The organism is Reyranella sp., assembly GCF_004296935.1.
Classification (GTDB): domain Bacteria; phylum Pseudomonadota; class Alphaproteobacteria; order Reyranellales; family Reyranellaceae; genus Reyranella.
The window spans coordinates 1-43,867 of sequence record NZ_SCVH01000162.1 but is presented as its reverse complement, the minus strand read 5'-3'; the positions used below and the strand labels follow the sequence as shown (position 1 = coordinate 43,867).

Genomic DNA, 43,867 nt, shown 5'->3' with positions numbered 1-43,867 from the left:
CTGAACCGCAGGACGGCGCCACACGGCGCGCGGCGATGCAGGCGACCAACCCCGTCTACATTCCGCGCAACCACCGCGTCGAGGCGGTGCTGGCCGCCGCCATCGAGCATGACGACTACGCGCCGTTCGAGGAGATGATGACGGTGCTGGCGCGGCCCTTCGAGGAGCGGCCCGAGTTCGCGGCCTACGCCCTGCCGCCGACGGGCGACCAGAGCGGCTACAAGACCTTCTGCGGCACCTGATGCCGCGCATCGTCTCCCCGGTTTCGCTGGCGCTGGTCGTATCGGCGTCCCTGTTCGCCGCCACCCCGGCGCGGGCCGATGCGATCGACGGCAACTGGTGCCACGAGGACGGACGGCGGCTCACCATCAAGGGACCGCAGCTCACGACGCCGGCGGGGGCCGAGATCCAGGGCGACTACGACCGCCACGGCTTCGCCTATGTCGCGCCGGCGGCCGAGCCGGATGGCGGCGCCACCATTTCGATGGTGCTGCTGAGCGAGACCCAGATGCGTATGAAGGCGCCGTCCAATCCCGACCAGCTGTGGCGTCGCTGCGGCACCAGGCCGATCAGCTAGCGGGCCCCGGGTTCATGCTGCGTTTCGCCTCCTTCTTTCTCGCGTGGCTGCTGGCCGGCGCCGCTTCCGCCCAGCCGGTGCCGGCGACGCTGGCCTGCGGCGGCAGCGAGCCGTTCTGGAGCCTGGCGATCACGGCAGGCAAGGCCCGCCTCGAGGCACCCGAACCGGCGCTGCTGAAAGGCGGCAGCGACTTCGCCGGCAAGGCGACGCCGATCGCCAACCAGCGCCCGGGCACTGTCGTGTGGCGCGGCCGCGCCGCCGGCGCCGGCAACGACTTGGTGGCGGTGATCGAGCGCCAGGCCTGCCCGGCGCCCGGCGGCCGGGACGATCTCTTCCGTGTCCTGCTCTCGCTGCCCGACGGCACCGCGCTCGCGGGCTGCTGCCGCTAGTAGCGGAAGGTGACGCCGACAGTGAAGAACTTGGCGTTCACCGTGTCGAAGTAGCTGCCGCCCAGGAGATCGAATTCGAGCGCCCCGTCGTTCGGCCGCCAGCGCAGGCCCATCTGCACGCCGGTGTAGCCCGGCTCGCGGCCGAACACTTCCAGCATCAGGCTGACTTCCTCCCAGCCGATCTTGCTTTCGATCTGGGCGCCGTAGAAGAAGCCGCTCTGGGACTCGGCGATTCGGATGAACTGCCAGCCGGCGTTGAGGTTGATCCGCGCCTTGTCGTTGAGCGGGATCGACACCGGCATGATCAGTGTGCCCAGTTCGAACTCGCCGGTCGCCACGTTGACGCCGCCGTTGAAGGCGAGGCCGAGCCCGACGCCGGTGTCCTGCGGGATCAGATTGACCTTGAGTGCCGGTCCAAGCAGCTGGTCGGAGCCCGGCGTGCCGCCGAACCAGACGTGCTGGAACTGCAGGCCGAACTCGAGCCGGGGCAGGGAGGAGAGCGTGCAGGTGTTGGTGGCATTGGCGTAGCCACCGCCGACCTCCATGCTGAAGCCCGTTACCCAGGTCTCGAGCTGGCAGGTGCCGGGATCGACGACTTCGGAGTCATCGACGATCTGGGCGCCGCCCGCCGCCCAGGCCACCGGCCCCGGCGCCAGGACCGGGAAGAGGGGCAGAGACAACAGGAGGAAGGCGAGGAAAACGACGGAACGATTTTTCATGACAGACTCGCGGTGCAACTCGATCGTCACCACGAGCCTGTAGCCAACGCCCGCCGCCACGCTGGACGCGGGCGGACAGGAACCGGTTCCTACATCGGGGCACCCCGCCCAATGCGCTCGCGTGTGACCGCGGTTGGTGGCAGGTCTCCTGGCTCGCGGGTCCCAGCTCTCGACCGCCTTCCCGGGAACCTGTCGGTCCCCAGTGGCACGTCCGGTCTCGAGCTCGCCGCTTACAGTTGCGGGGGCAGCCGCGGCATCGCACCCAAAGATGCACCGCGTTCCCTATTGTTCCCTTGCGGGAACCACCAAGGCCATGCTGGCAGCAGCGATTCGCAGCGTCAAGCTTCGCTGCGTCAGGCTAAATCCTCGAGTCGCGCCGGATACGCTCGAGCTCCGCCTCGCTCGGTGTGTAGGCGGGCGCCCTGGGGTCGAAGGACGTCCAGCCGTCGCGGCGATAGTCGCGGGCTCGCGCCTGCGGATCGATCGGCGTGTAGCGATCGAGGATCGCCTGGATCCGGGCGCCGTCCTTGCCGGCCACGCGCGCGCTCACCAGGGTGCAGCCGCGCCGCACCGCCTCGGAATAGACGTCGGCGTGTTCCTGCGACAGGCCGGCATCGACCAGGGCGCCGACGATGCCGCCTGCCGCCGCGCCTGCCGCCGCGCCGACTGCGATGCTGGCGAGCCAGCCTGCCGCCACCACCGGACCGAGGCCCGGGATGGTGAGGATGCCGAGGCCGGCCAGCAGCCCGGCGCCGCCGCCCAGCGCGCCGCCCAACCCGATGCCGGTGGCCGCGTCGGGAAACTTCTCCACGTCGTCGAGTTCAGCGCTGACGCACGTGTTGGCGACCAGGCTGATGTCCTTGGCCGGCACGCCGGCGGCTTCCAGCGCCGCAACGGCCTCGCGGGCATGGGCGTGGGTGTCATAGGCGCGGCTGACGGTTTTCATGGTCGTGCACTTATCCTAGTCCAGATCGACTACTCTGTCTTCGCGGCGAGACGAGGGGGAACGATCATTCAAATCAGGCATCTGCTTCTGTCGGTCATCGGCCTGATGCTTCTTCGTGCCGTACCGGCCGGTGCCGACGATTTCCGGAACTGGACCGGCTTCTACATCGGCGGCCATGCCGGTGCGATGTCGGGCCTGACCCATTTTTCCGACCCCGACGGGCCCGGCCTGTTCGGCGGCAACGTCAACACGCCGGGTTTCCTGGCGGGCGTCCAGCTCGGCTACAACTGGCAGGTCCGCCCGCAACTGGTCATCGGCCTCGAGGCCGACGCCAGCCTGGTGGCGGCGAGCGGCACCAACACCTGCCTGCAATCCTCGATCCAGGTCGTGGGCGCCAACTGCAAGGTGACGCCGCGCGAGATCGCGACGCTCGCGGGCCGCTTCGGCATCCTCACCGAACCGCGCGGCCGGACGTTGCTCTATGCCAAGGCGGGTGCCGCCTGGATGCGCTCCGACAGCGCCATCAACCAGAACAACTCCGTCAACAGCCTGGACCAGGGCTTCCTCGACAACGGGATCACCTTCACCGACGTGCCCGACCAGGCCGGTCCGCTGAACGCCTCGATCAGCGCCTGGGGCGCGACGGTGGGCGCCGGCGTCGAATATGCGCTCTCGTCCTCGTGGTCGCTCAAGATGGAATACGACTACCTCCGCTTCGGCGGCATGGGCATGGGCACGCCGCCCAGCAGCACGGTGACGATCGACGGCAACGTCACCAACGATCCCTCCAGCGGCACGTCGAGCATCACCCAGAACATCCACCTCGTGAAGGTGGGCCTGAACTACCGCTTCGGCGCCGGCTCTTCCTCCGGCGGGCCGGCGGACGATGCGCCGGCCGCGCCGCCCTTCACGCCGGGCTGGGAGTTCGAGACCGGCGCGCGCTACTGGTACAGCTCGGGCTCGTACCAGAACTCCAACGGCGCGCCCTATGCGCTGGTCTCGCGCCTGACCTACGACAACATGACGGCGCATTCGGGCGAGCTCTTCGCCCGAGCCGATGCGCCCTTCGGCCTGTTCGTGAAGGGCTTCATCGGCGGCGGCGCCATCACCGGCGGGCAGATGTACGACGAGGACTGGGGCCTCGCCTCGACGCTGGCGTCGGTTCCCACCGGCTACGAGATCACCCAGTCGGATCTCGTGGGCTCGCTCGCCTACCTGACCGGCGACATCGGCTACAACCTGATGCAGGGCCGCGACCACAAGGTGGGCGTCTTCGTCGGCTACAACATCTACCAGGCGACCATGAACGCCATGGGCTGCAACCAGCTCGTGGCGCCCTCGTCGGGCCTCTGCTCACCGGCCGCCCCGCCGACCCAGAACCTGGTCAGCCAGATCGACAGGTGGCAGTCGATCCGGCTCGGCGTCTCGGCCGAGGCGAGCCTGTGGGAGCGTTTCAAGCTCGGCGGCGATTTCGCCTTCCTGCCCTATGTCAATTACAACGGGCTCGACGCCCACCGCGCCCGCGGCCTCAATTTTCCCTGGTCGGGCACGGGCAACGGCGTGCAGACCGAGCTCGTCGCCTCCTACGGCGTGACCGACGCCTTCACCGTCGGCATCGGCGGTCGCTACTGGGCGATGTGGACCAACGTCGCGGCGCAAGCCGATCTGCCGACCAACATCGTGAACGCCAGCATGGATCGCTACGGCGTTTTCGTGCAGGCCTCCTACAAGTTCAACGCGCCGCGGTAGGCGGCGTCGGAGACGAAGATGGTGGCCTGGCCAGGAGACAATTTGTGAAATGAATCCTTCTAGAGGTGCGGCCATGACCGATCGCGCATTGCTGCGGGCGCAGGGCGAGGTCCTGCGCCAAAAACTGTTCGGCGACGACGACGGCGCGCCCGCCCTCATGCGGACGCTCAACACCGAGGCGGTCTATGGCGCGATCTGGAGCCGGCCGGGCCTGGCACTCGACGACCGCATGGTGTGCGCGCTGGCGGCGCTGGGCGCCGTTCAGCGCCTGCCCAGGCTCGGCCGCCATGTCGTCGCGGCGCTCGACCTCGGCCTGTCGGCGCGGGCGATCGTCGAAATCCTGATCCAGATCGGCATCTATGCCGGCTTCGCCGCATCGGAAGAGGCGGTCGAGGCGGCCGCCAAGGTTTTTGCCGCCCGCGGCGTGGCGATGCCGGAGGAGACGGCGCGCGAGGACTCGCTCGAAGCCTTGAGCGCGCGCGGCCGCGAGTTGATGCAGAAGCTCCACGGGTCGCGCGCCTCCGAAGGCTATGCCGCGCCCGGCAACGACGTGACGGGCGCGCTCTATCCGCTGGCGGTGCAATACGGCTACGGCGAGATCTGGTTCCGTCCGGGTCTCGATCTCCGGCGCCGCGCGCTGGTCGCGGTGGCGGCGTTCACGGCGCTGAAGCTCGACGGCCAGGTGAAGAAGTTCGGCCAGTCGGCGCTCAACATGGGCCTCAGCCGCACCGAAGTGATCGAGGCGGTGATCCAGACCGCGCCGCTCAGCGGCTTCGCGCCCGCGCTCAATGCGCTGGGCGGCTTGAGCGAGGTGCTGGGCGGGGCGTCCTGATATTGCGGTGCCAGCCGCATTGACTCCCGCCTCCGCCTCAGCCGCAATGCTTCGGAACTGATCCCGAAAGGGCCGCGCATGGACCGTCTCGAGCGCGCCGATCCTCTTTTGAACGATCCCGTCGCCCGCGCCCGCGCGCTGGGGCCCGCCGTCGCCGTCGCGTCCGACGAGATCGAGCGGACGCGCCGCCTGCCGCCGGCGCTGCTGTCGGTGTTGCACGAGGCGCGGCTGTTCCGGCTGCTGCTGCCGCGTTCGGCCGGCGGCGAGGAGGTGACGCCGGGCGAATATCTCGCCGCGGTCGAGGAGGTGGCGCGCCACGATGCCTCGGTCGCCTGGAACCTGTTCGTCGGCAACAGCTCGGCGCTGGTCGGCGCCTATATCGCGCTCGACGTGGCGCGCGAGATCTGGGGCGATCCGCACACCGTCGTGAGCTGGGGCCCGCCCAACGCGGCGCGCGCCAAGGCGGTGCCCGGCGGCTACCGCATCACGGGCCGCTGGGATTTCGCCAGCGGCTGCCGTGCCGCCAACTGGATGGGCGCGCACGGCCTGGTCGAGGAGGCGGACGGCACGCTCAGGCTCAACAGCTACGGAAGGCCGGGCCAGCGCATCCTGCTCTGCCGGGCCGAGCAGGCGACGTTGATCGACACCTGGGACACCATCGGGCTCCGCGGCACGGCGTCGGACTCCTACACCTTCGACGACCTGTTCATCCCCGAGGCCTATTCGAGCCAGCGCGAGGATCCGGCGCTGCGGCGCGAGACCGGGCCGCTCTATTCCTTCACCCACGCCGGGCTCTATGCCGTGGGCGTGGCCGGCGTGGCCTTCGGCATCGCCCGCGCCATGCTGGAGGCGCTGGTCGAGCTCGCCACCACCAAGGCGCCGCGCAATCTCGGCCGCATGGCCGACAGCCCCACGGTGCAGGCCGAGGTGGCGCGCACCGAGGCGCGGCTGGGCGCGGCCCGGGCCTATCTGCTCGACATCGTCGGCACCTTGTATGAGCGCGCCAGGCCCGAGGCGCCGATGGACATTCCCGACCGGGCGCGCGTGCGCCTCGGGTGCACCCACGCCATCCACACCGCCATCGAGGCGGCGGACTATGTCTACAAGGCCTGCGGCGTCGACGGCATCTTTCCCGGCAGTCCCTTCGAGCGCCGCTTCCGCGACATGCACACGCTCAGCCAGCAGATCCAGGCGCGCGGCGCCCACTACGAGGCGGTGGGCCACGTCCTGCTCGGCGGCAAGCCTGTGGTGTTTCTGTAGGGAGTCATGGCTGGGAGCGCGCCACTCCAGTGGCGCTCAAGGTCATGATGCGCCACTGGAGTGGCGCGCTCCCAGCACATGAGAGTCGCTTTGCGGCCCGAAGCCGCCCTATGATGGCGGCGAGGATCGAGCGCCCGCAGAGGCGCGCACCCGGGAGACGCGTCGATGGGCCTGGCCCTTGTATAGTTATATTGCGCGACGGCTGGCCTTCGGGGCGCTGACGATCGTCGGCGTGTCGATCATGGTCTTCGTGGTCATGCGTATCCTGCCCGGCGATCCGCTGGTGGCGATCTTCGGGCCCGAGGGCATGACCAAGCTCACCGAGGAGCAGCGCGCCAACTTCATGAAGGACCTCGGCCTCAGCGATCCGCTGTGGGTGCAGTATTTCGACTGGGTGAAGGCCATCCTGGCCGGCAACTTCGGCCGCTCGTTCTTCCGCTCCGAGAATGTTGCCGACATGATCCTGCGGCGCGGCCCGCTCACCGCCGAGATCGCGCTGCTGTCGGTCCTGATCTCGTGGGTCGTGGGCATCCCGGTGGCGATCGTGAGCGCGCTCAAGCCCAACAGCCTGGCCGACAGCGCCGTGCGCTTCGTCAGCATCTTGTTTTTGGCGGTGCCGGGCTTCTGGATCGGCATGCTGATCGTGCTGGGGCTGCTGTTCTGGTTCGGCTACCGCGCGCCGATGGCGGGCGCGGCGCTGTTCGTCGATCCGATCGCCAACCTGCAGATCGTGATCGGCCCGGCGATCGTGCTGGGCCTGGGGCAGGCGGCCTATATCGCGCGCATGGCGCGCTCCAGCCTGCTGGAAGTGATCCGGGAAGACTATGTCCGGACGGCCCGCGCCAAGGGGCTGAACGGCCGGCTGGTGATCTCGCTGCACGCGCTGCCCAACGCCATGCTGCCGGTGATCACGCTGTCGGGCGTGCTGATGGGGCTGGTGCTGGCGGGCTCGATCCCGGTCGAGCGCGCCTTCGGCACGCCGGGACTGGGCTTCGCCATGTTCACGGCCGTCAGCGAGCGCGACGTCTTCGTCATGCAGAACCTGGTGTTCCTCTATGCCGTGGTGTTCGTGGTGCTGAACATCCTGGTCGACCTCGCCATCGCCCTGCTCGATCCCCGGATCCGTTACCGATGACCGTCACCTCTCCCCTCGATCCGTCGCTGCCCGTGGCGCCCTCGCGGCTCAGGACTTTCCTGGCCGGAGTCCGCCGCTTCTTCCGCAGCGCGCCGCTCTCGGCCTTCTGGGGCTGCGTTGCCGCCGCCATCGTCGTCATGTCGGTCGCGGCCCCCGTCATCGCGCCCTATCCGCCGCTGAAGTCGGACTTCCGCGCCATGCAGAAGCCGCCGGATGAAAAGCACTGGTTCGGCACCGACCAGATCGGCCGCGATACGCTCAGCCGCGTGATCTACGGCAGCCAGGCCTCGCTCACCGTGGCGTTTGGCGCAGTCCTGTTCGGCACCACCCTGGGCGCGCTGTGGGGGCTGGCCTGCGGCTATTTCGGCGGCCGCTTCGACATGTTCAGCCAGCGGCTGATCGAATTCCTGCAATCCTTCCCCGACCTGATATTGGCGATGGCGATCGCCATGGCGCTCGGAGGTGGCCTCGGCACGGTGATCGTGGCCATTGCCGTCACGCGCATCCCGTTCGGCGGCCGCGTCATCCGCTCGGTCGTGCTGTCGCTCAAGGAGATGCAATACGTCGAGGCGGCGCGCGGGCTCGGCGCCTCGCACAAGCGCCTGATGTTCCGCCACATCCTGCCGCAATGCGTGGCGCCCTATCTCATTCTCGCCACCACCCATCTCGGCGTCGCCATCGTCATCGAGGCGTCCCTGGGCTTCCTGGGCGTCGGCATCCCGCCACCCAATCCCACCTGGGGCAACATGCTGTCGGATGCGCTCAACTCCGGCCTGGTGCCGCCGTGGTGGCTGGTGTTCTTCCCCGGTGCCGCCATCACCTTGACCGTGCTCGCCTTCAACCTGCTGGGCGACGGCATCCGCGACATGCTCGATCCCAGGCTGCGCGGGTCGGTCTGAGACTCATCCTCCTCCCCATTCAAATGGGGAGGTGTCAGCGTCTTACGCTGACGGAGGGGTCATGGGCCGCAACGGGGATTTCCGACCCCTCCGTCGGCCTATGAGGCCGACACCTCCCCATTTGAATGGGGAGGGGAGTCTTTCGCTAAGCCGCCGGGGCCTTCAGCGGGAACGTCACACCGCCGTCGTGCAGGTGGCACGAGGCCCAGTGGCCGGGCTTGACCTCGGCGAGGGTCGGCACGTCGACCTTGCAGCGTGGCATGGCGTAGGGGCAGCGGGTGTGGAAGTGGCAGCCCGGCGGCGGATTGATCGGGCTCGGCACGTCGCCGGTGAGGATCACGCGCTTGCGGCCGCGCATGCCCGACTTGGGGATCGGCACCGCCGAGAGGAGCGCCTCGGAGTAGGGATGCAGCGGCATCTCGAACAGGCTCTTCTTGTCGGTCATCTCGACGATGCGGCCGAGATACATCACCGCGACGCGATGGCTGATGTGCTCGACCACGGCGAGGTCGTGGGCGACGAACAGGTAGGAGAGCTTGAACTCCTCCTGCAGGTCGATCAGCAGGTTGATGATCTGGGCCTGGATCGAGACGTCGAGCGCCGACACCGGCTCGTCGCCCACGATCAGCTCGGGGCTCAAGGCGAGCGCGCGGGCGATGCCGATGCGCTGGCGCTGGCCGCCGGAGAATTCGTGCGGGTAGGAGAGCATGGCCGCCGGCCGGAGGCCGACGCGCTCGAACAGGTAGGCGACGCGCTGGCGGCGCTCGGCGGGCGTGCCGACATCGTGGATGATCAGCGGCTCGCCCACGATCTCGCCCGCCGTCATGCGCGGGTTCAGCGAGGCGTAGGGATCCTGGTAGATCATCTGCATGCGCCGCCGGTAGGGCAGCATGTGCTGGGCGTCGAGCCCGGTGATGTCCTCGCCGCCGACGCGGATGGTGCCGCCGGTCGGCTCGAGCAGTTTCAGGAGCGTGCGGCCGACCGTCGACTTGCCGCAGCCGCTTTCGCCGACCAGGCCCAGGGTCTCGCCGCGCTCCAATCGGAACGACACGCCGTCGACGGCGTAGACGTGGCCCGAGACGCGGCTGAACACGCCCTTGTGGATCGGGAAGTGCTTCTTCAGGCCGGAGACTTCGAGGAGGGGAGCACTCATGCCGCGCCTCCGAGCAATCGATCGGCGTGCCAGCAGGCGACCCAGTGGCCGGGCCGTTGTTCCTCCAGCACCGGCGTCTCGCCGCGGCAGCGGTCGGTGGCGAAGCCGCAGCGCGGCGCGAAGCTGCAGCCGGGCGGCAGGTCGAACAGCGACGGCACCATGCCCTTGATCTCGTTCAGTCGCGCCCGCGCGCCGTTGCTCTGCGCCGCGGCATCGAGGTGTGGAATCGAGCCCAGCAGGCCCTTGGTGTAGGGGTGGCCGGGATTGTCGAACAGGTCGGCGGCGGGCGCCTCCTCGACCTTGCGGCCGGCGTACATGACCACGACGCGGTCGGCGTTCTCGGCGACCACGCCCATGTCGTGGGTGATCAGCACGATGGCGGTGCCGTAGGTCTCCTGCAGCTCGCGCATCAGGTCGAGGATCTGGGCCTGGATGGTGACGTCGAGCGCCGTCGTCGGCTCGTCGGCGATCAGCACCTTGGGATTGCACGACAGCGCCATGGCGATCATGACGCGCTGGCGCATGCCGCCCGACATCTGGTGCGGGTAGGCATGGACGCGGCGCTCGGGCTCGGGGATGTAGACGCGGCGCAGCATTTCCACGGCGCGGTCCATCGCCTCCTTGCGCGACAGGCCCTGGTGCAGCGCGATCGCCTCGCTCACCTGGCGGCCGATGGTGAACAGCGGGTTGAGCGAGGTCATCGGCTCCTGGAAGATCATCGAGATCTCGTTGCCGCGGATGCGCTCCATCTCGGGCTCGTCGAGCTCGAGCAGGTTCCTGCCCTCGAAGCGGATCGCGCCGCCGACGATGCGGCCGGGCGGGTTGGCGACCAGGCGCAAAATCGACAGCGCCGACACGCTCTTGCCGCAGCCCGACTCGCCCACGACGCCGAGGGTTTCGCCGCTCTTGAGGTCATAGGAAACGCCGTCGACCGCACGCACGGTACCGACCGCGGTGAAGAAATGGGTCTGGAGGTTATCGACCTGGAGGATTGTCCGCGACGCCATCGACTCCCTTGATTTTATCGTGTTAGCCTTTGGTCCACAGAACAAGATGGACAAGCCATCAGAGCATACTGTGCTCGGTCTGCAAAAGACCAAATGGGAGGAAGTGCGATGACGGAGTATGATTCCAAGCGTTCCCGCGTAAATCGTCGAAACTTCGTAAAGGGTGCCGCCGCCATGGGCGCCCTGGGCGGAGCGGGCGCCTTCGGCCTGCCGTTCCATGCTTGGGCGCAGGGCGTGCCCATGCAGTACGACGGCTCGAAGTTCCAGCTCCGGGCCGCCGAGCCCAACGCGAAATCGGGCGGCGTGCTGAAGTACGGCATCACCAGCCGGCCGCCGCATTTCGACTTCCACCAGTCGGGTACCATCAACAGCCTGGGCAGCCAGGGTTGCATGTTCGACAACCTGATCCGGCGCGATCCGCGCGACAGCGGCCAGACCATCATTCCCGACCTGGCGCACAGCTGGGACATCGCCAAGGACGGCAAGACCTACACCTTCATGCTGCGCAAGGACGTGCAGTTCCATGACGGCGCCGAGATGACCTCGGACGACGTCAAGGCCACCTTCGACCGCATCGCCAAGCCGCCGCAGGGCATCAGCATCCCGCGCAGCACGCTGTTCGCGGCGGTGAGCGAGATCACCACGCCCGACAAGTACACCGTGCAGTTCAAGCTCGCCGAGCCCCGGCCGCCCGCCTTCATCATGGGCGCGCTCGCCAGCGGCTGGAACGGCATCGTGCGCAGGAAGACGCTGGAGGACAACGGCTACAACCTGCGCCGCGTCGTCGACATCCCCGGCACCGGCCCGTTCAAGAGCCAGCGCCGCGTCGAGGCCGAGATCTGGGTGATGGAGAAGTGGAAGAACTACTGGAACAAGGGCCTGCCCTATCTCGACGGCGTCGAGTTCTATCACGCGCTGCCGTTTTCGCCCGAGCTCGGCTCCGCGCTGCTGTCGGGTCGCGTCGACTATGCCCGCCTGCTGGATCCCGGCTCGCTGCGCAAGGTCAAGGCGACGCCGGGCATGTCCGGCGCCGACTTCTACCAGAGCGTCATCCAGGCGACCTGGATGAACAACAAGAAGAAGCCGCTGGACGATCCCCGGGTCCGCCGCGCTTTCCATCTCGTGCTCGACAAGCCGGTGCTGGTCGACGTGGTGAAGGACATCGCGCCGATGATGGTCGGCGGCTTCATCTACCCGTTCTCGGACTTCGCCACGCCCAAGGCGGAACTCAGCAAGCGGCTGGGCTACCAGCCCGACCCGACCGCCTCGATCAAGGAGGCCAAGGCGCTGATGAAGGCGGCGGGCTACGAGAAGGGCATCACCGGGCTCGACTACCTGGTGCGTGAGGTCGCGAGCTTCAAGCTGTGGTCGCAGGCCATCCAGGCGATGCTGCAGCAGACCCTCAACGTGCAGACCAACATCCGCACCGCCGTCGAATCGGTGTGGTTCGACGACGTCCGTTCCGGCAAGTTCGACCTCGCCATCGGCGCCATCGTGTCGACGCTGCTCGACCCGTCCGACTATTTCAACGCCTGGTACGGCAAGGGCGGTCCGCAGAACTACTCGGCCTGGGACAATCCGAGGTTCATCGCGCTCCTGCCGCAGATCGACCGCGAGGTCGACGCCAAGAAGCGTCTCGACCTGATCCGTCAGGCCGAGGCCATCATGGAGGAAGATCCCCCGTTGCTGCCGATGTCGTGGGAGAAGATCAACGACGGCTGGTACAACTACGTGAAGGGCCACAATCCGAAGGATTACTTCGGCATCTACGACGTCGTGCGGCTCGATACCTTCTGGCTCGACAAGTAGCCTGCCGAGACCCAAGGGAATGAAAGCGGCCGTCGCATGCCTCGCGACGGCCGTCTTCATGTCTGCGTCCGCCCCTGAAGCGCGGGCCGACGAGGGCGGCTCCGGCTTCTGGCTGCCCGGTTCCTTTGCCGCCCAGGCCGCGGTGCCGGTGGCCCGCGGCTTCACGGTCGAGACGAGCTACTATCACGCCACCGCGAACACCGACCCGACGCTCAACGTCACGCGCGGCAGCAACGTCACGTCCGGGCTCAATACGTCGTCGAACTTCCTCTCGGTGACGCCGACCTATGCGCTGGCGACGCCGGGGCTGGGCGGCCAGCTCGAGCTCAGCGTCACGTTCCTGATGGGCAACTACACGGCGGCCGACCCGGGAACGACGTTTTCGGATTCGATGACGGCGGTGGGCGATCTCTCCCCGAGTGCCACCCAGAAATGGACCGTGGGCGCGCACAATTTCATGGCCTACGCGGCGGCCAACGTTCCGGTCGGCGGCTACGACCCGTCGCGGCTGGCGACGACGGGGCTCGGTTACTGGGCGGTCGACGGCGGGGCGGGCTACACCTACTTCGACGAGGCGAAGGGCCACGAGTTCTCTGCCGTTCTGGGCCTCACCTACAATTTCATGAACCCGAACACCGCCTACCAGACCGGCATCGACCTGCATCTCGACCTGTCGGCCTCCCAGTACCTCAACGACAGGTTCTATGCCGGGGTCGCGGGCTACTTCTACAACCAGATCACCGGCGACAGCGGCGCGGGCGCGGTGCTGGGTCCCTTCCTGGGGCGCGTGGCGGGGGTCGGGCCGCAGGTCGGCTACGACTTTTCCCTGGGCGGGCGCGAGGGCACGCTCAGTGCCCGGGCCTACTACGAGTTCGCGGCCCAGAACCGGCCCTATGGCTGGAACGCCTGGTTGACGCTGTCGATCGCTCTTGGCGCGCCGGAGAAGAAGCCGCGCGCGCTATAGAAGGCGTTACATTCACTCCGACAAATCCTCCCGACTTGGATACTCTCGGCGCATGGAGTCTTCCGGCCGACCGACGGGTTCGCGTGTTTCCGACGCCGCCTTCTATTTCATTGCCGGCTTCTGTGGCCTGGCCGGGGGCATCGTCGGGGCGGCCTTCCATCTCACCGTCGATGCGTTGCTGCGCTGGCCGGCCTGGCTGGTCGCGCGCTTCGGCAGCGGCACCGAGACGATCCTGATGGCCGCGGCGATCGCCGCGACCGGGCTGCTTCTCGCCTTCGCCCTGACGCGCCGCTTCGCACCCGAGGCCGCCGGCAGCGGCGTGCAGGAAATCGAGGGCGCGATGGAGGGGCTGCGCACCGTGCGCTGGCGCCGCATCCTGCCGGTCAAGTTCGTGGGCGGCGTGCTCGGCCTCTCGTCCGGGATGGTGGCGGGTCGCGAGGGCCCGACCATCCACATGGGCGCCGCGATCGCCGCCGCCATGGCCGAGATGCTGAAGCTCGACCGCGACGACATGCGCGGCCTGCTGGCGGCCGGCGCCGCGGCCGGCCTCGCTGCCGCCTTCAACGCGCCACTGGCGGCGATCCTTTTCATCGTCGAGGAAACGCGCAAGCAGTTCCGCTACACCTTCCGTTCCTATGTCGGAGTCATCTGCGCCTCGGCCGCGAGCGCCATGGGCATGGGCCTGGTCGGCGGCACCGCGCCGCCGATGCGCATCGAAGCCCTGGAACAGCCGCTCTGGCTGCTGCCGGCCTTCGTGCTGCTGGGTGCCGGCCTCGGCGGCCTCGGCGTCGTGTTCAACCGCAGCCTCGTGGGCGCGCTCGACTGGACGGCCGCCACCTTCCGCCGCGTGCCCTTCGTGCCGGCCCTGGTCGTCGGCGCCGCGGTCGGCGCGCTCGCCATCGTGCTGCCCGAAGCGGTCGGCGGCGGCGAACTGCTGATCCCGCATCTGGTGGCGCGCGACCTGCCGCTCGCCACCCTGGCGCTGGTCGCCGTGCTGCGCTTCGCCGGCACCATGGCGAGCTATCCGGTCGGCGTGCCGGGCGGCATCTTCTCGCCGATGCTGGCGCTCGCCACCACGGTCGGCCTCGGCATCGCCATACTGATGGAAGGCGCGCTGGCTTCAGGCGGCGTGGCTGTGCCGCCGTCGATGGCGGCGGCCGTCGCCATCGCCGCCATGGGCGGGCTGTTCGCCGCCACCATCCGCGCGCCGCTGGTCGGCGTCGTGCTGGCGGTCGAATTGACGGGGGCCTATGGGCTGATCCTGCCGCTGCTCGTGACCTGCGTCACCGCGCATGTCGTCTCCGACTGGCTGGGCGGTCGGCCGATCTACGAACTGCTGCTGGAGCGCACGCTGCGCCTCGCGGGCCAGACGCCGCCGCCGGCGGACCCGACGGAGACATCCTCGCCGGTCGGCACCGACGACAAGCCGCGCGCGGCCCGCACCCGGATCAAGCGACGGCGACGCCGCGGCGGGAGAGGGTGAAGCCTTCGTAGCCGCTGGAGGCAACCTCGTCGCAACGCCGCTTGTAGCGGTCGAAGCCGCCGACATAAGGCATGAACACGCGCGGCTTGCCCGGGATGTTGGCGCCGACATACCAGGAATTGGCCAGCGGATAGAGCGTGCTGTCGGCCACGGCGTTGACGTGGCCGACCCAGTCGCTCTCGGCCTGCTCCGCGGGCTCGATGCGATCGAGCTGCTGCTTGTGCAGGTGATCGAGGCAGCCGGCGATCCAGTCGACGTGCTGTTCGATCGAGGCGATCATCTGCGTCTTCACCCCGGGGCTGCCGGGGCCGGTGACCACGAACATGTTGGGAAAGCCCGCGACCATCAGGCCGAGATAGGTGAGGGGCCCGCCCGCCCACTTGTCGGCCAGCACGGCGCCGTCCGAGGTGCGGATGTCGATCTCGCGCAAGGCGCCGGTCATGGCGTCGAAGCCGGTGGCGAAGACGATGGCGTCGAGCTCGAATTCCTTCTTGCCCGTGCGCAGTCCCGTCGGCGTGATCTCGGCGATCGGATCGCTGCGCACATCGACCAGGGTGACGTTCGCCCGGTTATAAGTCTCGTAGTAGCCGGTATCGAGGCACAGCCGCTTGGTGCCGATCGGGTGGTCCTTGGGCGCCAGCAGCTCGGCCGTCACCGGATCCTTCACCATGCCGCGGATCTTGTTGCGCACGAACTCCGAGGCGGTGTCGTTGGCCTGCTTGTTCACCAGCAGGTCGGTGTAGGCATAGAGGTAGCTGATGCTGCCGCCCTCCTGCCATTTGGCCTCGTAGGCGGCGTTGCGTTCCTCTTCGGTGGCTTCCAGCGCCGACTTGGTGGGCTTCGGGTAGCCGCCGATCGCGAACGGCGTGTCATAGGCGGCGCGCCGACGGGCAGGATAGTCGGCCTTGTGGCGGCTTTCGCGCTCCGGCTCCATCGGGCCGTTGCGCGCCGGCAGGCTGAAGTTGGCAGTGCGCTGGAAGACGGTGAGATGTTCGGCCTGCCGCGCGATCAGCGGGATCATCTGCACGCCCGACGAGCCGGTGCCGACCACGCCTACGCGCAAGCCGGTGAAGTCGACGCCCTCGTGCGGCCACAGGCCGGAATGGTACCACTTGCCCTTGAAGTCATGGATGCCCTTGAAGTCGGGCACGCGCGGCGTCGACAGGTTGCCCGCCGCCATCACGCAATAGCGGGCGCGCACCTCTTCGCCTTTGTCGGTGCGCAGCATCCACAGGCCGGTCTTCTGATCGAACAGCGCCGAGACGATGCGGGTGTCGAGCTGCACGTCGCGGCGCAGGTCGAAGCGGTCGGCGACATGATTGATGTACTGCAGGATCTCGGGCTGGTTGCCGTAGCGCTCCGGCCACTTCCATTCCTGCTGCAGCTCGTCGGAGAAGCTGTAGGAATACTCGAGGCTTTCCACGTCGCAGCGCGCGCCGGGATAGCGGTTCCAGAACCAGGTGCCGCCGACGCCGGAGCCGGCCTCGTAGGCACGGACCTTGAGGCCCATGCCGCGCAGGCGGTGAATGGCGTAGAGCCCGCCCAGGCCGCCGCCGACGATGGCGACATCGAGCTCGCGAGAAGATGGAGCGTGTGAAGCATCAGGCATGGCGCAAGCCTCCAACGGGTCGGCGGCTTTGGCAAGATGTCGCGATAGCGCCGATCTTTCTAGCGAAACGACGGCGATCCCCGCGCTATGTTGCCGGCTGGCAATGATCGAGGAGCGGAAAGTGATGAAATTGTTCGCAGTTCTGGCGATGGCCGCGGTGTCGCTGACGGCCGGAGCTGCCGGCGCCCAGACGGCGATCCAGGCCGGCCTGTGGGAGACCAATGACAAGACCACGATGGAAGGCGTGCAGCCGATGCCGGCCACGTCGCGCAAGGTATGCCTGAAGGCAAACGAGGCGCAGCTCGAGCGCCTGCTGTTTCCCTCGCCCGAGGAGATGGCCCAGCATGGCTGCAAGTATGAAGGCGGGCTGAAGCAGCCCGGCGTCCTGCAGTCCAGCCTGTCGTGCCCGCCGAACAACGAAGTGGCCGGCGTCGACGCCAAGGCCGAGATCACCTTCAGCCCGACCAGCTACCAGGGCCTGGGCCAGGTGATCGCCAGGGACAAGTCCGGCACGACGCTCAAGGGCAGCAGCACGCTGAGCGGCAAGCGCGTCGGCGATTGCTAGAACACGCGCGAAGAACTACCCGAACGCCGGCATCACCTGTTCGCCGAAGCGGCGCATCGAGGCGACGTTCTGTTCGTGGCTCATGGCGCCGAAGCCGGTCTGGCAGAGCAGGTGCTGCACGCCGACGTCGCGCAACTCGGCCACCTGCTCGCGCACCCGGGCGGGCGTGCCGTAAAGCGAGCCGGTCGACAGCACGAACGGGATGGCTTCCGAATCGGGCACGGCGGGGTCGGTCCAGGCATTGAGCGTCGCCGGGTCGGGCGTGAAGTCGGCGGGATTGTAGGCCTCACGCACATGCATCATGTGGGCGCGCGTCTCGACCAGCAGCGCCGCCAGCTCGTCCTCGGCCCGGGCATCGGATTCTGCCACGTAGACGTTGCGCCACAGCGCGCTCTTGGCCAGCAGCCGCGCCTTGGTCGCCGCATCGTGGCCGCCGGCATCGATGCCGGCGGCATAGGTCGCCCAGCGCTCCTTGATTTTTGCCACGGGCAGGCGCGCCGTCAGGATCGGCACGCCAAGACGCCCGCACTCGGCGAAGGAGCCGGGCGAGATCACGCTGCGCCACAGCGGCGGGCCCGGTTGCTGCACCGGCTTGGGCCGGAGCGCCGGGATGTGCAGCTTGTGGAACTTGCCCTCGAAGGTGAGCGGCGCCTCGCGCCAGGCGCGCTCGAGGATTTCCACCGCCTCCTCCATGCGCTCGCGGCTGTCGGTGCTGCGCAGGCCGTGGCCCACGAACTCGTACTCGTTGTAGACGGTGCCCTTGCCGATGCCGACGTCGATGCGGCCCTTGCTGAGATTGTCGAGCAGCGCCAGCTGGACGGCCAGCCGCACCGGATGGTGGAACGGCGTCTGCACGACCGCAAAGCCGATGCGGATGCGCTCGGTCTTTACGGCCAGCGCCGCGGCGAACATCAGCGAGTCGTTGTAGACGCTCTCGCCGGTGAAATAATGCTCGGTCAGCCAGACGTCGGCGAAGCCGAGCGCCTCGGCAAGGCAGGCCTGCTCGAGGATCTGGTCGATGCGGGCGCCGTCCTCGTCGGGCGACGGCGACATTGCAAGCGTAAGCCAGCCGAACTTCATGAATTCTCCCTGCAGCGCCGCCTCTTCTCCCCGGCGGCCGAACGTACTAACACCCTAACCAGACGAACTCATTCCGGCGAACATCTTTGCGCAATTTACTCAAGAACGCTCTGCTGGTGCTGGTGTCGATCGCGCTTTGCACCGTCGCAGCCGAAGGCATCGCCCGCTGGATGGAGATGAGCGACGCCGCCGACGTGGCGCAACGCCTCGACGAGATCCCGCGGGCCGCCGGCGTCCAGCGCGCCTGGTACTTCGATGATCCGCCGCCGCTGCCCAACCGCGGCAAGGCGCCGCCCGAGTGGTACGATCTCGTGCGGCGGGTCGAGGACAGCGGCTTCACCGAGGGCACGCGCCGTGCCGACATGTTCAAGGCGTGGAACTCGGCCTTCGTCGGCGAGCCCTGCAGCCACTGCTACCTGCGCATGGCGCCGGGGCACCTGTTCGTCTACGACCCGCCCGATGGACGTCCGCATCCGCGGTACCGCTTCATGCCCAACGCGACGCTGCCCAATGGACTCGTCACCAACGCCTACGGTTTCCGCGGGCCGCCGGTGCCGTTCGTGCGCACGCCGAAGACGGTGCGCATCGCCTTCGTCGGCGCCTCGACGACGATCGGCGCGCACCACATCCCTTCTTCATATCCCGAGTACGTCGGCCATTGGCTCAACCTGTGGGCCGCCTCGAAGCGGCTCGACCTCAGCTTCGAGGTGCTGAACGCCGGCCGCGAGAGCATCGGGTCGGCCGATATCGAAACCATCGTCCGCCAGGAGGTGGCGCCGCTCAGGCCCGACCTCGTCGTCTACTACGAGGGCGCCAACCAGTTCGATCTCCGCACCGTGGCACCCGCGGTGCCGCGGCCCGACGCCTGCGCCCGTCCCGCGACGGCGCCGATGCCAAGCCCGCGCACGCGCTGGCTGGACGGGGCCGCCAAGCACTTCACCCTGGCGCGGCGGCTCAGGACCCTGCTCGCCGCGACCGAGGCACCGGCGGGCGTGCCGGGCGATGGCGGCGAATGGCCCAAGCCTGCCTACGATTTCGTATGGCCGGCCGGGATCGACGAGCGCGATCCCGACATCGGCCGCCCCGATCTGCCGATCAATCTTTCCACCATCCTGGGCGATCTCGACCGCATCCGCGCCGCCACCGAGGCGACGGGGGCTGAGCTGGCGCTGGCGTCGTTCGTCTGGCTGGTGAAGGACGGCATGGTGCTGAACCCGATCCGGCACCGACCGATCCTGGAGTATCTCAACCAGGGCTACGCGCCGTTCCGCTACCGCGACCTCGAACGGATGGCGGCCTTCGAGAACCGCGTCTTCCAGAAATATGCCACGACACATCACCTGGCGTTCTTCGACGTGGCCCGCCTGATGCCCAGGGATCCCGACCTGTTCGTCGATGCCATCCACAACACCCAGACCGGCGTGCGCCTGCAGGGCTGGGTGATGTTCCAGGAACTGTTGCCGCTGGTCGAGAAGAAGCTGGCGAGCGGGGCGTGGCCCAAGGCCGATCCGGGAGCGGGTATGCCGGCCAGCCATCCCGCTTTCGCGACACCGCCGCGGGAGCTCAACTTCACCTGCAAGGTACCGCCGGCCTAGCAGTGCCGGCGGCCGCCCGCGGAACCGGCCCTCCCCAAGAAATAAGGGATCGGCTCCGCTGGCGACCGCGCGGCGTCCGGAGTCTAAATAATTGCATCCAGGACGCAAACTCACGATTTCTTGAGGTCGCGAACGATGCGCTGGAATTGCTCTATTTTTTCGATCAGATTTTACCGCAGCGTTAATGAAGAAAGTCGGGGGACTTTGATGTCGGGGTTGAGAGCTTTCCTCACGGCCGCGCTGGCGGCTCTTGTTCTTGTCCTTGGTCTCGGCACCGCCGGCGCCCAGGCCCAGAACACCACGCACGGCTGCGCCTGCATTCACAACAACACCAAGGCCACCATCAGCTATCGCTACAAATGGGGTGAGCAGCAGTGGCAGAACTTCAAGCTGCAGCCGGGCTATCAGAACTGGATCTGCTGGAAGTACGCCGACGCCGCCAAGAGTTCACCGGCACTCGGCTTCCAGCTCGACGTCGACATGACCAAGGGCAATGCCTGGACGACCTTCAACCTGCCGCGCATGCAGGCGACGGCGGCGTCATGTGCGGCGACGCCGAAGGCCGCCCACTACGACATCAGCTACCGGCCCAACACCAACAACCAGTTCATCCAGGTCACGCACCGCTGACTAATCAGCGTCAACTTCCCTGGTCTCGAAGTCGGCCGGCATGGTGATCTCGAGCACCTCGAAATCCTCGGAGTGGTCGATCTCCTTGTGCTTGATTCCAGGCGGCTGGTAGACGGTCGAGCCCGCCACCAGTCTGTGCTGGCCGTGGCCCTCATACTCGAAGATTGCCCAGCCCTTCAGCACATAGACGAACTGGAAGGAGAGCGTGTGGGTGTGGCGCGGCGCATCAGCGTGCTTGCCGGGCTTGGCGCGGATCACGTGTGCGCCGACCTTGCCGCCGGTCAGCTCCTTCAGGCCGAGCGGCCGGTATTCGAAGAACGGCCGCAGCCCGTCCTTTTCGAACGAGTCGGGGCCGAGATGATTGACGATGCTCGTGGCGGCGGCAGGTGCGTGGCTGTCGGGCATGGCTTCCTCCGTTTTTCACCGGACAGCATGCCCCCGACGGGCCCCCAAGTCAGCAGAAGCCCGTCGGCAAGGCGAGCGTCAGCAGAGTCCGCCAGCCGCCGGCTCGCGCAACTGCCAGCACAGCGACTGCTTCTCCTCGAGACGGCCGGCGGAGTTGCAGTAGAAGACGTCGCGGTCCTTCTGCAGCCACAGCCCGCCCGGCACCGCGGCCTTGATGTCGTAGCCGGTGGCGATCAGGCCGGCCGGCGTGCGGCCGGGCGCGTCGGCGTACTGCGATATGCAGGCCTTGAGCGGGATCGCCGCCTGCGGCTGTTACTGGGCCACGGCGGAGCCGGTCAGCAGGGCAACGACACCTAAAAAGACAAACGACTTCTTCACGATACCCTCCATCGAGTTTGAGCAAACGAAACGATGGATCCGCCGCGCCGGACGCGCCCCACGCGGCTCCGGCGGGAACGGTTCCCTTCCCACGGAACAGGCTTATTATTACTGCACTATAAGCGCAATGTTATTTATTGCAGTTCATGTGCGCTAATCGGCGCAGGCAAACCCGGCGGCGTCAGGCCGCCAGCGGTGCGGCGTGTTCCGGCGGCACCAGCAGGAAGGGAAGGCGAATCCGGATGGTCGTTCCGGCTTTTGCCGCCGGCGCCAGGACGACCGTGCCACCGAGCTGGCGCACGAAGATCGCCACGTAGTCGGAGCCGCGTGTCTCATGACCCTCGGCCGCATCCTTGTCCGGCATGCCGACGCCGTCGTCGGCGACGACGAGCTCGATCTGGTCGCCCACGCGCTCGACGCTCAACACGACCTTTCCGGTCCCGCCGGGAAAGGCGTGCTTGATGGCATTGGTCGCCAGTTCGTTGACCAGGAGGCCGAACGGCACGGCGCGGTCGGAGTCGATGTCCAGAGCCTCGGCCTTGACCTCGATGACGATGCCCGAGCTGTCGCCCAGCAGGCTGGCCGACATGGTCCTGGCGATTTCCCGCAGATAGTCACCCACGTCGATGGCCCGGCCGTGGCTCGAGTGCGAGATCAGGTCGTAGAGCTGGGCGATGGCGCCGATGCGGGCCTGCATGGCCCGGTAGCCCTGGACGCAGGGCGCTGCGGTGAAGTTGACCTCGTAGGCGATCAGGCCGACCACGATCTGCAGGTTGTTCTTGATCCGGTGCGAGATCTCGTTGGCGAGGCTGAGCGCGTCGCGCTCGCGCTGCTTGCGGTCGGTGATGTCCTCGAAGACCAGCAGCATGCGGTTGGCATGGTTGCCGGGCTGGGAGATCTTGCGGGCGTTGAGGTTGAAGACGCGGCGCCCGAGACCGGGGAAGTCGTCCTCGATTTCGAAACTCTCGATCGGCTTGTTCTCCGGCAGCACCTTCTCCATCAGATGGCGAAGCGCCGGAACGTCCCATTGGTGCTGGCCGAGGTCGGCCACGCGCCGGCCGCGCGTCTCGGCCTCGGTGATGCCGAACATCGTCAAGAACGCCTTGCTGGCCGTCACGATCGTCATGTCGTTTTCGAGTACGACCAGCGGGTCGCGGATCGTGTCGACGATGCTCTGGGTCAGCCGCCAGATGTTCTTGCTCTCGGCCCGGGCAGCGCGCTCCTCGCTGACATCCTCGATGGCGAGCAGGATGGAGCCGTCATGGGCGCCGGGACTGAAGATCTTGCGCGCATTGACCAGCATGGTGCGCCGGCCGATCGTTGGGAAATCGTGCTCGACCTCGAAGCCTTCGACCGAGGCGCGATGGGGGATCACGCTCTCCAGCAGCGTGCGCAGCGCCGGTATGTCCCATTGCCGGTTGCCCAGCTCGTAGATCTGGCTGCCCTCGGTCTCGCGGGGGCTGGTGCGGAAGGTCTGGTAGAAGGCGCGATTGGCCGATGTGATGTTGAGATGCCGGTCGAGGATGATCAGCGCGCTGGGGATCGTCTCGACGATGTCGCTGGCGGCGATCTCGGACACCGGCTTGTCTTCTGACTCGTTGACTGGATCCGGCATCGCCTTTGTTTCCCCCTTGAATGGTGCGACGTCGACATCACGCGGCGAGCAACCCCTGAATCGAATTCCGAAGCTGGTCGTCGGAGTAGGGCTTGGGCAGGAAGTGGGCGCTGTCGACGAACATGGACTTCATCTGGTCGGTCGCAGCATTGCCCGTGGTGTAGAGCACCCTGAGGTCGGGCCGAAGCGCGATGGCCTGGTGGGCGAGGGTGCAGCCGCCGAGCGGCGCCGTCTTGAGATAGATATCGGTGAAGAGCGCACTGATGTGCTGGGGCGAGCGCAGGAACTCGAGCGCCTCGTCGACGTCGCCGGCCGACAGCGTCTTGTAGCCCTGACCGCGGATGGTCATTTCGGCCACCAGACGGACGATCATTTCGTCTTCGACAATCAGGATCACGGGTATCACCACTCTTTTTCTGCTTTTCTGCCGTTCCCCTGGCATAGGACATAAGCGACGGCGGGCCCGGAGGTTCCGCTCGGCAGAAGATTTATTTTCATCTCGCATGGGTTTTTATTTTCCCGTGATTTCAAGGCTTTGGCCCCGGGGCCGGAAGGAACGTAGCCGATGACCGCCGCCGCCCGCTTCGCCGCCCATGCCCTGGGCACGCGCTTCGCCGACCTGCCGGAGGCGGCGGTTGCGCGGGCAAAGGTCTTCGTGCTCGACAGCATGGGCGTCGGCATCGCCGGTTCCTCGGTCGAAGGCGGCGAGGGGCTGCTCAAGGTGGCGGCCGGCTGGGGCGGTGCGCCTGGCCAGGTTGCAGTTCCGGTGTGGGGCCGCTCGGTGCGGCTCGCCGCCCACGCCGCCGCCTTCCTCAACGCCTGGCAGATGCACAACCAGGAATACGACTGCCTGCACGAGGGCGCGGTGGCGCATGCCATGGCCGCCGTCCTGCCGGCAGCCCTTGCGGCGGCCGAGCTCAGGGGCGGCGCGAGCGGCGCCGAACTGATCACGGCAGTGGCGGTCGGCGTCGACATCGCCGCCGGCCTCGGCCTCGCCTCGCGCTCGGGCTTTCGCTTCTTCCGCCCCGGCACCGCCGGCGGCTTCGGCGCGGTGGCGGCGGCAGGCCGCCTGCTCGGCCTCGACCGGTCGACGCTGGAAGCAGCCTTCGCCTGGCAGCTCGCCCAGGCCAGCGGCACGATGCAGGCGCACACCGAGGGCAGCCCGATCCTGCCGGTGCAGATCGCCTTCAACACCCGCGCCGCGCTGCAGTCCTGCGAGATGGCGACCCTGGGCTTCAGCGCCGCGCGCGCGGTGTTCGAGGGCGCTTACGGATACCTGCCGCTGTTCGAGGGCACGTACGACCTCGAGCCGGTGCTCGCGAGCCTCGGCCGGCAGTGGCGCATGGCCGAGTTCAGCCACAAGCCGTTTCCCGCCGGGCGCGCCACCCATGGCGGCATCGAAGGGGTGCGGGTGCTGCGCGCAGAACACGGCTTTGGCGCCGCCGATGTCGCCCGCGTCGAAGTGATCGCGCCGCCCCTGATCGTGCGCCTGGTCGGCCGGCCGCCCAGGCCTGACGCCGGCGCCAGCTATGCCCGCCTCTGCATGGCCTACGCCATCGCCAAGACCCTGCAGCATGGCGCGCTCGACCTCGCGCATTTCCGCGGCGAGGCCCTGGCCGATCCGGAAACCTACGCTCTGGCGGCGCGCGTCGAGACCCGCGACGACGGCACGACCGATCCCAACGCGCTGGCGCCGCAGACCGTGGTTGTTCGCCTGAACGACGGCCGCGCGCTCAGCTGGCGTGGCGAGACCATGCTCGCCCATCCGGCGCGCCCGCTCACGCAGCAGCAGCATCTGGAAAAGTTCGATCGCTGCCTTGCCTTCAGCGCCGAGCCGCTGGCGCCCGGGACGGCGGCGCGGCTGGTCGAGGCCGTGGACCGGCTGGAGGAGATGGCGGACGTCCGCCTCCTCGCCATGCTGGCGGCCAGTCCTGGTCCCAGTCCCGGCCCCAGTCCCGGTGCTCGTCCGGGCCGTTGAAGGCGGCCGCGGCGCCCGCTAGCGTCCAAAAGAGGAATTCCGGAGGAAAGGGAAAGCAGTTTCATGGCGACGGCTTCCGGCAAGGCGGAAGGCACGAGCAGGCCCCTGATGCCCTATGTGGCTTACGGGGTTGTCCTGGCGTTGCTCGCCGTGGCCGCCTTTGCCGTCTGGACGGGTGGGCGGGCCGGCTTTTCGGGCCTGCCGGGGAGCGACCGCACGTCGCTTGCGATCCCGCCGGCCGCCCCGGCCGAAACCGCGCGCACTGCCCGATCGCTGAAGCTGCCGCCGCGTCCGTCGGAACCCCAGTCGGAGGCGCCGGCCAGGCAGGAGTCTGCCCTCAAGCTGGAGCCTGGGCCGCCGCCGGCCGACACGGCCGAGAAGAAGCCCGAGCCGCCGAAGACCGAGTGCAAAGTCGACTTCGGCCGCTGGCCCGCCGACAGGACGGACCAGGCCCAGGCCGTCCAGGTGCTGCTGCGCCACCTCGGCTACTACCGCGGCACCACCAACGGCACGGTGGGACCGCAGACGCGCACGGCGATCCGCGAGTTCCAGCTCGCTTCAGGCGAGGCCGAGACCGGCGAGGTCACCGAGGGACTGTTCGAGGCGCTCAAGAAGAAGTGCGCTTCAACGGCCAACTGACCGGGCAAGGGACTGGAAGTCCTGCGTGATCCGATATATCCAAATGGATATATCGAAGGGCCCGGGGAGAAGATCACAATGCCGCTTGGACGCCGCGCCCTGCTCGCCGTGACGGCGGGCCTTCTGCTGACGTCCGTTGCGCCGGCCATGGCCCAGTCGAAGGACGCCGTCGTGGTCCTCGCCGCGGCCAGCCTCAAGAATGCCCTCGATGATGCTTCGGCCGCCTGGGCGATGCAGACCGGCAAGGCCACCAAGACCTCCTACGCCGCCAGCCCGGCGCTCGCCCGGCAGATCGAAGCCGGGATTCCCGCCGACCTGTTCATCTCCGCCGATATCCCGTGGATGGACTACGTCGCGGAGCACAAGCTGATCAAGCCGGCGAGCCGTTCCGATTTCCTCGGCAACGAGATCGTGCTGATCGCGGCCAGGGACTCGAAGACCGAGCTCCGGATCGACAAGGACTTTGCCTTGCGCGCAGCCCTTGGCGAGGGCCGGCTGGCGATGGCCAACATCGACGCCGTGCCCGCCGGAAAGTACGGCAAGGCCGCCCTCGAGTCGCTGGGGGTCTGGCCGTCGGTGGCGGCCCGCGTCGCCCAGGCCGAGAACGTGCGGATGGCGCTGACCCTGGTGTCGCGCGGCGAGGCGCCGCTCGGCATCGTCTACCGCACGGATGCCGCGGCCGATCCCAACGTCCGGATCGTGGGCACGTTTCCGGCCGGCAGCCATCCGCCGATCATCTATCCGATGGCGCTGCTGGCGAGGTCGACCAACCCCGACGCCGAAGCGTTCGCGGCCTACCTGAAATCGCCGGCGGCACGGCCGTTCTTCGAGAAGCAGGGCTTTGTCGTCCTGAAGTGATCTATCTGGCGGGCGCCGGGCCGAGCCGCCGCGACAGGGCGCGGATCTCGGCGGTCGAGGCGCCCTGAGCGCGGCGCTCCATCTCGCGATAGAGGCGGACGATGTCGCGGCCTGTCCCGGTCACGATCGTGCCACCGCCGCCGCCGCCGCCCGTCTGGGCGATCACCACGGGCTCGCGGAACATGCGGTTGAGCTCGTCGACCAGCAGCCACGCCTGGCGGTACGACATCGCCAGCGCCCGGCCGGCAGCGGAAATCGAGCCGGTCTCGATGATCAACTCGAGCAGACGGATCTTGCCGGGGCCGATCGAGCGTTCGTCGCCGAAATCGATCCGGAGATGCAGCGAGGTCTTGGCGGCGGCCTTCGCGGTCGGTTTGGCGGGTCCACGTGCCATTGCACGATTATGTGGCGGGATGTGGTGGAAGGCCAGCCGTGTGCGCTAAGCAATACCCGATGAGGCAGGAGGAGAGCGCGATGACCGCGACCTCGAAAGCCCCGACGGCCGGTGCGCCGTCCATGGCGCATGACAGCGGCGAACTGGCAGCCGACTACGAGAAGCTGAGCGCCTCGCGCCAGTTCGAAACAGGCAAGCGGCTGGCCGCCGATCTCGCCATCGGCGCGGGCGAGCGCGTGCTCGACATCGGTTGCGGCACCGGCCTGCTGGCCGAACACATCGCCGGCCTCGTCGGGCCTGATGGCCGCGTGCTCGGTATCGATCCGTTGCCGCTGCGCATCGAGGTCGCGCAGGCAAGGACCTTGGCCAATCTCGCCTTCGAGGTGGGCGACGCCAACGACCTCGGCGCGTTGCCGGAGGCGGGCTTCGACGTGGTGGTGCTGAATGCCGTTTTCCACTGGCTGCCCGACAAGCCGCGCGCGCTGGTCCAGTTCGCGCGCGTGCTGCGGCGGGGCGGGCGGATCGGCATCAGCACGCGCCCGCCCAATGCCGCCGGCGGCGCCCGCCATCCGGTGTACGAGGCGATGGCGCGGGCGATGGCCGAACCGCCGTTCGACCGCTATCCGCGGCCGCGCGGCAGCTTCGTCTCCCAGGTCGACGCCGGGGAGATGCGCGCGCTGCTGGTGGCGGCGGGTTTCATGCCGACGCGGATCGAGGTGCGGCCGAGCGCGCAGGTGCACGCCACGCCCGAGGCGGCGGTCCGCTTCTCCGAGGCGAGCTCGTTCGGCAATCTGCTCGGCCACCTGCCGCCCGAGCTGCGGCCCGCGGCGCGCGCGGCGATGGCCGCCAAGCTGGCGGCGCTCATGACGCCGGAGGGGATCGTCCAGCAGGGGCGGCGGTTGGTGGCGATGGCGGTGCGGCGGTAGGGTGACCGGAATCGTCCGCCCAACGTCAGTCGAGGGAAACATCACCATGTCAGAACCGCTTCCCGCCCTGTGCCTGATCGCCATGCCCGGGCGCCGCCGCCGCACGATCGAACTGGCCCAGGAGGCCGAACGCAAGGGGTTCGCCGGGATCTACGTGCCGAGCCCGACCGGCGGCATGTCGACCTGCGAGGCGCTGGCGTGGAACACTGTTTCGATCCCCTTCGCCACTGCGATTGCGCCGATCTATCAGCGCACCATTGTCGATTTCGCACAGAGTGCAGCGATGATGCACGAGGTTTCCGGCGGACGGTTTCGCCTCGGCATCGGCATCGCGCACGGCCCATCCTACGTACGGATGGGCGTGACGCCGGGCAAGCCGCTGGCCGACACGCGCGCCTTCATCGAAAAGTTCCGTGCTGAGGAGGGCTACGGCGCCTTGCCGCCCGTCATCGTGGCGGCGTTGCGCAAGAAAATGGTGGCGCTGGCGGGTGAGCTCGCCCAGGGCGTGATCTTCGCCAATGTCTGCCTGTCGCACATGGCCCAGTCGATGGCCGCACTGCCGGCGGCCAAGCGCAACGATCCGGACTTCTTCATCGGCAACATGATCCCGACCTGCATCAGCGACGATGTCGAGGCCGCGCGGGCGGTGAACCGGCGCACCTTAAGTAACTATGCGTTCCTGCCGAATTACCGGAATTACTGGAAAGAGGCCGGCTACGTCGAGGAAATGGACGCGATCGAGAAGGCGATCGCGGAAGGACGCCGCGACGACGTGCCGAAGTATCTCACCGACAAATGGCTTGCCGACAACACGCTGTTCGGGCCGGCGGCAAAAGTGCGCGAGGGCGTCGCCGCCTGGCGCGCGGCGGGCGTGCACACGCCGATCCTGGTGCCCTCCTCGGCGGCCGGCAATCAGCTGAAGGCGATCGAGGAGGTCTTTGCCACGTTCGGTTGACGGCAAGGCCGCATCTCGAATTCCAGTGGCCAAGCCGTTCTGGCCGTTCGCTCAGTCACTTGCATCGATGGAACAGCCTCACCGGATTGCCGTTCGCCGTGAACTTGCCATCCTTGATGAACTGCTTGCCGTCGCTCGTCCGTGTCGAGGAGAGCGAGCGCAGGCCGCGCGGGGTGATCTCGGCGATCACGTCGTACGCCACCTGGTCGTTCGCTCCCCAGCCGGCATCGTCGTTGCGGATGCGCATCAAGAAAGTGGTGGGCGTCAAATTCTGCGAGCTGTCGATCGTGCTGTTGAGTGAAGGCAGGTCTCCGCCGCGATCGGCCCGGCGCCGCGCCACGCCGCTCTTGTCGCCGTAGTAGGTGTGGAACCAGTTCGAGTCGCTGACGTCCTCGGTACAGACCGCTGCCCAGGTGCCGCCGACACCCATCTTTGCCAGCACGGGCCACGTCTGCTGAGCCGCGGCCGGGCTCGCCAGCAACAGCAAAAGCGCAATCAACGCCGGTCCTGCACGGTATGTGAATGCCATGATGCCCCCTTCGGGACGTCTCTTTCTTTCTTGCGCCCCGCGCCTTACAATGCGCCGCTTTCCCGGCGTTTGGCGATCTGGAAAGCACATGGCTCATATCAGACTGAATACCCATCCCTCCCAGGGCGGCGTGCAGGCGCCGCCGGTGGTGTGGGGCGCGCGCGATCCCGCCGTTCGCGGGCCGGTCGTGGGCACGGTGGCCGATCCCACCAAGCGCAACGCCATCGGCGTGCATTCCGGCAGCTACGGCATCTATCGCGCGCTGGCCATTGCCGCGCATGAGCTCAAGGCCGATCATCGGCCTGATTTTACCGACACGTCACCGGCCGAGCATATCGGCCCGTTCGAGGCCTGGTTCGATCCCAAGAAGATCGTCTCGCTCGATCCCTGGGGCCATCTCGTGGCCTCGGTGTTCGCCGACAAACTGAAGGCGGGCTGGGACATCCGCCCCACCATCGCCGTCACCAAGGCGCACATCACCATGCCCGAGATCAAGGACGCCATCGATGCCGGGCGCCTGAAACCTGACGGCGACATCCTGAAGAAGAACGGTGAGGTGCGGGTGACCAAGGCCGCGGTCGAACCGGTGTGGTGGCTGCCCGGCATCGCCGAGCGCTTCGGCGTGCCCGAGGTCGATCTGCGCCGCACGTTGTTCGAGCAGACCGGCGGCATGTACACCGAGCTGGTGACGCGGCCCGATCTGGAACTGTTCCTGCCACCGATCGGCGGCGCCACGATCTATTTCTTCGGCGACATGGAAAAGATCGGCAAGCCCGAGACGAAGATCGCCTGCCGCCTCCACGACGAGTGCAACGGCTCCGACGTTTTCAGCTCCGACATCTGCACCTGCCGGCCCTATCTCGCGCACGGCATAGAAATCTGCATCGAGATGGCGCAGCAGGGCGGGTTGGGCGTCGTCATCTACAATCGCAAGGAAGGCCGGGCGCTGGGCGAGGTCACCAAGTTCCTGGTCTACAACGCGCGCAAGCGCCAGCCCGGTGGCGATTCGGCGGCGCAGTACTTCAACCGCACCGAATGCGTGGCCGGCGTCCAGGACATGCGCTTCCAGGAGCTGATGCCCGACCTCTTTCATTGGCTTGGTATCTCGCGCATCGACCGCTTCGCCTCGATGAGCAACCTGAAATCCGACGCGCTGCGCGAGCAGGGCATCGAGATCGTCGAGCAGGTGGCGATCCCCGACGAATTGATCCCCGCCGACGCCCAGGTCGAGATGGATGCCAAGAAGGCGGCGGGCTATTTCAGCGCGACCAAGCCCGGCTCGAACGAACTCGCGCGGCCGAAGGGGCGGGGGTTGGACGAGTGACCGATTCAGTCACCTGGCTCCGCACGCCCGCCGCGATTCGCGAGCGGGCAGGGCTCGTGTTGCGGCATGTCGAGAACGGGCAGTCGCCGTGGTTCGCGCTGGATGCGGCGGGGCTAGAGGCCGCGGTGCAGGCCACGCTGAAGGTGACGCGCCAGCGCTTCCGCGATCCCACGAAGATTCCCTTCCATTCGCGCTGGCGGCACTTCGAGGTCGGTGGCCGCGACCGATGGGCGGCGCTGGCCGAGCGCATGAAGGACCTGCCCAGGGAGGAGATCGCCCGACGGCGCATCGATCTCGCCGTCGTCTCGGTGCTGCTCGATGCCGGCGCCGGCGGGCTGTGGTCGTACAAGGAGTCGGCGAGCGGCCAGTCCTTCATGCGTTCCGAGGGGCTGGCGGTGGCGAGCTTCAACATGTTTGCCAACGGCGCCTTCAGCCGCGATTCGAAGAACGATCCGCTGCGTGTCGACGCCGAGCGTCTGGCCCGGCTGACGCCGAACGACATCGCCATGGGCTTCCAGGTCCGTGGCCACAATTCGCTGCTCGGGTTGGAAGGCCGCGCCGGCCTGTTGCGCAAGCTGGGCGGTGTCGGGCTCGAACGGCCGGGCGCGCTGTTCGATCTTCTCGCGCAGGGAACGGGGGGCGGACCTGACGTGAAAGCCGAGTCGATCCTGGCCGTGCTGCTCGACAGGCTCGCGTCGATCTGGCCATCGCGGCTCGAACTCGACGGCGTGCCATTGGGCGACGTGTGGCGCCATCCGACGGTCGGGCTGGTGCCATTCCACAAGCTCTCGCAATGGATGAGCTATTCCATCGTCGAGCCGCTGCAGGGTGCGGGGCTGAAAGTGGTCGAACTCGATGCGCTGACCGGCCTGCCGGAATATCGCAACGGCGGATTGCTGGTCGATTCGGGCGCGCTCAGGCCCAAGCAGAAGGCGCTGCTGGAGAAGGTCTTCGCGCCCGGCGACGAGGCGATCGTCGAATGGCGGGCGCTCACCGTGGCGCTGCTCGACCAGGTGGCCGAGCATGTGCGGAAGCATCTCGGGATGGATGCCGCGAGCCTGCCGCTGGTGAAGGTGCTGGAGGCCGGCACCTGGTTCGCCGGCCGCGCGCTCGCCGCGGAACGCCGCAAGGACGGCGGTCCGCCGATCGCCGTGGAGAGCGACGGGACGGTTTTTTGAGTCATGGTTGTCACTAAGGCCAAGTTGTCATCCCGAGCGAAGCGAGGGGCCTTTGCTCATGGCCTTAAAGGTCCCTCGCTTCGCTCGGGATGACAGACTTGTTGGGGAGATAAAGATAATGTCACTACCGCACTCGATCCATGTCGTGTCGCACCCGCTGGTGCAGCACAAGCTCTCCAAGATGCGCGACAAGGAAACCTCCAGCGCCAACTTCCGACGGCTGCTGCGCGAGATCGGGTTGCTGCTGGGCTACGACGCCACCAAGGACCTGGCGCTGGTGAACCAGAAGATCGAAACGCCGATCGCGGCGATGGATGCGCCGCTGCTCGACGGCAAGAAGCTGGTGATCGTGCCCATCCTGCGCGCCGGCCTCGGCCTCGCCGAAGGGCTGCTCGACCTGATGCCGCTGGCGCGTCAGGGCCACGTCGGACTCTACCGCGACCCGCGCACGCTGCAGGCGGTCGAGTACTACTTCAAGATCCCGCAGGACATCTCCGACCGCGACGTGCTGGTGTGCGATCCCATGCTGGCCACCGCGCATTCGGCGATCGCCGCTGTGGATCGTTTGAAGGAGTCGGGCGCTAAGCGCATCAAGTTCATTTGCATCCTGGGCTCGGAAACCGGCGCCCGGGCCTTCGCCGAGGTTCATCCCGACGTGCCGGTGTTCGCGGCGGCGATCGATGCAAAACTCAACGATCACGGGTATATTGTTCCCGGGCTCGGCGATGCGGGCGACCGTCTCTTCGGGACCAGATAGCCGGCCAGAGAACGATAAGGGAGCAACGCCGAATGTCCCCCGACCTGAAGTACCTCCTCCTCTCCACGATCCTCTGCTTCGTCCAGATGCTGGTGGCGGCCACGGGCGCCAACCAGGCGGTCGGATTGCCGACACTTGCCGGCAACCGCGAGGGCCTGCCCGAGATCAAGGGCTGGGCCGGACGCGCCAAGCGCGCCCATCTCAACATGGTCGAGAACCTGGTGCTGTTCGCGGCGCTGGTGCTGATCGCGGCGGCGGCCGGCAAGGCCAACGCCATGACCGCGATGGGCGCCATGATCTTCTTCTGGGGCCGCGTCGCCTACGCCGTCATCTACGTCGCCGGCATCGCCTGGCTGCGCACGGCGGCGTGGTTCGTGTCGGTGATCGGCCTGGCGCTGATCGCCATCGAACTCCTGAAGACGATGTAGCGGCGCCCGACGATGGCCGGGAAAGCCGCGCCGGGCCGCCGCCTCTTCCATCTCGAGGAAGAACCGAAGGAAGTCGCGGCGTCGGCGAAGTGACGCGATGACCGCAGCTGACCCCGAGACCTTGTGGGCCGTTCTGCTGGCGGAAGGGCACGCCGCCCTCAGCGAACCGGAGCAGATCGAGGTCACCCTTTGGGTGCTGGATCATTTTCCGGGCGGCACGCCTGCGACATTCCTGATCGAGAGCGCAGCGGAAGCGGGCAGGGTGGCGGCCTTCGCCCACCACTGGATCGACGTCGGCAAGCCGCAGCTGGCGCCGCCGCTCGCCCGCCTGGCGCTGGCCGCTCACGAGCAGGTGTGCGGCGTCGACGCAGAGCCCACGGCCAGCAGCGTCGCCGCGCTGGCGCTCGCCCTGACGGAGATCGACGCGCGCGAGGGCGTGCCGGAACTGCGCCGCGAGGCGGCGGGACTGGCCGATCGCTATCGGACGATAGTGCGGACCCTTGGGGGCGATGCCGATCCGAGGATTGCCTGGAGCGACGTGATCGCGAGCCGGTTGGCGGCGGCCGATGGACGATCGGCCGAGGCCGCCGACCTGATGGCCCGCGCCTATGGCCGCGTCGTGGTCGCGTGCGGGCCGCTCCACGACTTCGTGCGCCGGGTCGTCGACCTGTTCATCGACCTCGACCCGTTGCGGGCATCGGACTCGATGCGGGCCGAACTCGCCCGTCGCGACGGCCTGGCGGATGCCGACGATGCCGCCACGCTGCGGCAGATCCGCGACGTCCTGGCGACGACGGCGCACTGGTATGTGCCGGACGAGGCGAGCCGCCTGCATGAGCGCCTGGTCGAGCTGACAGGCCGGCTGCACGGCCGGGAGTCGGCGGCGCAGGGCGAGGCGCTTTATCAGCAAGGCCGATTCCAGAGCCTCTATATGGACCTCGCATTGGGCGAGCCAGCGCTGCGCCGGGCCCTCGAGATCCAGGAGCGCGCGACGCCGGCATCGCCGGCGGCACTCGGCCGGACGCTGCGTCAGCTCGCGCTGGTGCAGTGGCGCCGGGGCGATGCGGCTGAAGCGGAGGCGTTGCTGCGCCGGACCGTGGTGCTGCTGCGCCGCCACGAAAGCGGCAACGAGACCGCACTGGTGGGGGCGGCCATCGATCTCGCCGGGACGATCCAGGACCAGGGACGCTGGCAGCAGGCGGAGGCGCAATTCACCGAGGCCTTCCGGATCGCCCATCGGCTGTTCGGCGAGAATGCGTCGGAGACGGAAGAGGCCCGCCAGTGCCTCGCCCGGTTCCGGCGCGACCTCGCCCATCACCATGCAGATGGCAAGCTGTTCGGTCTCTGTTACCGCCTGCCTGTTCCCCGGGACGACGACCGCTGGGCGCTGGCGGTGCGCCTGCTGTTCGACGTGGCGCAGCATGCGCGCTCGGACGAGGACGAATCGATGCTGTGTGCCGAGGGCGCCGTCCTGCTGGCGCGCGGCGGAGAGGTAGCTCGCGCCCTCAAGGTGGCGGGCGGCATGTCGGGAGTCGTGCGTCATGAATGGGAGGCGGCGGCCGTCTATGCCCATGCGGCGCGCGTCGAGAGCGAGGCGCATGGCGCCGCTGCGGCGCTGAGGGTGCTGGAGACGGCGGTGGCACAGGCCGGAAGTGTCGCCGTGGTCGAGCGGACCGGCGATGCGGCACTCGACGATCTCCACGACGCCGTCCGTTCGATCGCCGGGCCCGATCTCGCCGCGGCTCTGGTTCGGCTGGTGCGCGAGAGCAAGCCGGCGGTCGTGCAGGCCTGGACCTTTCAGGCGCACCTGGACGCCGGCGAGCTCGATGCTGCCTGGGCGCTGCTGCAGGCGATGCCGGCTGATCGTTCGGTGCCCGCCGGCGATCTCTGCCGCCGCGCCGCCGGGAAGGGACGCGGCGATCTCGTTCGCGCCATCGCCTCCTCGCCGCTGATCGGCCATATGGGTCACGTCGCGGTGGCCGGCCTGCTCGCGGTCGGCGCGCCGGACGAGGCCTCGGCGCTGGCCGGATCGCTGGACAATTCATTCGACCGCCTGGAAGCCGTCGTCGCGCTGGCACGGGCGGCGGCCGTCGCCGGCCAGTCCGAAGATTTCGAAAGATGGGCGGGCGAGGCGGTCGGGCTCCTGAAGAACTCGTCCAACGGTCTCTTTCAGTCGCTGGCAGTGTTGGCCGAGGGAGCGAGCGCGCTCCTGGGGCCCGAAAGGGCCGTGGCCTGGGCACGCCAGCGCCTGCCGGCCCGCGACCTTTCCACCTTCGTATCCGTCATGGCGCGACGCCTGATCGACGACGGTCATCTCGACGAGGCGCGCGCCGTCACCGCCGGTCTCGGTTCGCCGCGGGCTGTCCGCGACCTCGAAGAGGACATCGTGCGCCACGGCAGGCGCGCCGCCGACAGGGCGGCGCTGGCGCGCATCGAGGCGCATCTCGCGGCGCGCGCGACCGATGCGGTGCTGGCCGAGATCGGCGCGCTTCACAACGCCTGGTTCGCGGTCGATCGCAGCATCGCGCTTGCAACGTCGGTCGAAGGGCGCGCCGCTTACGCGGCCCTGCAGGCCGGTCTCGCTGCTCTTCCGGGCCACTACGAGGACGAGGTCTTCGCCGGGCTGGCGAAAGAGCACTTCCGCTACGACGCGGCGCGTCTGCTGGGACAGGCGGCGCGGCGGCTGCTCGGCCCGGCCGAGCGCGCCTCCTTCGCCGACCTGGCGTTCGAACGCGCCGCGGAACTTGCCGACCTGCCACGCGCGGCGACGCTCGTGATCGCGGGCGGAGAGGCCAACCTGCCCGAACCCTCCGCCGGCTAGGGCGACGACGGGTTCGTCAACTGGCCGCCAGGGCGGCGACGGCGATCACCAGTGCGGCGACGACGGCGGCACGAAGTGCCACGAAGCGGCCAGGCGAGACCGTGAAGTGGCTCCATTGCAGCAGGAGGGCGGCGGCAAGCCAGGCCGCCCCGAAGCGCCATGCGCCGCCGAAGAACAGCCACAAGGCGGCCGAAGCGGCGACGGCGGCAAGCGCCGCCGCGAGGTTCCGTAGGCGCATGCCTCCGGCCGGCCAGGCATTGCTCCGGAAGTACAGCGCCGCGCCGAGCGCTCCCGCCGCAGTCCAGGCAAGTTCCGTCACATCTGGCCTCCCGACAGGCCTCGATTGCCTGCGTCTCAGTGCTTCGGCGCGGCAGTACCAAGGGCCTCGACGGCGAGTTCGACGTCGAGGCTGCCGGCCTTCTCGAACACCAGCGTCACCGGCACCTTGGCGTCCTTCGCGAAGGGTGCCTTGAGGCCCATGAACATGATGTGAAAGCCGCCAGGCTTCAGCATCACCGTGGCCCCGGCAGGAATCTCGAGACCCTTCTCGAGTTCGCGCATGCGCATGACGTTGCCGTCCATCTTCATTTCGTGAATCTCGACCTTGTCCGAGGCGCCGCTGCGCGCGGCGACCAGCCGGTCGGGCGTCGTGCCCTTGTTGGTGACGGTGAGGAAGCCGCCGCCGGCCTGCGCCGAGGGCGGCGTGGCGCGCGTCCAGGGGTGACTGATCTCGAGCGTGCCCAGCTTGTAGTCATGGGCACGGGCGATAACGGGAACGAACAACAATCCCGCCACGGCGAGCAGGGTGGCCAGGGAAACGGAAACGCGGAGCGGCAACATGGCAATATCCTTCGGCTGAGACGACGGCACGGACGCGCCGGGGCGCGTGGCTTATTCGGACGTCAGACGAAGGAGGGAGGCGCCCTGGGTTGGCTCGGCCCGTCGCGGATGCCGACGGGCGAGAGCGGATCGGTCACCGCGACGAAGCGGACGGCTGCAACAACGTGTTCGACGAGAACGAACGCGGTGGAGAGTTCAGCCAGTACGGGCGCGTGCGCGAGACCGAGGCAGCATTCGTGGCTCTTGCCCGCGGACGGCGGCGGCGCGTCGGCATCGTCCTGGCCCGCGGCAGGCAGGCAGAAGGCGCCCCACATCCTTGCCGCGGCTTGAGGTCCACCGTCGCGCATCAGGGCGGCGTGGGCGAGCGGCTGCAGGAAATTGAGGGTGATCGCAAACAGCGCCGCGGCCAGAGAGGTCGCGCGCCAGCCCGAATCGGAGCGTCTGCGGATCATGGCCGACTTTAGGCCGCTTGCGAGAGTAGCGACAAGACGCGTCTTCCCACAAAGTGTCGCATCGCGTCTTCCAATTCGTTGATCGCTGCCAGTCCCGGCGCAACTTTGATGGCGCAGTCGGCGCGCCCTTGCGCGTTCCCATCGCGGTTTGCGCTTCCTCGATCCTTCCGGTCAACGCGAGTATCGCCGCCAGCACCCGCCATGCCGCGATGCAGTTCGGGCCCCGTTGCGCCGCCTGACGAGCCGCGTCGATCACTTCGCCATCGCGGCCGAGCTGTTGAGTTGGCACAAAGCCGACGTTCCCGGGACCCGGATACGAAGTGTCTGAAGCACTTGCGCGAGCCGCCGCATCGGCTAGATCGTCTTTCTCGGCTCCGCGCCGGTCAGCACAGGCCGCAACCGGCTGACGCAATAATCGAAAAACGCGGCGATGCGGGGAATTTTTCGCAAGTCGCGATGGGTGAGCAGGTATATGGGATAGTCGAGCTCTGGAATCGGGCCGATCACCCGTACGAGGTCTTGATCCAGGTCGGCGAGGTGCGACGGCAAGAGTGCCAGCCCGGCGCCCGATTTCACTGCGAGCAGCACGCTTGGAACGTTGCTTGCTTGCCCCGAGATGCGGGCCTCTGGAGCCTTCGACCGCAGCCAGCGCGCCGCCGCGAGAGCGGCAATCTCGTCGATGAACTCGATGATGCAGTGGCTCCTGATGTCCTCAGGGCTTCTCGGCCTGCCGTTGCGTTCGACATACGACCGGCTCGCATAAACGGCCCACGGCACGTCGGCGATCTTCTTGCCGACCAACGCTTCCTCCCGGATATCTCCGCCGCGAATGGCAACATCCGCTTTGCCGTTCGAGAGGTCCAGAACGCGCTCGGTCATGAGCAATTCGATCTTGATGTCCGGATACCTCTGGTGGAACTTGTCGAGCAGCTCCCACTTCATGAGGCGATACGCCATCGGCGTGGAGCATGTCAGCCGGACGGTTCCTCTCATGCCCTTGTCGAAGGTCGCGGCGTGCCGCCGAAGGGCGCTCGCAGCCTGCTCGACGCGCTCCGCGTAGGGTTGCAATTCTTTGCCGTATTCGGTGAGCCCGTAGCCGCTCGGGCGGCGCTCCACCAAGGGGCAGCCGAGACGCTTCTCCAGTTCGACCAGGCGGCGGTGGACGGTCGATTGACTGACCCGCAACGTCCTTGCTGCCGCCAGGCTACTGCCTTCCCGCGCGACCGCCAGGAAGTACCTGAGATCGCTCCAGTCGAACATTGTCAGGTTATGCATTCTTGCCCGCCCGCCGCGCAGCCTTGCTGCTCCATACCGATCGCGGCCCATGGTATCCAGGCTTGCCCGCTTGTTTCAACGAGTTCGCGATCGGATCACTCGCCGTGTCCGCGCAGATGTGATGACGTCGATGCCGGGCACAGCGCCGCTCGATGTTGGGTGCATTTCATCAGTCGGGGGAATAGCCATGCTGAGGTTCATGATTGCGATCGTGCTCGTGTTGGCGGCGACCGCTGCCACTTACGCCCAGGACATCAAAGTCGTCGGGGAGGACATCCGCGTCCCTTACGGTGACGGGGTGCAGATCTTCGTCCGCAACAAACGGCCGGAGGGCGTGCAGACGTTCAAGAGCGACCGCATCGCCATCATGATGCACGGAGCCACCTATCCAGGCAGCTCTACTTTTGACCTGCCGGTCGCCGGCAAGTCCTGGATGGACTACATGGCCGAGCGCGGCTTCGACGTCTATGCGCTCGACCTGCCGGGTTATGGGCGGTCCACCCGCCCTGCAGCGATGGACCTGCCCCCCGACCAAAATCCACCGCTCATGCGGGGCACCGAGGCGGTCAAGGCAATCGATGCCGTGGTCGACTATGTCCTGAAGCGGCGCGGCGTGGAGAAGGTCAATCTCGTCGGTCATTCATGGGGCGCTACGCTTTGCGCGACCTACACCACGCAAAACCAGGCCAAGGTCGCGCGGCTCGTGCTCTATGCGCCTGTCTGGCTTCGTACGACGGCAATGCCCCATCAAGTCCAGGCCAAATTGGGGGCCTACCGCGTGGTTACTCGCGAGCAGACCCTGGCGCGTTGGCTCTCGGGCATTCCCGAGGACAAGAAGGCCTCTCTGATACCGGCCGGCTGGTTCGACACGTGGGCCAGTGCAACCTTTGCCACGGATCCCAAGGGCGAGGGCAAGTCGTTGCGCGCGCCGAACGGTGTGGTGCAGGACAGCCTCGAATATTTTGGCGCCACGCCGCCGAGGGCGTACTGGGAACCCACAAAGATCACCTCACCTGTGCTCCTCGTTCTTGCAGAGTGGGATCGCGATGCGCCGCCCTATATGGCGCAGACGCTTTATCCCTTGCTCACCAATGCTGCCTGGAAGCGCCATGTGGTGCTGAGTGCAGGCACCCATTTCATCGTGATGGAAATCAACCGCATTTTGCTTTTCCGCACGGTTCAGCAGTTCCTCGAAGAAGCACCTCCAGCCGCGTCGGCGACGCAATAAACTGGGCTCGCTCGCCCTCGTCGCCACTTCCGGATTTGGCCCAGGGCCGAAGCTGATCAGGCGAGCAGTGCGGCGAGCCTGGGATCGGCGGAACGGGCGATGTAGCTCCTCAGCATCCACAGGGCGGCAAGGTGAAAACCCTGCAGCTCGAGGCGGCCGGACTCCAACTCGGCCAGGAAGTCGCGCCACGGCATTTCGTGCGCCAGCAAGACCTCGCCCTCGTCGGGGCTGGGTTCCGCCACTTTGTGTGCGTCGAGCGCCACGAAGGAATGGACACGATTGGTCTGGCGCGCCGGGTTGGCGAAGAACGAGCCGAGATCATGCCAGTCCTCGCTCGCGAATCCGGTCTCCTCGAGAAGCTCGCGCTTGATCGCCGCGGCTGGCGGCTCGCTGGTGCCATTGATCACGCCGCTCGGCAGTTCCAGCACCGTCTGCCGGGCGCCGTGGCGGTATTCTTCGATCAGAAGGACTTTCCGGTCGCGGGTGAGGGCGATTACGTTCACCCAGTTGGGCAACTCGACGATGTGGAAGGGCGACAGGATCCGCCCGTTGGGCAGCCGCACCGTGTCGCTGCGCAGCGCCAGCCATTCGTCGCGATAAGTGTCCTTCGACTCGACGACCTGCCACGGCGCGACGGCAGGTTTCTTGTCGTCGGACATGTCAGACCGCGGTCCAGCCGCCGTCGACCACCAGCTCGGCGCCGGTGACATAGGACGACTCGTCGGAGGCCAGGAACAGGATGGCGCGGGCAACCTCGTCGACCTCGCCGGCGCGGCCCATGGGGACGCCCTTCAGTGTCTTGGCCCGCATCGCCGGGTCGGCGGTGCGGCCCGAGGTGCGCATCGGCGGCATCAGGCCGGGATGCACGGAATTGACCCGGATGCCATCCTTGCCGTGCTGGGCGGCGCCGGCCTTGGTGATCAGCCGGACCGCGCCCTTGGAGGCATTGTAGCCGACGTGGATATAGCCTTGGCCGACGATGCCGGAGATCGACGATAGATTCACGATGGAACCGCCGCCTGCCTGTTTCATGACCGCAGTGGCGTACTTCATGCCGAGGAACACGCCGGTGGCATTGATGCCCATCAGGCGGTTCCAGGCGGCGGTGTCGTAGAGGTCGGCCTCGGCCGAACCCGAAATGCCAGCATTGTTGACCAGTACGTCGAGTCGGCCGTGCGCGGCCACCGCGCCCTCGACCGCTGCCTTCCATTGGGCCTCGTCGGTGACGTCCAGGTGAACATAGGAGGCGTGGCCGCCGGCCTTGCCGATCTCGGCCACGACGGCCTCGCCCTCCCGGTCGAGAATATCGGCCACGATCACCGCCTTGGCGCCCTCGGCGGCGAACAGCCGGGCCGTCGCCGCTCCCATGCCGCCGGCGGCGCCGCTGATCAATGCCACTTTGCCCGTCATCCGCATTCCGCTTCCTCCCCTTTGAGGCCGGGCCGTCGTTGACGGCGGCGTTACAGCCTGTTCTGATCAAGAGTTGCATGCATCTTGCAAGATAGCGAGGGCGGCAGGGGAAGGCCTGGGAACTTATAGGGGTATGTGATGAACGAACATCAACTGCGTGGCCTGATCGGGAAGGTGAAGGCCGGGAAATTGTCGCGACGCGGCTTCGTGCAGCGAATGATGGCGGTGGGCATCGCCGCACCCTTCGCCACCCAGCTTCTGGTCCATTCGGGCGTGGCCATGGCGCAGGCCAAGGACACCTACAAGCCGACCAAGCGCGGCGGCGGCGGCCCGCTCAAGGTCCTGTGGTGGCAGGGACCGACGCTTCTTAATCCGCATTTCGCGGTCGGCACCAAGGACCAGGACGGCTCGCGCCTGTTCTACGAACCGCTGGCGGCGTGGGATGCCGAAGGCAACCTCAAGCCCAAGCTGGCGGCCGAGATCCCGAGCCGCGAGAACGGTGGCCTGTCCGCTGACGGCAAGTCAGTGACCTGGAAGCTGAAGCAGGGCGTGACCTGGCACGACGGCAAGCCGTTCACGGCCGACGACGTCGTGTTCAACTGGGAATATGCCAAGGATCCGGCGACCGCCGCGGTTACCATCGGCTCCTACAGGGACGTCGTGGTCGAGAAGGTCGACCCGTACACGGTGGTCGTGAAGTTTGCCAAGCCGACGCCGTTCTGGGCCGACGCCCTGGTCGGAACGCGTGGCATGTTGATTCCCAAGCACCTGTTCGCCGACTACATCGGCGCCAAGTCGCGTGACGCACCGACCAACCTCAAGCCCGTCGGCACCGGCCCCTACCTGTTCAAGGACTTCAAGCCTGGCGACATGGTCATGGGTGTCATCAACCCGAACTACCACCAGGCCAACAAGCCCTATTTCGACTCGATCGAAATGAAGGGCGGCGGCGATGCCATCTCGGCGGCGCGTGCCGTGCTGCAGACCGGCGAGTTCGACTTCGCCTGGAACATGCAGGTCGAGGACGAGATCCTGTCGCGCCTCGAGAAGGGCGGCAAGGGCCGCGTCGCGGTCACGCCGGGCGGCAATATCGAGCACATGCAGCTCAACACCACCGATCCGTGGACGGAGGTCGACGGCGAGCGTTCGAGCATCAAGACCAAGCACCCGACCCTCAGCGATCCTGCCGTGCGCCAGGCGATCGCGCTGCTGATCGACAGCAAGTCGGTCGAGCAGCACATCTACGGCCGTACCGGCCCGGCGACGCGCGACTTCCTGAACAACCCGCCGCGCTTCCGTTCGAAGGCCAATCCGATCGAGTTCAACGTCGACAAGGCGGCCGACATTCTGGAGAAGGCTGGCTGGAAGAAGGGCTCGGACGGTGTCCGTGCCAAGGACGGCAAGAAGCTGAAGTTCGTCTATCAGACGTCGATCAACCAGCCGCGGCAGAAGACCCAGGCGATCATCAAGCAGGCGGCCCAGAAGGCCGGCATCGACATGGAGCTGAAGTCGGTGACGGCGTCGGTGTTCTTCTCCTCCGACGTCGCCAACCCGGACACCTACACCAAGTTCTACTGCGACCTGCAGATGTACACGACGACCATGTCGCAGCCGGACCCACAACTCTTCATGAACCAGTTCACCTCGTGGGAGGTCGCCACCAAGGACAACAAATGGCAGGGCCGCAACATCACGCGATGGCGCAACGAGGAGTACGACAAGCTCTTCCGCGCCTCCGAGAACGAACTCGACCCGGTCAAGCGCGCCGCTTTGTTCATCAAGATGAACGACATGGCGGTCCAGAACGGCGTGGTGCTCGGTATCGTGCAGCGGCCGACCGTGTCGGCGTTGGGCGCCAAGCTCAACGCCAGCATCAGCGGCTGGGACAACAACACCTGGGACCTGTCCGACTGGTACAAGGAAGCCTAGGCAGCCGGCAGTTGAACATGTGTCATCCCGGGCCGTAGGCCCGGGATGACTCGATCTTCGCAATAGGCATCGATTGTCCCGTCAATACGTCATCCGCAAGATCCTGATCATGATCCCGAGTCTGCTCGGGATCAGTCTTGTGCTGTTCGCGGTCCTGGCCATGGCGCCGGGCGATCCGTTCGAGGAACTGGCGACCAACCCGGCGGTGCCGCCCGAGGTGCGTGCGGCACTGCGCGCCAAGTTCGGCCTCGATGATCCGGTATGGACCCGCTACCTGCATTGGCTGGTTGCCATGCTGCAAGGCGACTGGGGCTTTTCGTTCGTCAGCCGCATGGACGTCGACAAGCTGATCCTGCAGCGCCTGCCGGTGACGCTGATCGTAATCGGCTCCTCGCAGATCATCGCCATCCTGGTGGCCCTGCCGGTCGGCGTGCTGGCGGCTACCCGGCCCTATTCGCTGTTCGATCAGATCGCCAACACGCTGGCCTTCGTCGGCTTCTCGCTGCCGACCTTCTTCACCGGCCTGCTGTTCATCCTGGTGTTCTCGATCCAGCTCGACTGGCTGCCCTTCGTCTATCGCGCCAACATCGACGCCACGGGCTGGCAGTTCTACTGGGAGCATATCAAGCAGTCGATCATGCCGGTCATGGTGCTGGGCCTGTTCCAGGGCGCCTCCCTGGTGCGTTTCGTGCGCTCCTCGGTGCTCGACGTCATCAAGCTCGACTACGTCACCACGGCACGCTCCAAGGGCATCGGCGAGCGCAAGGTGATCACCAAGCATGTCGTGCGCAACGCGCTGATCCCGGTGGTGACGCTGGTGGCACTGCAGCTGCCGATCGTGTTCGGTGGCGCCATCGTGACCGAGCAGATCTTCCGTGTCCCCGGCATCGGCTCGCTGCTGATCTCGGCGATGCTCGCCAACGACACCCCGGTCGTGATGGCCGTGACATTCGTGATCGCCTGTCTCGTCGTCTTCTTCAACCTCTTGGCCGATATCATTTATGGCTGGCTCGACCCCCGCATCTCTTACCGCTGACGCGCCGGCGTCCGTCGCGGCCGCGCCGCGCAAGCGCGGCCCGACGTCGCCATGGCAGGAGGCTTGGCGCCGTTTCCGCCGCCACAGGCTTGCCGTGGCAAGCGGCGTCGT

The 43,867-nt window shown here is 67.4% G+C and carries 44 protein-coding genes, 2 pseudogenes and 1 riboswitch; of the genes and pseudogenes, 28 read left to right on the top strand and 18 right to left on the bottom strand.

All coding sequences use genetic code 11. The annotated features are described in order from the left end of the window. From EPO55_RS23840 to EPO55_RS23830, 3 genes and pseudogenes are all read left to right on the top strand, one after another. Nucleotides 1-242, top strand: a pseudogene (locus EPO55_RS23840) (hypothetical protein); the annotation flags it as partial. After that, nucleotides 242-577 carry a hypothetical protein gene (locus EPO55_RS23835; RefSeq protein ID WP_296339928.1) on the top strand — a complete coding sequence of 112 codons (336 nt, stop codon included), beginning with the start codon at nucleotides 242-244 and terminating at the stop codon, nucleotides 575-577. The pseudogene EPO55_RS23840 and the gene EPO55_RS23835, both read left to right, overlap by 1 nt. 14 nt (nucleotides 578-591) lie before the next feature. Continuing rightward, entirely contained in the window at nucleotides 592-966 is a 375-nt protein-coding gene (locus EPO55_RS23830; RefSeq protein ID WP_296339927.1) for a hypothetical protein, read from the top strand. Here EPO55_RS23830 and EPO55_RS23825 read toward each other — a convergent pair. Together EPO55_RS23825 and EPO55_RS23820 are read right to left on the bottom strand one after the other, a co-directional pair. Next, a complete protein-coding gene (locus tag EPO55_RS23825; protein ID WP_296339926.1) occupies nucleotides 963-1,685 on the bottom strand; it encodes a hypothetical protein in 723 nt (240 codons plus the stop codon). The two genes, EPO55_RS23830 and EPO55_RS23825, sit on opposite strands and share 4 nt — an antisense overlap. Before the next feature lie 120 nt (nucleotides 1,686-1,805). Further along, a riboswitch (cobalamin riboswitch) is annotated at nucleotides 1,806-2,007 on the bottom strand. A 36-nt stretch (nucleotides 2,008-2,043) separates the two neighbouring features. Then, nucleotides 2,044-2,631 (bottom strand): hypothetical protein, encoded by a 588-nt coding sequence (locus EPO55_RS23820; protein WP_296339925.1) that lies wholly within the window; start codon nucleotides 2,629-2,631, stop codon nucleotides 2,044-2,046. A gap of 105 nt (nucleotides 2,632-2,736) precedes the next feature. Here EPO55_RS23820 and EPO55_RS23815 point away from each other — a divergent pair, with 105 nt between their 5' ends. The 5 genes from EPO55_RS23815 (at nucleotide 2,737) to EPO55_RS23795 (ending at nucleotide 8,506) form a co-directional block, all read left to right on the top strand. Next, nucleotides 2,737-4,380, top strand: coding sequence for an outer membrane beta-barrel protein (locus tag EPO55_RS23815; RefSeq protein WP_296339924.1), 1,644 nt, complete (start codon nucleotides 2,737-2,739; stop codon nucleotides 4,378-4,380). Nucleotides 4,381-4,453: 73 nt separating this feature from the next. Continuing rightward, the gene (locus EPO55_RS23810; protein WP_296339922.1) at nucleotides 4,454-5,212 is read left to right on the top strand and encodes a carboxymuconolactone decarboxylase family protein; all 759 of its coding nucleotides are present in this window, start codon (nucleotides 4,454-4,456) and stop codon (nucleotides 5,210-5,212) included. A gap of 78 nt (nucleotides 5,213-5,290) precedes the next feature. Next, the gene (locus EPO55_RS23805) at nucleotides 5,291-6,472 is read left to right on the top strand and encodes an acyl-CoA dehydrogenase family protein (RefSeq protein WP_296339921.1); all 1,182 of its coding nucleotides are present in this window, start codon (nucleotides 5,291-5,293) and stop codon (nucleotides 6,470-6,472) included. 178 nt (nucleotides 6,473-6,650) lie between these two features. Next, on the top strand, nucleotides 6,651-7,607 hold the full coding sequence (locus EPO55_RS23800) for an ABC transporter permease (protein WP_296339920.1): 957 nt from the start codon (nucleotides 6,651-6,653) through the stop codon (nucleotides 7,605-7,607). Further along, nucleotides 7,604-8,506, top strand: a complete 903-nt coding sequence (locus tag EPO55_RS23795; protein ID WP_296339918.1) for an ABC transporter permease — start codon at nucleotides 7,604-7,606, stop codon at nucleotides 8,504-8,506. Before EPO55_RS23800 ends, EPO55_RS23795 begins: the two co-directional genes overlap by 4 nt. A gap of 145 nt (nucleotides 8,507-8,651) precedes the next feature. On the opposite strand, the gene EPO55_RS23790 is transcribed toward EPO55_RS23795, so the two are convergent. Continuing rightward, the gene (locus EPO55_RS23790; RefSeq protein ID WP_296339917.1) at nucleotides 8,652-9,659 is read right to left on the bottom strand and encodes a dipeptide ABC transporter ATP-binding protein; all 1,008 of its coding nucleotides are present in this window, start codon (nucleotides 9,657-9,659) and stop codon (nucleotides 8,652-8,654) included. Next, on the bottom strand, nucleotides 9,656-10,666 hold the full coding sequence (locus EPO55_RS23785) for an ABC transporter ATP-binding protein (protein WP_296339916.1): 1,011 nt from the start codon (nucleotides 10,664-10,666) through the stop codon (nucleotides 9,656-9,658). The genes EPO55_RS23790 and EPO55_RS23785 overlap by 4 nt, the downstream gene beginning before the upstream one ends. 108 nt (nucleotides 10,667-10,774) lie before the next feature. Here EPO55_RS23785 and EPO55_RS23780 point away from each other — a divergent pair, with 108 nt between their 5' ends. The 3 genes from EPO55_RS23780 to clcA are packed head-to-tail and all read left to right on the top strand — an operon-like array spanning nucleotide 10,775 to nucleotide 14,922. Beyond that, nucleotides 10,775-12,475, top strand: a complete 1,701-nt coding sequence (locus EPO55_RS23780) for an ABC transporter substrate-binding protein (protein ID WP_296339915.1) — start codon at nucleotides 10,775-10,777, stop codon at nucleotides 12,473-12,475. 58 nt (nucleotides 12,476-12,533) lie between these two features. Further along, on the top strand, nucleotides 12,534-13,439 hold the full coding sequence (locus EPO55_RS23775; RefSeq protein WP_296339914.1) for a transporter: 906 nt from the start codon (nucleotides 12,534-12,536) through the stop codon (nucleotides 13,437-13,439). Nucleotides 13,440-13,491: 52 nt separating this feature from the next. Continuing rightward, complete coding sequence (clcA, locus tag EPO55_RS23770) at nucleotides 13,492-14,922, top strand: H(+)/Cl(-) exchange transporter ClcA (protein ID WP_296339912.1); 1,431 nt, start codon at nucleotides 13,492-13,494, stop codon at nucleotides 14,920-14,922. Here clcA and EPO55_RS23765 read toward each other — a convergent pair. After that, on the bottom strand, nucleotides 14,888-16,531 hold the full coding sequence (locus EPO55_RS23765) for an NAD(P)/FAD-dependent oxidoreductase (RefSeq protein ID WP_296339911.1): 1,644 nt from the start codon (nucleotides 16,529-16,531) through the stop codon (nucleotides 14,888-14,890). The two genes, clcA and EPO55_RS23765, sit on opposite strands and share 35 nt — an antisense overlap. A 124-nt stretch (nucleotides 16,532-16,655) precedes the next feature. Here EPO55_RS23765 and EPO55_RS23760 point away from each other — a divergent pair, with 124 nt between their 5' ends. After that, nucleotides 16,656-17,096, top strand: coding sequence for a DUF3617 family protein (locus tag EPO55_RS23760; protein WP_296339910.1), 441 nt, complete (start codon nucleotides 16,656-16,658; stop codon nucleotides 17,094-17,096). 15 nt (nucleotides 17,097-17,111) lie between these two features. Here the strand turns inward: EPO55_RS23760 and EPO55_RS23755 are convergent, their stop codons facing one another. After that, a complete protein-coding gene (locus tag EPO55_RS23755; RefSeq protein ID WP_296339909.1) occupies nucleotides 17,112-18,176 on the bottom strand; it encodes an LLM class flavin-dependent oxidoreductase in 1,065 nt (354 codons plus the stop codon). Nucleotides 18,177-18,262: 86 nt separating this feature from the next. Here EPO55_RS23755 and EPO55_RS23750 point away from each other — a divergent pair, with 86 nt between their 5' ends. Together EPO55_RS23750 and EPO55_RS23745 are read left to right on the top strand one after the other, a co-directional pair. Continuing rightward, nucleotides 18,263-19,771 carry a hypothetical protein gene (locus tag EPO55_RS23750; protein ID WP_296339908.1) on the top strand — a complete coding sequence of 503 codons (1,509 nt, stop codon included), beginning with the start codon at nucleotides 18,263-18,265 and terminating at the stop codon, nucleotides 19,769-19,771. A gap of 207 nt (nucleotides 19,772-19,978) precedes the next feature. Beyond that, nucleotides 19,979-20,401 carry a hypothetical protein gene (locus EPO55_RS23745; RefSeq protein ID WP_296339907.1) on the top strand — a complete coding sequence of 141 codons (423 nt, stop codon included), beginning with the start codon at nucleotides 19,979-19,981 and terminating at the stop codon, nucleotides 20,399-20,401. Here the strand turns inward: EPO55_RS23745 and EPO55_RS23740 are convergent, their stop codons facing one another. The 4 genes from EPO55_RS23740 to EPO55_RS23725 all read right to left on the bottom strand — a co-directional run bounded on the left by EPO55_RS23740 (nucleotide 20,402) and on the right by EPO55_RS23725 (nucleotide 23,196). Beyond that, entirely contained in the window at nucleotides 20,402-20,806 is a 405-nt protein-coding gene (locus tag EPO55_RS23740) for a cupin domain-containing protein (RefSeq protein ID WP_296339906.1), read from the bottom strand. Nucleotides 20,807-20,884: 78 nt separating this feature from the next. Continuing rightward, nucleotides 20,885-21,010, bottom strand: a complete 126-nt coding sequence (locus EPO55_RS23735; protein WP_296339905.1) for a hypothetical protein — start codon at nucleotides 21,008-21,010, stop codon at nucleotides 20,885-20,887. Nucleotides 21,011-21,365: 355 nt separating this feature from the next. Beyond that, nucleotides 21,366-22,799: a PAS domain-containing protein gene (locus EPO55_RS23730; RefSeq protein ID WP_296339904.1), complete on the bottom strand. Its 1,434-nt coding sequence runs from the start codon at nucleotides 22,797-22,799 to the stop codon at nucleotides 21,366-21,368. A gap of 37 nt (nucleotides 22,800-22,836) precedes the next feature. Next, complete coding sequence (locus tag EPO55_RS23725) at nucleotides 22,837-23,196, bottom strand: response regulator (protein ID WP_296339902.1); 360 nt, start codon at nucleotides 23,194-23,196, stop codon at nucleotides 22,837-22,839. Nucleotides 23,197-23,364: 168 nt separating this feature from the next. Between EPO55_RS23725 and EPO55_RS23720 the strand changes: the two genes are divergently transcribed. From EPO55_RS23720 to modA, 3 genes are all read left to right on the top strand, one after another. Next, entirely contained in the window at nucleotides 23,365-24,777 is a 1,413-nt protein-coding gene (locus EPO55_RS23720) for an MmgE/PrpD family protein (protein WP_296339901.1), read from the top strand. Nucleotides 24,778-24,840: 63 nt separating this feature from the next. Then, nucleotides 24,841-25,416, top strand: a complete 576-nt coding sequence (locus tag EPO55_RS23715) for a peptidoglycan-binding protein (RefSeq protein WP_296339900.1) — start codon at nucleotides 24,841-24,843, stop codon at nucleotides 25,414-25,416. Nucleotides 25,417-25,494: 78 nt separating this feature from the next. Beyond that, nucleotides 25,495-26,274 (top strand): molybdate ABC transporter substrate-binding protein, encoded by a 780-nt coding sequence (gene modA, locus EPO55_RS23710; protein WP_296339898.1) that lies wholly within the window; start codon nucleotides 25,495-25,497, stop codon nucleotides 26,272-26,274. Nucleotide 26,275: 1 nt separating this feature from the next. Here the strand turns inward: modA and EPO55_RS23705 are convergent, their stop codons facing one another. Next, entirely contained in the window at nucleotides 26,276-26,668 is a 393-nt protein-coding gene (locus tag EPO55_RS23705) for a LysR family transcriptional regulator (protein ID WP_296339897.1), read from the bottom strand. Nucleotides 26,669-26,748: 80 nt separating this feature from the next. Between EPO55_RS23705 and EPO55_RS23700 the strand changes: the two genes are divergently transcribed. After that, nucleotides 26,749-27,594, top strand: a complete 846-nt coding sequence (locus tag EPO55_RS23700) for a methyltransferase domain-containing protein (protein WP_296339895.1) — start codon at nucleotides 26,749-26,751, stop codon at nucleotides 27,592-27,594. Between the two features lie 46 nt (nucleotides 27,595-27,640). Next, nucleotides 27,641-28,549, top strand: a complete 909-nt coding sequence (locus tag EPO55_RS23695; RefSeq protein WP_296339894.1) for an LLM class flavin-dependent oxidoreductase — start codon at nucleotides 27,641-27,643, stop codon at nucleotides 28,547-28,549. Nucleotides 28,550-28,604: 55 nt separating this feature from the next. On the opposite strand, the gene EPO55_RS23690 is transcribed toward EPO55_RS23695, so the two are convergent. Next, entirely contained in the window at nucleotides 28,605-29,078 is a 474-nt protein-coding gene (locus EPO55_RS23690) for a hypothetical protein (protein ID WP_296339892.1), read from the bottom strand. Between the two features lie 88 nt (nucleotides 29,079-29,166). Here EPO55_RS23690 and EPO55_RS23685 point away from each other — a divergent pair, with 88 nt between their 5' ends. From EPO55_RS23685 to EPO55_RS23665, 5 genes are all read left to right on the top strand, one after another. Further along, nucleotides 29,167-30,402, top strand: coding sequence for a GTP cyclohydrolase II (locus EPO55_RS23685; RefSeq protein ID WP_296339890.1), 1,236 nt, complete (start codon nucleotides 29,167-29,169; stop codon nucleotides 30,400-30,402). Beyond that, nucleotides 30,399-31,580, top strand: a complete 1,182-nt coding sequence (locus tag EPO55_RS23680) for a URC4/urg3 family protein (RefSeq protein ID WP_296339889.1) — start codon at nucleotides 30,399-30,401, stop codon at nucleotides 31,578-31,580. Before EPO55_RS23685 ends, EPO55_RS23680 begins: the two co-directional genes overlap by 4 nt. Nucleotides 31,581-31,698: 118 nt before the next feature. After that, entirely contained in the window at nucleotides 31,699-32,337 is a 639-nt protein-coding gene (gene upp / locus EPO55_RS23675) for a uracil phosphoribosyltransferase (protein ID WP_296339887.1), read from the top strand. A 32-nt stretch (nucleotides 32,338-32,369) separates the two neighbouring features. Then, nucleotides 32,370-32,765: an MAPEG family protein gene (locus EPO55_RS23670; RefSeq protein WP_296339886.1), complete on the top strand. Its 396-nt coding sequence runs from the start codon at nucleotides 32,370-32,372 to the stop codon at nucleotides 32,763-32,765. A 97-nt stretch (nucleotides 32,766-32,862) separates the two neighbouring features. Further along, nucleotides 32,863-35,586 carry a tetratricopeptide repeat protein gene (locus EPO55_RS23665; RefSeq protein ID WP_296339885.1) on the top strand — a complete coding sequence of 908 codons (2,724 nt, stop codon included), beginning with the start codon at nucleotides 32,863-32,865 and terminating at the stop codon, nucleotides 35,584-35,586. A gap of 16 nt (nucleotides 35,587-35,602) precedes the next feature. On the opposite strand, the gene EPO55_RS23660 is transcribed toward EPO55_RS23665, so the two are convergent. The 4 genes from EPO55_RS23660 to EPO55_RS23645 all read right to left on the bottom strand — a co-directional run bounded on the left by EPO55_RS23660 (nucleotide 35,603) and on the right by EPO55_RS23645 (nucleotide 38,153). Further along, nucleotides 35,603-35,824, bottom strand: coding sequence for a hypothetical protein (locus tag EPO55_RS23660; RefSeq protein WP_296339884.1), 222 nt, complete (start codon nucleotides 35,822-35,824; stop codon nucleotides 35,603-35,605). A gap of 116 nt (nucleotides 35,825-35,940) precedes the next feature. Continuing rightward, a complete protein-coding gene (locus EPO55_RS23655; RefSeq protein WP_296339882.1) occupies nucleotides 35,941-36,426 on the bottom strand; it encodes a copper chaperone PCu(A)C in 486 nt (161 codons plus the stop codon). A gap of 62 nt (nucleotides 36,427-36,488) precedes the next feature. After that, nucleotides 36,489-36,878, bottom strand: coding sequence for a DUF2946 family protein (locus EPO55_RS23650; RefSeq protein WP_296339881.1), 390 nt, complete (start codon nucleotides 36,876-36,878; stop codon nucleotides 36,489-36,491). A 354-nt stretch (nucleotides 36,879-37,232) separates the two neighbouring features. Further along, complete coding sequence (locus EPO55_RS23645; RefSeq protein WP_296339879.1) at nucleotides 37,233-38,153, bottom strand: LysR family transcriptional regulator; 921 nt, start codon at nucleotides 38,151-38,153, stop codon at nucleotides 37,233-37,235. Nucleotides 38,154-38,340: 187 nt separating this feature from the next. Between EPO55_RS23645 and EPO55_RS23640 the strand changes: the two genes are divergently transcribed. Continuing rightward, nucleotides 38,341-39,381 carry an alpha/beta fold hydrolase gene (locus tag EPO55_RS23640; RefSeq protein ID WP_296339877.1) on the top strand — a complete coding sequence of 347 codons (1,041 nt, stop codon included), beginning with the start codon at nucleotides 38,341-38,343 and terminating at the stop codon, nucleotides 39,379-39,381. Between the two features lie 56 nt (nucleotides 39,382-39,437). On the opposite strand, the gene EPO55_RS23635 is transcribed toward EPO55_RS23640, so the two are convergent. Together EPO55_RS23635 and EPO55_RS23630 are read right to left on the bottom strand one after the other, a co-directional pair. Beyond that, the gene (locus EPO55_RS23635; protein WP_296339876.1) at nucleotides 39,438-40,040 is read right to left on the bottom strand and encodes an NUDIX hydrolase; all 603 of its coding nucleotides are present in this window, start codon (nucleotides 40,038-40,040) and stop codon (nucleotides 39,438-39,440) included. A gap of 1 nt (nucleotide 40,041) precedes the next feature. Next, a complete protein-coding gene (locus EPO55_RS23630; RefSeq protein WP_363719793.1) occupies nucleotides 40,042-40,791 on the bottom strand; it encodes a glucose 1-dehydrogenase in 750 nt (249 codons plus the stop codon). A gap of 138 nt (nucleotides 40,792-40,929) precedes the next feature. On the opposite strand from EPO55_RS23630, the gene EPO55_RS23625 reads away from it, so the two are divergent. The 3 genes and pseudogenes from EPO55_RS23625 to EPO55_RS26170 form a co-directional block, all read left to right on the top strand. Then, a complete protein-coding gene (locus tag EPO55_RS23625) occupies nucleotides 40,930-42,720 on the top strand; it encodes a peptide ABC transporter substrate-binding protein (RefSeq protein ID WP_296339872.1) in 1,791 nt (596 codons plus the stop codon). A 73-nt stretch (nucleotides 42,721-42,793) separates the two neighbouring features. Further along, entirely contained in the window at nucleotides 42,794-43,756 is a 963-nt protein-coding gene (locus tag EPO55_RS23620; RefSeq protein ID WP_296339871.1) for an ABC transporter permease, read from the top strand. After that, nucleotides 43,722-43,867, top strand: a pseudogene (locus tag EPO55_RS26170) (hypothetical protein); the annotation flags it as partial. The gene EPO55_RS23620 and the pseudogene EPO55_RS26170, both read left to right, overlap by 35 nt.

What these genes read in the sequence shown, in the direction of transcription:
- EPO55_RS23835 (WP_296339928.1), top strand. Translation starts at nt 242, where the DNA reads ATGCCGCGCATCGTCTCCCCGGTTTCGCTGGCGCTGGTCGTATCGGCG.
- EPO55_RS23830 (WP_296339927.1), top strand. Translation starts at nt 592, where the DNA reads ATGCTGCGTTTCGCCTCCTTCTTTCTCGCGTGGCTGCTGGCCGGCGCC.
- EPO55_RS23825 (WP_296339926.1), bottom strand. Translation starts at nt 1,685, where the DNA reads ATGAAAAATCGTTCCGTCGTTTTCCTCGCCTTCCTCCTGTTGTCTCTG.
- EPO55_RS23820 (WP_296339925.1), bottom strand. Translation starts at nt 2,631, where the DNA reads ATGAAAACCGTCAGCCGCGCCTATGACACCCACGCCCATGCCCGCGAG.
- EPO55_RS23815 (WP_296339924.1), top strand. Translation starts at nt 2,737, where the DNA reads ATGCTTCTTCGTGCCGTACCGGCCGGTGCCGACGATTTCCGGAACTGG.
- EPO55_RS23810 (WP_296339922.1), top strand. Translation starts at nt 4,454, where the DNA reads ATGACCGATCGCGCATTGCTGCGGGCGCAGGGCGAGGTCCTGCGCCAA.
- EPO55_RS23805 (WP_296339921.1), top strand. Translation starts at nt 5,291, where the DNA reads ATGGACCGTCTCGAGCGCGCCGATCCTCTTTTGAACGATCCCGTCGCC.
- EPO55_RS23795 (WP_296339918.1), top strand. Translation starts at nt 7,604, where the DNA reads ATGACCGTCACCTCTCCCCTCGATCCGTCGCTGCCCGTGGCGCCCTCG.
- EPO55_RS23790 (WP_296339917.1), bottom strand. Translation starts at nt 9,659, where the DNA reads ATGAGTGCTCCCCTCCTCGAAGTCTCCGGCCTGAAGAAGCACTTCCCG.
- EPO55_RS23785 (WP_296339916.1), bottom strand. Translation starts at nt 10,666, where the DNA reads ATGGCGTCGCGGACAATCCTCCAGGTCGATAACCTCCAGACCCATTTC.
- EPO55_RS23780 (WP_296339915.1), top strand. Translation starts at nt 10,775, where the DNA reads ATGACGGAGTATGATTCCAAGCGTTCCCGCGTAAATCGTCGAAACTTC.
- EPO55_RS23775 (WP_296339914.1), top strand. Translation starts at nt 12,534, where the DNA reads ATGTCTGCGTCCGCCCCTGAAGCGCGGGCCGACGAGGGCGGCTCCGGC.
- clcA (WP_296339912.1), top strand. Translation starts at nt 13,492, where the DNA reads ATGGAGTCTTCCGGCCGACCGACGGGTTCGCGTGTTTCCGACGCCGCC.
- EPO55_RS23765 (WP_296339911.1), bottom strand. Translation starts at nt 16,531, where the DNA reads ATGCCTGATGCTTCACACGCTCCATCTTCTCGCGAGCTCGATGTCGCC.
- EPO55_RS23760 (WP_296339910.1), top strand. Translation starts at nt 16,656, where the DNA reads ATGAAATTGTTCGCAGTTCTGGCGATGGCCGCGGTGTCGCTGACGGCC.
- EPO55_RS23755 (WP_296339909.1), bottom strand. Translation starts at nt 18,176, where the DNA reads ATGAAGTTCGGCTGGCTTACGCTTGCAATGTCGCCGTCGCCCGACGAG.
- EPO55_RS23745 (WP_296339907.1), top strand. Translation starts at nt 19,979, where the DNA reads ATGTCGGGGTTGAGAGCTTTCCTCACGGCCGCGCTGGCGGCTCTTGTT.
- EPO55_RS23740 (WP_296339906.1), bottom strand. Translation starts at nt 20,806, where the DNA reads ATGCCCGACAGCCACGCACCTGCCGCCGCCACGAGCATCGTCAATCAT.
- EPO55_RS23730 (WP_296339904.1), bottom strand. Translation starts at nt 22,799, where the DNA reads ATGCCGGATCCAGTCAACGAGTCAGAAGACAAGCCGGTGTCCGAGATC.
- EPO55_RS23720 (WP_296339901.1), top strand. Translation starts at nt 23,365, where the DNA reads ATGACCGCCGCCGCCCGCTTCGCCGCCCATGCCCTGGGCACGCGCTTC.
- EPO55_RS23715 (WP_296339900.1), top strand. Translation starts at nt 24,841, where the DNA reads ATGGCGACGGCTTCCGGCAAGGCGGAAGGCACGAGCAGGCCCCTGATG.
- modA (WP_296339898.1), top strand. Translation starts at nt 25,495, where the DNA reads ATGCCGCTTGGACGCCGCGCCCTGCTCGCCGTGACGGCGGGCCTTCTG.
- EPO55_RS23705 (WP_296339897.1), bottom strand. Translation starts at nt 26,668, where the DNA reads ATGGCACGTGGACCCGCCAAACCGACCGCGAAGGCCGCCGCCAAGACC.
- EPO55_RS23700 (WP_296339895.1), top strand. Translation starts at nt 26,749, where the DNA reads ATGACCGCGACCTCGAAAGCCCCGACGGCCGGTGCGCCGTCCATGGCG.
- EPO55_RS23695 (WP_296339894.1), top strand. Translation starts at nt 27,641, where the DNA reads ATGTCAGAACCGCTTCCCGCCCTGTGCCTGATCGCCATGCCCGGGCGC.
- EPO55_RS23690 (WP_296339892.1), bottom strand. Translation starts at nt 29,078, where the DNA reads ATGGCATTCACATACCGTGCAGGACCGGCGTTGATTGCGCTTTTGCTG.
- EPO55_RS23685 (WP_296339890.1), top strand. Translation starts at nt 29,167, where the DNA reads ATGGCTCATATCAGACTGAATACCCATCCCTCCCAGGGCGGCGTGCAG.
- upp (WP_296339887.1), top strand. Translation starts at nt 31,699, where the DNA reads ATGTCACTACCGCACTCGATCCATGTCGTGTCGCACCCGCTGGTGCAG.
- EPO55_RS23670 (WP_296339886.1), top strand. Translation starts at nt 32,370, where the DNA reads ATGTCCCCCGACCTGAAGTACCTCCTCCTCTCCACGATCCTCTGCTTC.
- EPO55_RS23665 (WP_296339885.1), top strand. Translation starts at nt 32,863, where the DNA reads ATGACCGCAGCTGACCCCGAGACCTTGTGGGCCGTTCTGCTGGCGGAA.
- EPO55_RS23660 (WP_296339884.1), bottom strand. Translation starts at nt 35,824, where the DNA reads ATGCGCCTACGGAACCTCGCGGCGGCGCTTGCCGCCGTCGCCGCTTCG.
- EPO55_RS23655 (WP_296339882.1), bottom strand. Translation starts at nt 36,426, where the DNA reads ATGTTGCCGCTCCGCGTTTCCGTTTCCCTGGCCACCCTGCTCGCCGTG.
- EPO55_RS23650 (WP_296339881.1), bottom strand. Translation starts at nt 36,878, where the DNA reads ATGATCCGCAGACGCTCCGATTCGGGCTGGCGCGCGACCTCTCTGGCC.
- EPO55_RS23645 (WP_296339879.1), bottom strand. Translation starts at nt 38,153, where the DNA reads ATGCATAACCTGACAATGTTCGACTGGAGCGATCTCAGGTACTTCCTG.
- EPO55_RS23640 (WP_296339877.1), top strand. Translation starts at nt 38,341, where the DNA reads ATGCTGAGGTTCATGATTGCGATCGTGCTCGTGTTGGCGGCGACCGCT.
- EPO55_RS23635 (WP_296339876.1), bottom strand. Translation starts at nt 40,040, where the DNA reads ATGTCCGACGACAAGAAACCTGCCGTCGCGCCGTGGCAGGTCGTCGAG.
- EPO55_RS23630 (WP_363719793.1), bottom strand. Translation starts at nt 40,791, where the DNA reads ATGACGGGCAAAGTGGCATTGATCAGCGGCGCCGCCGGCGGCATGGGA.
- EPO55_RS23625 (WP_296339872.1), top strand. Translation starts at nt 40,930, where the DNA reads ATGAACGAACATCAACTGCGTGGCCTGATCGGGAAGGTGAAGGCCGGG.